This is a genomic window from Clostridium sp. AF34-13 (assembly GCF_003477845.1).
Taxonomy (GTDB): Bacteria; Bacillota; Clostridia; order Lachnospirales; family Lachnospiraceae; genus Butyribacter; species Butyribacter intestini.
The window spans coordinates 57,672-115,342 of sequence record NZ_QUEB01000012.1; the positions used below are offsets into that span (position 1 = coordinate 57,672).

At 36.5% G+C, this 57,671-nt stretch carries 54 protein-coding genes and 2 tRNA genes (2 of these 56 cut by a window edge); 41 read left to right on the forward strand and 15 right to left on the reverse strand.

Annotation, left to right across the window (positions count from 1 at the left end; translation table 11 throughout):
• The 4 genes from DWZ63_RS11170 to DWZ63_RS11185 all read left to right on the forward strand — a co-directional run.
• Nucleotides 1–422, forward strand: the final stretch of a protein-coding gene (locus tag DWZ63_RS11170; protein ID WP_118499936.1) for an ABC transporter permease. 1,594 nt of this gene lie to the left of the window's left edge; 422 of the gene's 2,016 nt are visible here — the last part of the coding sequence; the start codon falls outside the window, past its left edge; the stop codon is at nucleotides 420–422.
• Nucleotides 423–648: 226 nt separating this feature from the next.
• Nucleotides 649–1,329 carry an ABC transporter ATP-binding protein gene (locus tag DWZ63_RS11175; RefSeq protein WP_118499937.1) on the forward strand — a complete coding sequence of 227 codons (681 nt, stop codon included), beginning with the start codon at nucleotides 649–651 and terminating at the stop codon, nucleotides 1,327–1,329.
• Nucleotides 1,313–3,082 carry a hypothetical protein gene (locus DWZ63_RS11180; RefSeq protein WP_118499938.1) on the forward strand — a complete coding sequence of 590 codons (1,770 nt, stop codon included), beginning with the start codon at nucleotides 1,313–1,315 and terminating at the stop codon, nucleotides 3,080–3,082. The genes DWZ63_RS11175 and DWZ63_RS11180 overlap by 17 nt, the downstream gene beginning before the upstream one ends.
• A 33-nt stretch (nucleotides 3,083–3,115) precedes the next feature.
• A complete protein-coding gene (locus DWZ63_RS11185) occupies nucleotides 3,116–3,904 on the forward strand; it encodes a hypothetical protein (protein WP_118499939.1) in 789 nt (262 codons plus the stop codon).
• Nucleotides 3,905–4,012: 108 nt separating this feature from the next.
• On the opposite strand, the gene DWZ63_RS11190 is transcribed toward DWZ63_RS11185, so the two are convergent.
• From DWZ63_RS11190 to DWZ63_RS11200, 3 genes are all read right to left on the reverse strand, one after another.
• Entirely contained in the window at nucleotides 4,013–4,336 is a 324-nt protein-coding gene (locus DWZ63_RS11190; protein ID WP_118499940.1) for a hypothetical protein, read from the reverse strand.
• 15 nt (nucleotides 4,337–4,351) lie between these two features.
• Nucleotides 4,352–4,807 carry a hypothetical protein gene (locus DWZ63_RS11195; RefSeq protein ID WP_118499941.1) on the reverse strand — a complete coding sequence of 152 codons (456 nt, stop codon included), beginning with the start codon at nucleotides 4,805–4,807 and terminating at the stop codon, nucleotides 4,352–4,354.
• 63 nt (nucleotides 4,808–4,870) lie between these two features.
• On the reverse strand, nucleotides 4,871–5,224 hold the full coding sequence (locus tag DWZ63_RS11200) for a PadR family transcriptional regulator (RefSeq protein WP_055940729.1): 354 nt from the start codon (nucleotides 5,222–5,224) through the stop codon (nucleotides 4,871–4,873).
• A gap of 454 nt (nucleotides 5,225–5,678) precedes the next feature.
• On the opposite strand from DWZ63_RS11200, the gene DWZ63_RS11205 reads away from it, so the two are divergent.
• The 7 genes from DWZ63_RS11205 to DWZ63_RS11235 all read left to right on the forward strand — a co-directional run bounded on the left by DWZ63_RS11205 (nucleotide 5,679) and on the right by DWZ63_RS11235 (nucleotide 12,547).
• Entirely contained in the window at nucleotides 5,679–7,301 is a 1,623-nt protein-coding gene (locus tag DWZ63_RS11205) for a hypothetical protein (RefSeq protein ID WP_118499942.1), read from the forward strand.
• On the forward strand, nucleotides 7,298–8,146 hold the full coding sequence (locus DWZ63_RS11210) for an ATP-binding cassette domain-containing protein (protein WP_118499943.1): 849 nt from the start codon (nucleotides 7,298–7,300) through the stop codon (nucleotides 8,144–8,146). Before DWZ63_RS11205 ends, DWZ63_RS11210 begins: the two co-directional genes overlap by 4 nt.
• Nucleotides 8,125–8,751 carry a hypothetical protein gene (locus DWZ63_RS11215; protein WP_147353229.1) on the forward strand — a complete coding sequence of 209 codons (627 nt, stop codon included), beginning with the start codon at nucleotides 8,125–8,127 and terminating at the stop codon, nucleotides 8,749–8,751. The genes DWZ63_RS11210 and DWZ63_RS11215 overlap by 22 nt, the downstream gene beginning before the upstream one ends.
• A 72-nt stretch (nucleotides 8,752–8,823) precedes the next feature.
• On the forward strand, nucleotides 8,824–10,083 hold the full coding sequence (locus DWZ63_RS11220; RefSeq protein ID WP_118499945.1) for a hypothetical protein: 1,260 nt from the start codon (nucleotides 8,824–8,826) through the stop codon (nucleotides 10,081–10,083).
• Nucleotides 10,084–10,087: 4 nt separating this feature from the next.
• On the forward strand, nucleotides 10,088–10,954 hold the full coding sequence (locus tag DWZ63_RS11225; RefSeq protein ID WP_055940739.1) for a hypothetical protein: 867 nt from the start codon (nucleotides 10,088–10,090) through the stop codon (nucleotides 10,952–10,954).
• 114 nt (nucleotides 10,955–11,068) lie between these two features.
• Nucleotides 11,069–11,704, forward strand: a complete 636-nt coding sequence (locus tag DWZ63_RS11230) for an ATP-binding cassette domain-containing protein (protein ID WP_022013936.1) — start codon at nucleotides 11,069–11,071, stop codon at nucleotides 11,702–11,704.
• Nucleotides 11,705–11,710: 6 nt separating this feature from the next.
• Nucleotides 11,711–12,547 carry a hypothetical protein gene (locus tag DWZ63_RS11235; protein WP_118499946.1) on the forward strand — a complete coding sequence of 279 codons (837 nt, stop codon included), beginning with the start codon at nucleotides 11,711–11,713 and terminating at the stop codon, nucleotides 12,545–12,547.
• On the opposite strand, the gene DWZ63_RS11240 is transcribed toward DWZ63_RS11235, so the two are convergent.
• Nucleotides 12,548–12,832 carry a helix-turn-helix domain-containing protein gene (locus DWZ63_RS11240; protein ID WP_118499947.1) on the reverse strand — a complete coding sequence of 95 codons (285 nt, stop codon included), beginning with the start codon at nucleotides 12,830–12,832 and terminating at the stop codon, nucleotides 12,548–12,550.
• Nucleotides 12,833–13,172: 340 nt separating this feature from the next.
• On the opposite strand from DWZ63_RS11240, the gene DWZ63_RS11245 reads away from it, so the two are divergent.
• Nucleotides 13,173–15,182 (forward strand): hypothetical protein, encoded by a 2,010-nt coding sequence (locus DWZ63_RS11245; RefSeq protein ID WP_118499948.1) that lies wholly within the window; start codon nucleotides 13,173–13,175, stop codon nucleotides 15,180–15,182.
• Nucleotides 15,183–15,282: 100 nt separating this feature from the next.
• On the opposite strand, the gene DWZ63_RS11250 is transcribed toward DWZ63_RS11245, so the two are convergent.
• Nucleotides 15,283–17,241 carry a HAMP domain-containing sensor histidine kinase gene (locus tag DWZ63_RS11250; protein WP_118499949.1) on the reverse strand — a complete coding sequence of 653 codons (1,959 nt, stop codon included), beginning with the start codon at nucleotides 17,239–17,241 and terminating at the stop codon, nucleotides 15,283–15,285.
• Entirely contained in the window at nucleotides 17,213–17,920 is a 708-nt protein-coding gene (locus DWZ63_RS11255) for a response regulator transcription factor (protein ID WP_055940754.1), read from the reverse strand. The genes DWZ63_RS11250 and DWZ63_RS11255 overlap by 29 nt, the downstream gene beginning before the upstream one ends.
• 305 nt (nucleotides 17,921–18,225) lie before the next feature.
• On the opposite strand from DWZ63_RS11255, the gene DWZ63_RS11260 reads away from it, so the two are divergent.
• Nucleotides 18,226–19,521, forward strand: a complete 1,296-nt coding sequence (locus DWZ63_RS11260; protein WP_118499950.1) for an ATP-binding protein — start codon at nucleotides 18,226–18,228, stop codon at nucleotides 19,519–19,521.
• Between the two features lie 167 nt (nucleotides 19,522–19,688).
• Nucleotides 19,689–20,213: a hypothetical protein gene (locus DWZ63_RS11265; protein WP_182431509.1), complete on the forward strand. Its 525-nt coding sequence runs from the start codon at nucleotides 19,689–19,691 to the stop codon at nucleotides 20,211–20,213.
• A gap of 99 nt (nucleotides 20,214–20,312) precedes the next feature.
• Here the strand turns inward: DWZ63_RS11265 and thrS are convergent, their stop codons facing one another.
• Complete coding sequence (thrS, locus tag DWZ63_RS11270) at nucleotides 20,313–22,085, reverse strand: threonine--tRNA ligase (RefSeq protein ID WP_055940763.1); 1,773 nt, start codon at nucleotides 22,083–22,085, stop codon at nucleotides 20,313–20,315.
• A gap of 611 nt (nucleotides 22,086–22,696) precedes the next feature.
• On the opposite strand from thrS, the gene spoVT reads away from it, so the two are divergent.
• The 14 genes from spoVT (at nucleotide 22,697) to DWZ63_RS11340 (ending at nucleotide 36,364) form a co-directional block, all read left to right on the forward strand.
• Nucleotides 22,697–23,242, forward strand: a complete 546-nt coding sequence (spoVT, locus tag DWZ63_RS11275; RefSeq protein ID WP_055940767.1) for a stage V sporulation protein T — start codon at nucleotides 22,697–22,699, stop codon at nucleotides 23,240–23,242.
• Between the two features lie 139 nt (nucleotides 23,243–23,381).
• A complete protein-coding gene (locus DWZ63_RS11280; protein ID WP_022013927.1) occupies nucleotides 23,382–23,657 on the forward strand; it encodes an HU family DNA-binding protein in 276 nt (91 codons plus the stop codon).
• A 213-nt stretch (nucleotides 23,658–23,870) separates the two neighbouring features.
• Nucleotides 23,871–24,110 (forward strand): RNA-binding S4 domain-containing protein, encoded by a 240-nt coding sequence (locus DWZ63_RS11285; RefSeq protein WP_022013926.1) that lies wholly within the window; start codon nucleotides 23,871–23,873, stop codon nucleotides 24,108–24,110.
• A gap of 284 nt (nucleotides 24,111–24,394) precedes the next feature.
• Nucleotides 24,395–24,700 (forward strand): sporulation protein YabP, encoded by a 306-nt coding sequence (gene yabP / locus DWZ63_RS11290; protein ID WP_055940771.1) that lies wholly within the window; start codon nucleotides 24,395–24,397, stop codon nucleotides 24,698–24,700.
• The gene (yabQ, locus tag DWZ63_RS11295) at nucleotides 24,697–25,047 is read left to right on the forward strand and encodes a spore cortex biosynthesis protein YabQ (protein ID WP_022013924.1); all 351 of its coding nucleotides are present in this window, start codon (nucleotides 24,697–24,699) and stop codon (nucleotides 25,045–25,047) included. The genes yabP and yabQ overlap by 4 nt, the downstream gene beginning before the upstream one ends.
• A complete protein-coding gene (locus tag DWZ63_RS11300; RefSeq protein ID WP_082440563.1) occupies nucleotides 25,010–25,390 on the forward strand; it encodes a septum formation initiator family protein in 381 nt (126 codons plus the stop codon). Before yabQ ends, DWZ63_RS11300 begins: the two co-directional genes overlap by 38 nt.
• Nucleotides 25,391–25,559: 169 nt before the next feature.
• Entirely contained in the window at nucleotides 25,560–27,383 is a 1,824-nt protein-coding gene (locus DWZ63_RS11305; RefSeq protein WP_147353230.1) for a SpoIIE family protein phosphatase, read from the forward strand.
• 3 nt (nucleotides 27,384–27,386) lie between these two features.
• Nucleotides 27,387–28,814 (forward strand): tRNA lysidine(34) synthetase TilS, encoded by a 1,428-nt coding sequence (tilS, locus tag DWZ63_RS11310; RefSeq protein WP_055940782.1) that lies wholly within the window; start codon nucleotides 27,387–27,389, stop codon nucleotides 28,812–28,814.
• A 15-nt stretch (nucleotides 28,815–28,829) separates the two neighbouring features.
• Nucleotides 28,830–29,360: a hypoxanthine phosphoribosyltransferase gene (hpt, locus tag DWZ63_RS11315; protein ID WP_055940785.1), complete on the forward strand. Its 531-nt coding sequence runs from the start codon at nucleotides 28,830–28,832 to the stop codon at nucleotides 29,358–29,360.
• A gap of 96 nt (nucleotides 29,361–29,456) precedes the next feature.
• Nucleotides 29,457–31,352, forward strand: coding sequence for an ATP-dependent zinc metalloprotease FtsH (gene ftsH, locus DWZ63_RS11320; protein WP_055940788.1), 1,896 nt, complete (start codon nucleotides 29,457–29,459; stop codon nucleotides 31,350–31,352).
• Nucleotides 31,353–31,852: 500 nt separating this feature from the next.
• A complete protein-coding gene (locus DWZ63_RS11325) occupies nucleotides 31,853–32,359 on the forward strand; it encodes an SEC-C metal-binding domain-containing protein (protein WP_055940790.1) in 507 nt (168 codons plus the stop codon).
• Nucleotides 32,360–32,443: 84 nt separating this feature from the next.
• Nucleotides 32,444–33,934 carry an ATP-binding protein gene (locus DWZ63_RS11330; protein ID WP_172794126.1) on the forward strand — a complete coding sequence of 497 codons (1,491 nt, stop codon included), beginning with the start codon at nucleotides 32,444–32,446 and terminating at the stop codon, nucleotides 33,932–33,934.
• Nucleotides 33,935–33,940: 6 nt separating this feature from the next.
• The gene (locus tag DWZ63_RS11335) at nucleotides 33,941–35,023 is read left to right on the forward strand and encodes an HD domain-containing phosphohydrolase (RefSeq protein WP_055940796.1); all 1,083 of its coding nucleotides are present in this window, start codon (nucleotides 33,941–33,943) and stop codon (nucleotides 35,021–35,023) included.
• A 57-nt stretch (nucleotides 35,024–35,080) separates the two neighbouring features.
• The gene (locus DWZ63_RS11340; RefSeq protein WP_118499951.1) at nucleotides 35,081–36,364 is read left to right on the forward strand and encodes an ATP-binding protein; all 1,284 of its coding nucleotides are present in this window, start codon (nucleotides 35,081–35,083) and stop codon (nucleotides 36,362–36,364) included.
• Between the two features lie 54 nt (nucleotides 36,365–36,418).
• Here the strand turns inward: DWZ63_RS11340 and DWZ63_RS11345 are convergent, their stop codons facing one another.
• Nucleotides 36,419–36,658 (reverse strand): Veg family protein, encoded by a 240-nt coding sequence (locus DWZ63_RS11345; RefSeq protein ID WP_022013914.1) that lies wholly within the window; start codon nucleotides 36,656–36,658, stop codon nucleotides 36,419–36,421.
• Between the two features lie 186 nt (nucleotides 36,659–36,844).
• On the opposite strand from DWZ63_RS11345, the gene DWZ63_RS11350 reads away from it, so the two are divergent.
• Nucleotides 36,845–37,525, forward strand: a complete 681-nt coding sequence (locus tag DWZ63_RS11350; RefSeq protein WP_082440565.1) for a 3'-5' exonuclease — start codon at nucleotides 36,845–36,847, stop codon at nucleotides 37,523–37,525.
• Between the two features lie 137 nt (nucleotides 37,526–37,662).
• Here DWZ63_RS11350 and DWZ63_RS11355 read toward each other — a convergent pair whose 3' ends face one another.
• A complete protein-coding gene (locus DWZ63_RS11355) occupies nucleotides 37,663–39,801 on the reverse strand; it encodes a lectin like domain-containing protein (RefSeq protein WP_118499952.1) in 2,139 nt (712 codons plus the stop codon).
• Between the two features lie 452 nt (nucleotides 39,802–40,253).
• On the opposite strand from DWZ63_RS11355, the gene ytvI reads away from it, so the two are divergent.
• Nucleotides 40,254–41,381, forward strand: a complete 1,128-nt coding sequence (ytvI, locus tag DWZ63_RS11360; RefSeq protein ID WP_118499953.1) for a sporulation integral membrane protein YtvI — start codon at nucleotides 40,254–40,256, stop codon at nucleotides 41,379–41,381.
• Between the two features lie 57 nt (nucleotides 41,382–41,438).
• Here ytvI and DWZ63_RS11365 read toward each other — a convergent pair whose 3' ends face one another.
• Entirely contained in the window at nucleotides 41,439–42,305 is an 867-nt protein-coding gene (locus DWZ63_RS11365; protein WP_118499954.1) for a VanZ family protein, read from the reverse strand.
• 407 nt (nucleotides 42,306–42,712) lie between these two features.
• On the opposite strand from DWZ63_RS11365, the gene DWZ63_RS11370 reads away from it, so the two are divergent.
• The 3 genes from DWZ63_RS11370 to ispF all read left to right on the forward strand — a co-directional run bounded on the left by DWZ63_RS11370 (nucleotide 42,713) and on the right by ispF (nucleotide 43,620).
• Nucleotides 42,713–42,785, forward strand: a tRNA-Val gene (locus DWZ63_RS11370).
• Between the two features lie 33 nt (nucleotides 42,786–42,818).
• Nucleotides 42,819–42,892 (forward strand) — tRNA-Met (locus tag DWZ63_RS11375).
• Between the two features lie 182 nt (nucleotides 42,893–43,074).
• The gene (gene ispF / locus DWZ63_RS11380) at nucleotides 43,075–43,620 is read left to right on the forward strand and encodes a 2-C-methyl-D-erythritol 2,4-cyclodiphosphate synthase (protein ID WP_055940810.1); all 546 of its coding nucleotides are present in this window, start codon (nucleotides 43,075–43,077) and stop codon (nucleotides 43,618–43,620) included.
• Between the two features lie 120 nt (nucleotides 43,621–43,740).
• Here ispF and DWZ63_RS11385 read toward each other — a convergent pair whose 3' ends face one another.
• Nucleotides 43,741–44,301 (reverse strand): biotin transporter BioY, encoded by a 561-nt coding sequence (locus tag DWZ63_RS11385; RefSeq protein ID WP_243020601.1) that lies wholly within the window; start codon nucleotides 44,299–44,301, stop codon nucleotides 43,741–43,743.
• A 301-nt stretch (nucleotides 44,302–44,602) separates the two neighbouring features.
• Here DWZ63_RS11385 and DWZ63_RS11390 point away from each other — a divergent pair, with 301 nt between their 5' ends.
• From DWZ63_RS11390 to DWZ63_RS11400, 3 genes are all read left to right on the forward strand, one after another.
• Nucleotides 44,603–45,544 carry a hypothetical protein gene (locus tag DWZ63_RS11390; protein WP_118499955.1) on the forward strand — a complete coding sequence of 314 codons (942 nt, stop codon included), beginning with the start codon at nucleotides 44,603–44,605 and terminating at the stop codon, nucleotides 45,542–45,544.
• Between the two features lie 134 nt (nucleotides 45,545–45,678).
• Nucleotides 45,679–46,812, forward strand: coding sequence for a thiolase family protein (locus DWZ63_RS11395; protein WP_055942922.1), 1,134 nt, complete (start codon nucleotides 45,679–45,681; stop codon nucleotides 46,810–46,812).
• Nucleotides 46,758–48,185 carry an AMP-binding protein gene (locus DWZ63_RS11400; protein ID WP_147353231.1) on the forward strand — a complete coding sequence of 476 codons (1,428 nt, stop codon included), beginning with the start codon at nucleotides 46,758–46,760 and terminating at the stop codon, nucleotides 48,183–48,185. Before DWZ63_RS11395 ends, DWZ63_RS11400 begins: the two co-directional genes overlap by 55 nt.
• A 45-nt stretch (nucleotides 48,186–48,230) precedes the next feature.
• On the opposite strand, the gene DWZ63_RS11405 is transcribed toward DWZ63_RS11400, so the two are convergent.
• Entirely contained in the window at nucleotides 48,231–49,250 is a 1,020-nt protein-coding gene (locus DWZ63_RS11405) for an Ig-like domain-containing protein (protein ID WP_118499957.1), read from the reverse strand.
• A gap of 339 nt (nucleotides 49,251–49,589) precedes the next feature.
• On the opposite strand from DWZ63_RS11405, the gene DWZ63_RS16135 reads away from it, so the two are divergent.
• From DWZ63_RS16135 to DWZ63_RS11415, 3 genes are all read left to right on the forward strand, one after another.
• A complete protein-coding gene (locus tag DWZ63_RS16135) occupies nucleotides 49,590–49,724 on the forward strand; it encodes a hypothetical protein (RefSeq protein WP_270393378.1) in 135 nt (44 codons plus the stop codon).
• Between the two features lie 3 nt (nucleotides 49,725–49,727).
• Nucleotides 49,728–50,939 carry an NADP-dependent isocitrate dehydrogenase gene (locus DWZ63_RS11410; RefSeq protein WP_055942925.1) on the forward strand — a complete coding sequence of 404 codons (1,212 nt, stop codon included), beginning with the start codon at nucleotides 49,728–49,730 and terminating at the stop codon, nucleotides 50,937–50,939.
• A gap of 323 nt (nucleotides 50,940–51,262) precedes the next feature.
• Nucleotides 51,263–52,153, forward strand: a complete 891-nt coding sequence (locus tag DWZ63_RS11415; protein WP_118499958.1) for an MYG1 family protein — start codon at nucleotides 51,263–51,265, stop codon at nucleotides 52,151–52,153.
• Between the two features lie 149 nt (nucleotides 52,154–52,302).
• Here the strand turns inward: DWZ63_RS11415 and DWZ63_RS11420 are convergent, their stop codons facing one another.
• Entirely contained in the window at nucleotides 52,303–54,603 is a 2,301-nt protein-coding gene (locus DWZ63_RS11420; RefSeq protein ID WP_118499959.1) for a glycoside hydrolase family 3 C-terminal domain-containing protein, read from the reverse strand.
• A gap of 470 nt (nucleotides 54,604–55,073) precedes the next feature.
• Between DWZ63_RS11420 and rplM the strand changes: the two genes are divergently transcribed.
• Together rplM and rpsI are read left to right on the forward strand one after the other, a co-directional pair.
• On the forward strand, nucleotides 55,074–55,514 hold the full coding sequence (gene rplM / locus DWZ63_RS11425) for a 50S ribosomal protein L13 (protein ID WP_022015334.1): 441 nt from the start codon (nucleotides 55,074–55,076) through the stop codon (nucleotides 55,512–55,514).
• A 19-nt stretch (nucleotides 55,515–55,533) separates the two neighbouring features.
• Complete coding sequence (rpsI, locus tag DWZ63_RS11430) at nucleotides 55,534–55,926, forward strand: 30S ribosomal protein S9 (RefSeq protein WP_022015335.1); 393 nt, start codon at nucleotides 55,534–55,536, stop codon at nucleotides 55,924–55,926.
• Between the two features lie 145 nt (nucleotides 55,927–56,071).
• Here rpsI and DWZ63_RS11435 read toward each other — a convergent pair whose 3' ends face one another.
• Together DWZ63_RS11435 and DWZ63_RS11440 are read right to left on the reverse strand one after the other, a co-directional pair.
• A complete protein-coding gene (locus tag DWZ63_RS11435) occupies nucleotides 56,072–57,157 on the reverse strand; it encodes a tyrosine-type recombinase/integrase (protein WP_312032757.1) in 1,086 nt (361 codons plus the stop codon).
• Nucleotides 57,158–57,313: 156 nt separating this feature from the next.
• A protein-coding gene (locus tag DWZ63_RS11440) for a type II toxin-antitoxin system HicB family antitoxin (RefSeq protein ID WP_055940829.1) crosses the window boundary here: on the reverse strand, nucleotides 57,314–57,671 show its 3' portion. It continues 53 nt past the right edge of the window; only the last 358 of its 411 coding nucleotides appear in the window; its start codon lies beyond the right edge, outside the window — the gene reads right to left on this strand; its stop codon occupies nucleotides 57,314–57,316.

Genomic DNA, 57,671 nt, shown 5'->3' on the forward strand with positions numbered 1-57,671 from the left:
AGAGCAGACAGGAAAATGAGCAGAATTTTTATCTTTTATATGGTGGACTTTTCTTCCTTGGAATTTTCCTCGGAACAATGTTTTTGATGGTGACGGTAATGATAATATTCTACAAACAGATTACAGAGGGGTATGATGACAGAGAGCGTTACCAGATACTTGAAAAGGTCGGAATGAGCAGCAGGGAAGTAAAAGATACGATAAAATCACAGATAAGGATAGTATTTGTTCTTCCGATATTTGCGGCAGCAGTTCATGTGACAGCGGCATTTCCGATGGTAAACAGAATTCTTAAAATGCTAAATCTTAATAATGAAAAATTGTTTGCAGGATGTCTGGCAGCCACGATAATAGTATTTGCCGTTATCTATTATCTTGTATTTAAGGTGACATCGAGGGCATATTATAAGATAGTAAAATAGGAGTAGTGCACATCAGGCATATTATGTTTGATGTGCCTTTTTCGTTAGTGTCTCTTTATTTTTCAGATATGTACTTTTTTCTTAATATTCAGTCCGGTATCTCCTTATTTTTTGCTCAGTCAATATGAATTTGTAAGAAACTTGTAAGAAAATTCTCTGCCAAATGAAAGAAAGATAAACTACTATATAAAAAACGGATAGTGATGTTTAAAGGGAGGGGAAAGGCATGGAATTATTGAGATTAGAGCATATTACAAAAAACTTTGGAAAGGGTGACGGAAAGGTTGCTGCATTGAGGGATATTTCTCTTAAGATAGATGAGGGAGAACTTGTGGCAATAATAGGAAAAAGCGGTTCGGGAAAATCTACTTTGTTAAATATAATTGGCAGTCTGATGAGGTCGGACGGAGGTGAATATTATTATAAAAACAATAAAATGGATTTTTCTAAGGAGCGTGTTGCAACGGAGTTTCGCAAAAATAAGATTGGTTTTATAGTTCAGTATTTCGGATTGATAGATGATAAAAATGTATATCAGAATGTTGTATTACCTCTTAAATATCAGAAAAGAAAGAAAAGTGAGATAAGAAAAAAGGTTACTGAGACACTCAGATATTTTGAGATAGAAAGTAAGATAAAGGCTTATCCTAACCAACTGTCGGGAGGTCAGAAACAGAGAGTCGCAATCGCAAGAGCAGTAGTGAAAGAGTCGGAGATAATACTTGCGGATGAGCCGACAGGAGCTTTGGACGAGGAGAACGGAAGAAATGTTATGAAAGTTTTAAAAGAACTGAATGAGAGCGGAAAAACGGTTATTATTGTTACGCATGACAATAAGATAGCCGGACAGTGTAACCGTATAATAGAAATCAGGGATGGAGAGATTGTGGATGAAAATAAGAAATAAATTACCTAAGGGAAGTATTATATTGTTTCTTGTTGTTATGCTTCTTGATTTGTGCGTGCTGATGATAATTTCAAATTATCTTGAAGTCAGCTATTTAACTGAGAAAGTCAGAATGATATATGGTGAGATTACGGTTTCATTTTTTATATCATTTATAATAGGTTTCAGTTATTGGTTTCATTGCAGATTTAGTTTTATCGAAGCCGGAAGGATAATGGGAGCATCAAAGTTTCAGATAGCCATAAATCTTATATCGGAGTTTGGGACTGCGGTGTTGGCTGGAAGTGTGGCAGGTTCACTGCTCACAATGGCTGCAAGATTTTTGGGGATAATTAAAAAAATGAATATATCGGTGATAATCATAGTTTTTTTATTGATATTTCTGACAGGAACAGTATTTACTTATATAAATTTATGCAGGACACTTAAATACGGACGCATTAGAGCGTTAAGATTTCATGATGCCATGCTGGTAGTACAGTTTGTAGTATTTTTTGTTTTGTTTATTGAAATAGGTACATATTATGTAAATATCGATACCCAGAAGTGGGTTGAAAATGAAAAAATGGGATATAAGTTTTATACATTGCAAAATAATGATGATAAAAATACAATACACTATGAAAATCAGCCTGATTTTTATAAAAATGTGAGAAATGCGATAGCACAGATTGATAAACAAAAAGATTTTATGTATATGAGGGCTGATATGTCATCAGTCAGTGCAGATGTGGATTTTGATGGATTAAAAAAGCATTTAAAGAACTCTGATTACAGACTGTTTACAACTTCTGCACAGGAGAGCTTTGGTGATGTTGATTTTGCTGATGAGCCTGAGGAGTCAGAAAACGGCAGAAAAATTATTTCACTAGCGGTATGTCAGATGGATAAAAATGCGTCAGATATTTATCTTAATCAGCTTGATAAGGGAAGAAAATTTAATAAAAAAGATTTCACTTATAAATTTGAACAAAAGACATTTCCTGTAGTTTTGGGAAATAAATATGAGAAATATTATAAGCTCGGAGAGACATTCGGGATAAAAGGATTTGGAAAGGCAAAGATAACAGGTTTTTTAAAGGAAAATGTAGAATTTATATCGGACAGGACACTTGAGCAGAGAGGTGGAAATAAGAAACTGCTTGATTATTATATTATAATGCCAATTTTTGACATAAAAGATGATGCACATAATTCAAGCCAGAAATTTTTTATGCAGATGAATTATTTTAATTTTGACAATGGAACTATAGTTATGAGTGAGGACAGCAGTAATGCAGATGTTCTTGCAGTCCAGAAAAAGATTAATGAGATTTTAAGAGATAATCATCTGAATGTCGGATATTGTGTAAATTCAACACCTGCGATAATTACATTTTTAAATCAGTCGGAAAAATTTGTGAATACACTGTTTTTGTTTGTTATATTGATAGCCGTGTCAAATGCTTTTTCATTTATGCTGAATATAACGGTAAAGATAGAATTAAATAAGGACAAGTTCGGAATACAACTGATGAACGGACGGAGCCGTAAAATGATACTTATTGAATTTGCCGGAAATATACTAATGCTTGTATTTATTGCGGCAGTTGCAGCGGCTTATATAATAAGGGCATATTTTTATCAAAATATCATATTTGCCGTGATATTAGCGGCTGAGGCAGCCGGCAGTGTATTACTTGGAATTTTGGTGCTTGGAATAAAGCTGTCAGGAACAGATGTGGAATTAATGATGAGGAATCAGAATGGTTAAGGTATAGATTATGCGTGAAAGTGAGGTCTTGGCATGAAAAAGAAATTTATGGTCTTGGTATTTTTTCTGATAATAGGCATAGTTACAGGATGTTCAAAGAACGAGAACAAAAGTGAAAAAGCTGATATTTCTTTTGCGGATATATCGGCAGAATATTTCGCTTCACAGGATTTTGCAAAGAATTTTGAAGTAAAATCGAGTGGTGTGGATTATAAGGAAGTAAAGTATTTATCAGGAGATGGTAAAGAAATAAAAGGATGGGGCGGCAAGATAAAAGTCAGGGCTAAGGGGAATGTGACAAACAAACAGGCTTTAAAGATTGCCGAAGCATCATTGGTAAAGTATATGGATAACGGCTCATCAAATGTAGTCATGTATGAATGTGAGGTTGATGATAAGAGCGGTAAGGCGATAAAGAATGTGTCCGTAGGATATGCGGACTATGATAGGAGTACGACGGCACAGCTTAAAGAGGATAAAAATTCGGTAAAATCTGATAGCATGGATGCTTCGGTGTCTATTTTAAAAGGTACTAAAAATAATGATATTAAAAATACAAGATACTTTTTCGACTGCCTTGAAGATGGAGAATACACTTATAATGATAAGAAAACAGGAGAAAAAATTGACGGAGAATGGTATATGGCAACGGCAGTTGTCGTGAAACAGGAAAATAAAAAGAAACTCAAAGAGCTGTTGATTAAAAACGGAAAAGATTATCTCAAAGATAATGATGATAATGGCAGTATTTATAAGGGAGTTGTGATTAAACTTGTTGAGAATGATAAGGTTGTGGAAAAGGTGGTTGTTTTGAAAGGGTAGAATGGACTTCCTTTATAGTGTTATATACTAACAAAGACCGCATATATAAGTGACGATATATACGGTCTTTGTTTTAAATATTTTATAACTAATAAGTGTTAAGCACATTTATTTTATTTTATAATAATATATAGGTGGATGTAGTTGATTAGCAATAAATATAACAACTATACAAATTAAAACAATTATAATAAAAATCAAAAATAAAATTTTTAGGTTAATCTGAAATTTTGGTGTGTCAGATAAAAAAGCAAGTTCTTCATTGATAAATAGTTTTTTTAAATCATCAAATGTAGTATCAGGGTGTTCTTCAAGATAACTGAGTATTTCATCAGTAAGAAGTCTGCGTAATTTACGCCTTTCAGCAAAAGGATATTTATTGAAAGGGTAAGCTTGTTTTACTATTTTTTTTATCTGTCGTGCTGTAATCATATAGCTGCTCCTGTTTTATTTAGCATAGTCAGTTCCAAAATTGTAAGTTTTTATTGCTGGCGGGTTTGTTTCATGTGTAAAAGGATTTATATTATCGTCAATCTCATCAGGAGCCCCCTGTATTTCAATATCATATCCTCTTGAATAATCCCATTTACCATAAAAGTATTTAGCAGTATGTACTATAAGAAATACACTGACTATAATAATAGAAAACGCAATTGCTCTACGAAATGCTTTTTTGACTGTTGCAGCTATTGAAGGTATTTCGTAGAAAGTGCTCAATTCCTGAGGATTTCCAAATGTAAGTTGTAAATCTTCATATGTATAGTCTGTATTTTCCTCTGTATATGTTGTTAAAGAGTCCTTTAACTGTTCTATAAATAGTTTTTTTGATTTATAATTACCATGACAGTCTTTTTTAACATCATGGAGATATTTTTTAAGTGCTTTATTTTTTTTATGTTTCATAATTTTTCCTCTTATATTTATAGTGCCCGTAGTTGTTTTTATATATTAAAAATCAGATTTCAGTCAGGATATGGTTCCGGTTTTCTGCATAATCAAACTGATTGCCTGTGTTATTGTATTGTATTCATCAATGATTTTTTGCAGATATTCGCGACCGGCATCAGTAATAAGGTAGTAAACTCTGGTTCTTTTGATGCCCACCTTGACCTGTTCAAAACTTAGGTAACCATTTTGTGTGAGACGATATAATGTCGGATACATGGTAGTCTCCTTAAGCTCATACTTTCCCTCGCTAAAGTCAGAAAGTTCCTGAGAAAGCTGATAGCCATATTTTTGTTCTTTTTGCAAAAGCAATAATAGAACTAATTCTATGGTTCCATGTTTTATATTATTTTTGTTTCTCGTTGTTTTCGGCATAATCATTCACCTTTCTGTGAACAGTGTACTATATTTAATGCGATATGTCATCATTTTTCAAAAAAATACAGTACACTATTTAATAATATTACAAGTAATTTTATATGTCAATATAAACTATAATAAATAGTATAGCATAAATACCTTTTAGTAAATAGTATTTGACAAATAATATAAAAAGTGATAATGTTTTGAATTGAGAGAAAGATATATGTGTATTTTGAAGAAAAAGTGCCGTGGATATGCAACTTTGAGTAATACAAATTAAATTATCAAGACAATTCATAATGCTGTAAGATAATAAGGGTGGGAGATATGAATTGTTTGTTTAGGGAGAAGACATTATGTTTAAATTAAGTTTTAAGAGATTTATTAAAAATAAAATTATGGTTTCGATTATGATATTTATTTTTTTCCTGATTACGATATATATATTTAGGGATAGTGAAATTAAATGGGTAGACAGACCATATCTGCCAATACAGGACAGTCTGAAAATAATGCCTATATTATTTTTTTGTTTAGCATATTATCTTATGAGATATTTTATCAGATAAAAAAGGAAAGTTTACAGGAGACGATATACGCAGGCAGATTTGGAAAACAGAAGCAGTTTTTTTATGATTTCTCTATAGTGTTTATTCTTGATATTTTGACAGCAGTATATATTTTTGCAGGTTATCTGAGATATTATAATATAAAGAATATTACTAATTCTGTATATATATGGTATTCATTTAGAGTATTGATTATCTATGTTGTTTTGAATTTACTGACGGCAATATTTTTTGGATTTTTTTCAGCACAGTTTACCAGAAGAATTATTGGAATAAGCATATTAATATGTAGTTATTTTATTATTAGTGATACATTTAATCTTTTTTTACAGGATCTTTTTAGACATAGTTATGAAATGTGTAATAAATCATTAATATTTGCATTGTTTTATAGGAGTGCAAATACATTATTAGATGACAATTATTTTCTTACGGCAGAGAATACGCACATTTATAGAATTATCTTTTGGATTTTATTATGTATAACACTTGTCTGTATAAAAAATAAGAATGCTTTCATAAAAAAGTTTGTTTTGTCAGCAGTAACAGTGGCATCATTGATAATTGCCCAGATGCCTTCGGGTGCTTGTTATATGTTTGATGTTGCCTCTAATTCGGATGCATGGACACATGAGCAGATTTATTATGATGAATATTTATCAAAATATGATACAAATAGTGGAAACATTATTAAAAAGGTAAAAAAATACCATGATAATTTTAAAGCGGTCAGTTATGATATGACATATGAAATATCAGATGTTTTAAATGGAAAGGTGGAAGTTGTACCTGACAAAACAAATTTAAATGAATATAAGTTTACAATGTATCATGGTTACAAAATAAAAAATATAACAAATGAAAAAGGAGAAAAATTAAAATATTCAGTAACGGGTGGAGATTATATAAATATAATCAATACAAAAGAAAGTATAAAGAAGATTGTTTTTGAATATTCAGGCTTTTGCAGATTTTTTTATGCGACAACCCAGGGGGTGAATCTTCCGGGAAGTTTTGCTTATTATCCTATACCCGGATGGCATATGGTTTATAACAATGATGAACAGAAATATGCTCATAATTATCTTAAGAATAATCCGAAATTCAAAGTCAGTGTTTTAGGTAAAGGACATTATAATGTTAATGTAAATCTTGAAGAGACGGATAAGAATGGAAATTATCAATGTTTTAGTGGGAACACAACAGGCTTGACAATTACAGGAAGTCCTTATTTTGTGGAAAAGAAATACAAAGGAATAAATCTTTTATATTCGGCTATGAACAAAGATCTTTTTACAACAGGTAAGGAATATGTTGATATTCTTGTTAAAATGTTGAAAAAATACGGATTTGATTCATCAGGGAAAAAGGTTGTTTTATATGATACTGGTGGAGAACAATATTGTTGTGTTACTAATACGGGAATTTATGGCAGACTGATGGACTTTCCGGATTATATACAGAACTTGAAAAAAAGTGATAAAAATTATTTTAAATATGCGCTGGAGGGTGAAAAATGAGTTCGGAAATAAAAAACAGATTGGAAATATGCAATATAGAAAAGAAATTTAAAAAGAATGAAGTGTTAAAAAAATTGAGCTGTACTTTGGAAAGTGGGGTATATGCTATCCTGGCACCAAACGGTGTCGGAAAGACAACTTTGATGCGTTGTATTGCAGATATTTATACATATAACGGTGAGATTTTGTTTAATGGAAAAAATATAAAAAAACAAAAAATAAAGATAGGTTATCTGCCACAGCAGTTTGGGCTGTTTCCGGAGCTTACGGTTTACCAGATGATGGAATATTTTTGCAATCTTAAGAAAATTTCAAAGAAAGATAGAAAAGCTGCGATTGATAGCTGTCTGAAGCAGGTAAATCTTTATGATAAAAAGGATGAAAAGAACAGAAAGCTTTCGGGAGGAATGGTTAGGAGAGTTGGCATTGCACAGGCAATACTCGGTGAACCTGATGTTATCCTGCTTGACGAACCTACGGCAGGACTTGACCCTGAGGAGAGAATGAGATTTAAAAATATCATAAATAATCTCACGGGCAATAGTATCGTACTCATATCAACACATATAGTTGAGGATGTTGAGGCGTGCTGTGAGAGTGTGCTTATAGCAAGTGACGGAAAGATAAAAAAGCAGGGAACGGTCGAGCAGATACAGGAATGTGCAAAAAACAGGATAATAGAGATACCGGAAGAAGCTCTTGGTGATGACAATATACTTTTTGTAGAGAAGTCATATATAAAGGATGGAAGAAAAATATATCGTGTTATTACAAAAAATGTCATTGAAGATGGTATTGAGCCCACAGTGGAGGATGGTTATTTATGTTTACTGAAAGAAGATTAGGTGCGTGGTTTGAAAAGATAAGACTTGAATGGAGAGGACTTGGAAAAACAAAATATCTCCCGTTTATAGTCAATTACATAGTATTACCGTTATTTGTAGTAGTTTGTGCAAATGCTTCATATATGAATAAGGAAGATTATTATTTTGCAGAAAACGGTTCATATTTTATTCCTTTTATGTCGGTATGGTGGATGATACTTATATTGCAGGAATATGTTGAAGGGATTGGGAGTGAAGTTATAAGGATATATGACAAAAATAAGATGCCGGAGATGTTTTTTTACTTTGCAATATATATTTTAAGCATTATTCCTATTTCTGTGTTTGCGGTTAAAGTTTGGAAAGTTGATGTTGATACAATAGAAATGTTTATGGCTCAGAGTGTATTTTATTTTGGTCTGATAATATTTATGACATTCACATTCAGGTCGATACTTGCGGCGGTGGTATCTGTATTAGGATATACGCTGTTGTCGCAGTCGATACTTGATGAGATATGGGAAAAGTTTAGGTTAAATGATTTCAGGGATGTTAAGGGATATATTTTTGTCGGAGTATGTCTGTTGATACTTGGGATTGTTGAGAAAAGGAGAAAAATGGCGTAGGCATGATTGCTTTAAAAACGATAATAATATAGCGTATAATAAGGTGGGAACTTAAGAAGGAGAAAAGGTAAAATGAACAAAAAATTAAGATACATAGCTATGACTTTTGTCAGCATTATTTTGGTATGTTGTTATATGGTGCGTATATCATATGTAAACAAAGATAATGCTAAGGCTGAGGTTGAATATGTTTCGGACAGTAAATCTGTGCAGGCAGGAAATCTTAAAATTGAGGTGGCGGAGCAGAAGTTATATGATGTGGCAGAATATGTTAAAGAATATCCTGAAATCAGGAATTTATATACATATAAAGGAAGTTATTATGAAAAATTTGATGGGGGAAATGATGTTTTACGCTCATATAAGAAAATCTTTTTTGTTGTTCTGAAAGTTACAAATACAGGTGACAAGACAGAAGAAATCCCATATTTTGAATATAAACTGTATGTTGATAAAAATTATGCTTTTGATTTTTTACCGACAGAGGTGGAATACATAAATAAGGCTTCGGGGATAGGCGTAAAATCCCAATGTTCATATAAGGTTAAACTGGTATATCAGATAAGCGACAGGGTTTTTGATAAAGACATTTATAAAAATATGCAAAATATGGATAACTCTATTATGGTATCGGGGTATCCTGTGATGAAAAATATAAAATTGTCGCATACAGAATATGTAAAAGCGGATGATGATGCGAAACTTATCTATGAGGACCTCGTTAAAAATGATACCGAGGAAGTCTCATTGCCTGACACTAAGGAGAACACCATATTAAAACAGGATGAACCATATGTAAAAAATGGTATTAAGGTATATGCGGAGTCTTGTGAGATATATCGGAAAAAGTTTAGTGGATATAAGGAACTTGGCGAGGATGTTGATGGAGAACCGTTTAACAAAGCCTGCATTGGGAAAGATGATAAAATAATCTGGTCTGACAGGTATGGCAACAAGAAAGCAGATTTTAGTATTGTTGTTGTGAATTTCACATTTGTCAATGACACAAAAAGCGACAGATCAATATACTTTTATCCAATGTTACATAATTATATCGGAAAAATGACTACAGAATTTTATTTTATGAGTATGGACAAAAATGTTAAGTATAAAAAATACAGTTCAATTTATACGGTTGGTGCCGGTTCTGAGGTCAATGTAAAGAGTATATTCTATCTGGCTGAAAATCATAACGATAAGGATAAATATTATAGGTATTATATTGGGGATGATAGTAAAAAGCTGTATATAAGTTTAGCGGATGCTGACAGTGAAAATTATAATCTGGAAAAAGGTCAGGCAGCCGGTGGAATATTTATGAGGGTGAGGTGATAAAATGTTTCGATTTGAATTGAAAAGATGTATGAAGGGTAGAGGTTTCAAAGCGGCTTTTTTAATCTCACTTATATTGGCGGCAGGTCATTTTACTGCATTTTGTATATGTTTTTTGCATAATGAATATGGTGGTATCATAACGGATAAAGAAGCTGTTAAGTTGTTAAAGGCAGGTCAGAGTGTGCTTGGAATATATCCTGCAAATATTTTTGAGGGATTTATAGGCGGTGAACAGTACACTTTTTGGAATGGAGTTTATTTTTATCTGTTGCCGATAATTGCCGTATTGCCGTTTGGGACAAGCTTTTTTGAAGATGAGGACTCAGGATATTTAAAAAATATATATATCAAAAAGAAGAAAGAGATTTATCTGGTATGTAAGTTCATAGTTACATTTATTTCAGGGGGAATTGCAGCGGGACTTCCTTATGTCTTTAGCTTTATGATGAATTTACTTTATGTTCCGGCAATAAAACCAAATCAGCTTGCAAGACATAATTTTGTCAATCAGCTAAACAATATGTCTGACTGGTATTATGAAAAACCGTTTCTTTATTTTGGAGTATATCTGCTTATCATAATGCTTTGTGGCGGTGTTTTTGCAACATTATCGTTATGTGTTTCATTTGCCGCTAAAAATAGTCTTTTTGTAATGTTTTTTCCATTTTTATTTAACATTTCATTTGATTATGTCGCAATGGAATTAAAAATAGAAAAATATGTTCCGTCCAATATTATGAATCCTATGATGACAGAGTATATAAAGGGAAGAAGTATGTTTTCTGTATTTACTGAGATTTTTGCCGCAATACTGTTGTGCTTCGGATTTTTCGTTGTGCTGAATAAAAAGCGGGAGCGGATAGTGTGAAAAATTGTTAAATGGTAAAGATTTGGACGGTATGGAATGCAATCATTGTTTATTGCAATATGGATGTGAAAAATAGTAAATATGTGCTGATTATAAGATTGGGAGGGAGAAGTTTTGAAAATAGAGATTAAAGACCTTTATAAGGAAATAAAGAAGAATGTTATTCTTGACAATGTAAATATAACGCTTACAGGCGGAAAGATATATGGTATTCAGGGAAAAAACGGATGTGGAAAGACGATGCTCATGCGCAGTATAGCAGGACTTGTGATACCGACACGCGGAAGTATAATCATAAATGGAAAAGTGCTTCATAGGGATATTTCAATACCTGAAAGTATAGGGGTTCTTATTGAAAACCCGTCTTTTTTGCCAAGATATTCGGGATATGAAAATCTGAAAATGCTCGCAATGCTTGATGATAAGGTGTCTGATGGAGAGATAAAAGATTTGTTGGAGAAAGTTGGGCTTAAAGATGCGGCAGATAAAAAGTTTGGAAAATATTCACTTGGAATGAAACAAAGACTTGGCATTGCGGCTGCCATTATGGGAAGTCCTGAGATCGTACTTCTCGATGAGCCGATAAATGCGATTGATGGCGAGGGAGTCGAGCAGATAAGACAGTTGATACTTGGACTGCGTGATGAAAACAGGGTAGTTCTGGTTGCCTGCCATGATAAAGAGGAAATGCAGCTGCTTGCAGATGATATTATTTGTATGCAGCAGGGCAGGATTGTTGAAAAGGGGTGACGGATAGTGAAAATAATGAAGATGCTTAAGCATGATTGGCTGGAGGGAATATGGCACAGAAAACTTTATCTTATACTTTCGGTTCTGGCAGCATTTTTTTCCTGCACGGGGATACACTCATCAATTATAGAACATCAGAAAACGGAAAATATATCAAATGGTACATTTATGGATTATTGGATTTATCTTGTAGATGGCTGTCAGGCATATAAATTTGACTGGTATAATTCATTTGTAATTCCGATAAGATGGATATGTTTTATTACTTTTTTGCTTATCGGTGTCAACAATTATATGCTGAGTGATTTAAAAGGATGGGGTTATCAGGTTCTTGTTCATTCTAAGAGCAGGTTAAACTGGTGGATAAGCAAGCTGATGTGGAGTATAAGTTATACATTATGCTATTTTTTTGTGAGTTTTTGTACTGTACTTATCTATTGTATTTCAAGGAATGTTGCTGTAAATTTTAAACCGACTTTGGATATTATGAAATCACAGGCAACCGAGTCTTTTATGAAATTTGGGAATAGAAATTTATATGTGGCGGTGTTAATCCTGCCATTACTTATGGCATTGTTTTTAAGTATTATACAGATGGTGTTAAGTTTGTATATCAGACCGGTGTATGTATTTATTATAATGTTTATATGGCTTGTAGCATCTGCCTATAAGAAGTCATGGCTGCTGGTTGGGAATCTTGGTATGCCATACCGTATGAAGCCTGTACTTAAAAGTGGATTTAGTACGGTTCAATGTTTTTTTGTACTGATAGCTGCAAGTTTGATATGTATTATATGGGGTTATCTGAAATTTAGAAAAAGAGATATATTTGAGAAAGAGTAATCAGTCAAGCATATCTCTTACCATAAAAGCAAGCCGCAATTGTATGCGGTTGTCGAGGTCAGATATATCCATGTCGAGTATATCCTGTACTTTGTTTAATCTGTAATTTATTGAATTGCGGTGCACATAAAAGTGTTCCGCAGTTTTTTGCACACTGCCGTTATTTTCAAGATAATATTTTAAAACTTCAAGTATATTGCTGTCGTTATTTTTATCATATTCGATAAGCTCACCGAGAGTGTCATTATAATAATCTTTAAAAACCTCTTTATCTGTTATGCTCATAAGTAGATTGTAAATTCCTAAGTCTTCAAAATGTAGAAAGATTTTAGATGTGGCTGTGCATTGATGATTTTTAATCGTTAGTGTACAGCCTGTTTTTAATGTATAGGAAAATGTTCGTAATGTAGTGTGACACCAGGAGCAAAACGCTGTTTTTGCTATTTTTTTCAGTTAATTATAAACAACTTTTTGTCTTTTTTGTGAATTTCGGGGGTAGATTTGGACGGATTTTGGGTCGATTCGTGCAGGGTATCACAATAAAAGAGTGGCGGGTAGTATAATGTGATGCAATGAAGCAATCCGTGGCATTATTTTGGGGATTAAGAAAGGAGATGTGATAGATATGAAGAAGCGTATTATGTCATTGTTATTGGTTTTGGTTATGTTTTTTAGCGTTTTGCCGATTATGCCGGCACGCAGGTCTGCAGCGGAGGAAACAGAGACTTTATTTGACAGATACATTCCGGTCAATCAGGCATATTCTGCAAAGGTAAGTCCGTTCAGCGTTACGCAAGGAGTAAGTTACAGTTTTTCTATCGGTACCAGATTTAAGGATGAAACAGCAGAGACCATTATATTTGCGGATGAACTTAAGCGAAGTGAGATGCAGGGACAGTTTTTTAAGATAAATTATCTTGGTACTGTTGGAACTTTGAAAAAGGCTGATATAATGAAATATTTCGACCTTAAAGAAAATGACTATCTGCAGGTAATGGGGGATCCTAATGCAGTGATTTATGAGAATACGAGAAAGTGGCTTACAAAGGACAGCATCATTATTTCTGTTGATCTTTATGACGAAGACAAAAACTTTGTCAGAACTGTTAGTCCGACTGCGGCTATCATGGCAGCAGGACCTGACGGACAGTTTGTTACCTGTTCCATGCCGCAGGGATATACCTGTTCCATTTTTTTCTCAACACAGGACAATCTGTTTAAAGGAACAGACGATAAGAGTTCAAGTGTTTATACGCATTTTAATGCTGAACATATATGGCTGGAGGACAAAAGTGTTGCGGATAATCTTATAAGTTCTACAGACAGTAAATTAGATTATAAATATACGCAAAATGCTGAGCTTAAGGGCACACCACAGTACATGACAAACAACATATTAAGTGTCAATGAATTTATTGCTCCTGATAAAACATATTATCAAGTCGGACACAAAAAAGGTGATGTAGATCCAAGTGTCATGAACAAAGTTGAGAATGTTACGGATTACTCGGAGAATGTTATTTCGGTGGCTGACGGAGTTACAAGGAGAACAGTTTTAGCTTCAGATGGTACACTCTATGGTATTTCAAGCAATTATGAAATGAAAGAGCTTGCAAAAGGTGTTAAACAGGCGGGTATGCTGCATTATCTGACAAATGACGGAGAAGTAAAAGAAATCAAAAGCGGAAAGACAATAGCGGCTGATTGTAAAGCATTTTCTGAACACCGCTATGGCAGAGTTATCGGTGTATTGAAAAATGACGGCGTTTTCACGATGGGTTACACATACCTCGGCGAAGAAAAATATTATAAAAAGGGACTTGTATATGGAGAGCTGAAAAATGTAAAGACTATCGTTCCGGGTGGTGTATGTACTAAAAACGGTAAATTCTATCGCTGGGTAGAAGATGTTGAAATCGGTGGATATACGATGGATCCAAGTAAGGGGTCATTTTCACAATCTTATACACTTAATCTTAAACTTGAACTTTTAACATCGAATGCAGTGCGTGTTTTTCCGTATGAGTATTACACAAGGCAGAAAGATTCAATCAACTCAGCGACCGGAACTATTGAAGTTGCAAAGACCGGTTTTGTTGAAAATGCTGACGGTCAGATGTGGGCATTTGGTTTACAGGATACTGAAAATATGGGTACTATGACGGATAGTAAAGGTACAAAGTCTCTTATAAGACATATATTCCCGGTATATCAGAGCATAAAAACTTCAGGATTTGACAATGGAAACTTTGCCGGATTTGTGCCTGAGGACAGCAATGTTGTATCTATGCTCGTAAACAATCATTGTTCTAATGAAAGACCTGTTGTACTTAAGTCAGGGGTTGATTATCTCACAGATGTACCGGGCGGTTACAGAGGACTTGATGGTTATGCATATGTGTTTGACAATGATGTAGATGATGGCACGCCTATAAGAAGTTTTAAAAAGAAATCAACTGCTTTTCATTATCTTCATGACAGAAGCGAGATATTTAGTGCAATCAATACTACAACAGGAAGAAAGACAATGCCTAATCTGAATCTTTTGCCAAATGTTGCGAGAAGTTCTTACCGGATGGATAAAATGTGCTGTTGCCATAAAAAGACATCAGCACATTTTTGGCTATTATTGTGAGTTAAAGTTACAATAAAATTGATGTTGGGGTCAAAAGGTATTTTGCCCCTTGCATCATAAAAGTATAGCTATGAAGAAAAATTTTTATTAAGTGTTTGTATCAGTCTTTATCGGCTGCAATGGGAAAAACGATGATTACATTGAACTGGTCGCCATCAATTTTTATTTTAAATGTGCCACCGCAGGCATTTGTAAATTCTTTGGCTATCGAAAGTCCAAGTCCGTTTCCTTCTGTGTTTCTTGCCTTGTCACCGCGGCTGAATCTTTCGAGTATTTCTTCCTCCGTGAAATCCATTTCATAAGATGAAGTGTTTTTGAGTATAAGTTTCACTGTACTTTCTTCGGTGGTTTCAGTTATAAAAATCCGTGTTCCTTTTAGTGAATATTTAAGTGCATTTCCTATAATGTTCTGCATTACACGGTAAAGTCTGCTTCCATCCGAATTTATGAAAATATCTTTTTCAGGCATTTTTAATTTAATGTCAAGTCCGCTTTTTTGCACGGCATCATCCATATCGGTGAGAGTCTGGACGATGAGTTTGTTAAGGCTTAAATTTGTTTTTTTAATTACAAGTTCACCACTTGCCGTCTTTGCAAGTTCAAATACATCAAATACCATTTTCTTTAAATGAATGGCTTTTTTTGAGATTATTTCTATATAATCTACTGCTTCAGGCGGCAGGTCGTCGCGTCTTTCAAGCAGGTCAACATAGCTTATGATTGATGTGAGCGGAGTTTTAAGGTCGTGTGAGACATTTGTTATAAGCTCCGTTTTCATGCGTTCACTTTTTACCTTTTCGGCGAGACTTTTCTCAAATCCTGCACCTATATTTGAAAGTTTTAATATTGACTCATAAAATGTGCTGTCTGCTGCGTCTGCCGTATCAAATTTGTAGTTTCCATTGTAGATTTCATCAATATCTTTCTCAAGCAGGCTGCAGGAGCTTATGACTTTTGATGAAAAATAGTGGTAGATTGCAAAAATTAAAACATATATTACAAAACAGCCGCAGCACAGTCTGCAGTAACTGTCACTTGTCACATAATAAGCAAGATTATACCATTTATCCGGAACCCAGTCAGAAAGCGTATTTAATGAGTAACCGACTGGTATAAGATTTATAAAATATTCTCTTAGCATTGTAAATATAATAAGAAAAACGGCAATCAGTGCAACCAATATAGTTGAGCTTATAAAAAGGAATTTAACGCCTTTTTTGGTGCACAGCGGATAATATATATGCCCCGTAATAAATATCCGTATATTGTGAAGAAATTTTCTCAATGCCTTTGCGTAAAATGTTATATATCCTTTCATGAAAAGATGGATATACAAAAGATAAAGTGCTGATATGACGGCAAGCGTTGTTATTATCTTTATACAGGTGCAAAGGGTCTGCCATTGTGATTTTTGAGCGTTAAATATATCAGTGTTATATATCAGTAATATTACTGCTGAATCGCCTGTTTCATAGTCAAACACATCTTCATAGTCATAACCGTTTGTTTCGAGAATATCCGAATGAATAAGGTTCGTATTATTTGAAACGGCGACTACACGTGTTGTTGATGTATCAAACTTTTCAGTAATACATTTTGTGAGTGCATCTTTTCGCTGGATATTGTAGGTCTGGAGCATCAATTTGTTCTGCTTTATAGTAGTTGAAAGCTGCTGCATCTTTAAATTTATCTCATTGTTGCAGGCTTCGTGGTCGATGAAGATATCGACATTTTCACTTATATACATTTTTGCATACAGATAAGAAAAATCCCTGCCCATTTCCTTACTCTTTTTCGCACCGTCAACGGCATTGTTTTCGTAGCTGCATATTTTTTTAATATCTTTGCATATCTGTCTTGCGTATGCAGCCGAGCGTCCATATTCAGTTTCAGATAAAGCATCACGGTAAATTCCGTTTCGTGCAAACAATATCAATAATATTCCGGTAATGATAAGAATAAATACAGAAATGTAAGTTAATATTGATATACTTTTCTTTTTTGACCTGAGTACGGGCAGTTTTTTAGTTTTAGTTATATTTTTCAATTTTATAGCCAATTCCCCACACCACCTTTAAATATTTTGGCTCGCTTGGATTTATTTCAATCTTTTCGCGAATTCGTCTTATATGTACCATAACCGTATTTTCAACACTGTAGGCAGTTTCATTCCATATATGTTCATATATTTCTTCTGCTGAAAATACCCGTCCAAGATTGTGCATAAGATAATTGACAATCTTGTATTCTTTTGCCGTAAGCTTAACTGCCCCGCCATCGACAAAAAGCTGTTTTTTTGTGACATTCAGTTCAAGACCGAGATTAGTTATGATTTCTTCGTTTGAAGAAATATTGCCGTATGAACCGAGTTTTAAGTATCTCCTTGTCTGTGACTTTACTCTTGCCAGAAGCTCTGACGGAGCATACGGTTTTGATATATAATCATCCGCACCCATTGAAAGACCGAGAACAATATCACTTTCCTGCGTTTTTGCTGACAGCAATATAATAGGAATGTTTTTTTCGTTTCGTATCTTCATGGTAGTTGTAAGTCCGTCCTGATTTGGCATCATAATGTCAAGTATTATGAGATGAACCGTATTCTGATTTAAAATATCTATAGCATCTAAACCGTCATAAGCCTTTAAGGTTTTGTAACCCTCGCTTTCTAACAGTTTGCATATAGCATTAACAATTTCTCTGTCATCATCAACGACAAGTATATTTATGGTTTCCATAGGAATCTCCTTTGCTTAAGCTTAAGTATGATTATATATTAAACTAAAAGTCTGATATTTTCCAAAGATATTTCTTACGAATTTCTTAAATGATGATGTTTGTGGAAGTTTTTTATTTACCGGACCAGAGTCAGCCGACAGCTTTTTTATTTACAAAAATTGTAGAAAAGATATTCATGCCAAATAATGTAGAAAATATAAAAATATTCGTGTAAAATAATGTTAAAATTCCTGTAAAAATCATTGATTTTCACAGGAATTTTATTTATACTATAGTCAGTATCTTTGAGAACGGGGGGCTGGTTATGTATAGGAAGATTGCAGAATTTTTAGAAAATTGGAAAGAAAGCGAGCATCGTAAGCCGCTTATTTTACAGGGAGCAAGGCAGGTTGGCAAGACATATTCCATACTTGAGTTTGGGCGTACAAATTATGAAAATGTCGCTTATTTTAATTTTGAGACTAATCCGAAATTAAATGAAACTTTTGAGGAAAATATCAGTCCGGATTATCTTATACCGATTTTATCACATATTGCAGGACAGACTATTATAAGAGAAAAAACGCTTATAGTGTTTGACGAAGTGCAGCTTTGCGAGAGGGCATTGACTTCTTTGAAATATTTTTGTGAGGATGCTCCTGATTATCATATAATCGTGGCAGGGAGTCTGCTTGGTGTAGCAGTCAACAGGGCAAAGTTTTCGTTTCCGGTCGGAAAGGTGGATATGAAAACTCTTTATCCTATGGATATGGAAGAATTTATGTTGGCTATGGGGGAGGATAGTCTTGTAGAAAAGATAAGAGAGTGCTTCGAGACAGACAGTCCGATGCCGTCGGCACTACATGATGCAGCAATGCAGTTATACCGCCAATATCTTGTGGTTGGTGGGATGCCTGAATGTGTAATGCTTTTTAAAGAAACTAGGGATTATATACTTGTTCGTCATACACAGGACACGATACTTGCAAGTTATCTGAATGATATGAGTAAGTATAATAATTTGAATGAAATCAAAAAAACAAGGCTTGCATATGATAATATCACTGTCCAGCTTTCAAAGAGGAATACACGCTTTCAATATAAACTTATTAAGAAAGGCGGACGGGCTTCCGAGTTTGAAAATGCTATTGAATGGCTTTGTCTGTCCGGTATAGTATCGCAGGTTTACAAGGTGGAGCAGATTAAAAAGCCGTTAGAAAATTATCGTGATATTGATGCTTTTAAAATTTATGTATCGGATTTGGGACTGCTTTGTGCAAAAAAAGATTTGGCTGCGAACGATATTTTATATATGGTGGAGGAACTTAATGATTTTAAGGGCGGTATGGCAGAAAATTATGTTAATGTGCAGCTTAGCATAAATGGTTATAACATATATTATTGGGAGTCGGCGCGTGGAGCTGAGGTGGATTTTATTATTCAGCGTGACGGCAGACTTATTCCTATAGAGGTGAAATCAGCTGACAATACCAGAGCAAAGAGTTTAAAAATTTATATGGACACTTATAAGCCTGACTATGCCATAAAGATTTCAGCAAAGAATTTTGCATTTGAGGATAATAAAAAAATTGTTCCATTGTATGCGGCATTTTGCATCTAATTGTAAATTTTATAACTACAAATATCAAAATAAAATATAACATTATTATATATTGTTATGTTATACTTAACAAAAGAGAAATAAGATGTCGGATAACCAAAACTGTTTGGAGGTGGCAAGATGGGGAGATTTGTAAATCCGGGCAATGTTTAAGGGTAGTGAGCTGTATGATGAAAGAAAAGTTTAAAAGCTACTGGTCGCAGACCGGAACTTATGAAGCGGTAGTTCCGTTGATAAATATGGATTTTGACGGCTTGAGGACATCAGTGATTGAGATGCTTTCGGGAAATGCTGCCCCGGTTGATATATCATCTTTTCAGAATGATGCGGTTAATTTTACAAATAAGGGCGATATACTGACATATCTTATTCATCTTGGTTATCTTGGATATGATGAGGATAATAGGACAGCGTTTATTCCGAATGAGGAGATAAGACAGGAATTTACAAAAGCGGTCAAAAGGAAACAGTGGAATGAACTGATTGAATTTCAGAAAAAATCTGATGAATTATTAAATGCAACGCTTGATTTAGAAGAAGATGCCGTGGCTGAACTGATTGAGCAGGTTCACATGGAGTATGCTTCTTCTATACGGTATAATGACGAAAATTCTTTGAGCAGTGTTCTGACGATAGGTTATCTGAGTGCCATGAAATATTATTTTAAGCCTGTAAGACAATTTAATCAATGATTATGATAGTTGTTTAACAATTACCTATATAAAATAAACAGCGGCAGGAGTAACACAGTACTCCTGCCGTTGTTTTGTGTATTTTAAGCTCAGTTATTACTACATCCCGATATGTGTTCTGAGTTTGCCCTTAATCTCAGTGTCAAGTTTCTCAACAAACTCATCGAGTGGAAGAACAGTAGTCTTTTTCTCACCGTGGAGACGGAATGAAACTGTTCTTTCGTCTTTCTCATTAAATCCGACAACGAGAAGATAAGGTACTTTCTGAATCTGTCCTTCACGCATACGGTAACCGAGTTTTTCTGAACGGTCATCGAGGTCTACACGGACTTTGTTTGCTTTGAGTGCGTCACATATTTCTTTTGCGTAAGCGTTAAGTGAGTCATCATCTGTCTTAACAGGCATTACACGAACCTGCACAGGAGCAAGCCATGTAGGAAGATTTCCTTTTGTCTCCTCAAGAATGTATGCCATAAAGCGGTCGAGTGAACCAAGTATTGCACGGTGAAGTACAACAGGTGTTTTCTTTTCGCCGTCTCTGTCAATGTATGAGAGGTTGAATTTTGCAGGGAGACAGAAGTCAAGCTGGCAGGTAGAAAGTGTAATCTCATTTCCGACAGCAGGCTGAACATTAACATCAAGTTTAGGTCCGTAGAAAGCAGCCTCTCCGATTTCCTCAGTATATTCAATGCCGAGTCCGTTCATTACGTCACGAAGTGCAGATTCTGCCTTGTTCCACATCTCATCATCATCGTGGTATTTTTCTTTGTTCTCAGGGTCGCGAAGTGAGAGTACACAGCGGTAATTTTCAATACCAAAGTCTTTGTATGTGCTGAAAATGAGGTCTACAACCTTTGTAAACTCATCTTTTATCTGTTCAGGTGTTACAAAGAGATGGGCATCGTTCTGGCAGAAATGTCTTCCACGCTCAATTCCCTTTAATGTTCCGCTTGATTCATAACGGAAGTCATGTGCAATCTCACCGATGCGAATAGGGAGGTCTTTATATGAATGTCTTTTGTTTGCATATATCATCATGTGGTGAGGACAGTTCATCGGACGAAGTACAAATGATTCACCTTCCATTTCCATAGGAGGGAACATATTTTCTTTGTAGTGATCCCAATGACCTGATGTTTTGTAGAGGTTTACTGTACCTACACATGGAGTCATAACATGGAGATAACCGAGGTCTCTTTCTTTATCTTTAATGTAGTTTTCAAGTTCCTGCCAGATTGTATATCCCTTTGGTAAGAACATAGGAAGTCCGCGGCCTACAAGGTCATCGACCATGAAAAGGTTCATGTCTTTACCAATTTTTCTGTGGTCTCTCTCTTTTGCTTCTTCGAGAAGTGTGAGGTGATTTTCAAGTTCCTCTGGAGTTGGGAAACATACACCGTAAATTCTCTGGAGAACCTTATTGTTGCTGTCACCTTTCCAGTAAGCACCTGAATGGCGGATAAGCTTAAAGTTGCGGCAGAGCTTTACATTGTCTACATGAGGTCCGCGGCAGAGATCTGTGAAATCGCCCTGGTCGTAAACCGTAATATTTCCATCCTCAAGGTCAGAGATGAGGTCAAGTTTATATTCATCGTCCTTAAACATCTCTAAGGCTTCTGCTTTAGAAACTTCTCGGCGGAAAATCTTCTTTCCTGATTTTGCGATTTTTTTCATTTCTTTTTCAATCTTAGCGATGTCATCATCATGGATAACATCCTCGCCGAGATCTACATCATAGTAAAATCCCTCAGCTACTACAGGTCCAACCCAGAATTTTGCCTGTGGGTAAATATGTTTGATAGCCTGTGCCATAAGATGAGCACATGAATGGTTTAATGTGTTTAACTGTTCGTCATTTTTAAAGTTTACCATTGATTTTATCTCCTTTTTTGATTTTTGGGAAAACAAAAAACACCTTTAGATATAATATAATCATATCTAAGGGTGCTTACGCACGTTTCCACCTTAATTTTTAACTCAGAAAAGTACATCCGTTTAAATTATGCTAATAACATCAATTAAATAATTGGAATGTCTTTTACAGCTTATAACGCAGCTACACGGTCACGCTTCAAAATATTTTGAGATAAATATTTCTTCTACGCACGGCTCGGGAGTGGTTTTCATGAAATCTGCCCATAAACGGCTTACAGCAAAATGCCGTTCTCTCTGGATGGCAGGATAACATTACTTGTTCCGTCATCGCCTTTAAAAATATATAAATATTTGTCTGCTACATATTTAGCAATGTTCTTTGAAAAACTTCATTTATTTTAACATAAAGTTTTTGCAAATTCAATAGGTTAATTTGTCTGTTACCATAAAAAGGTACTTAACAATACAATGAACAAGCTCATTGTATTGCCAATTATCTTTTTATGGCTGAACTGTTACTTTTTATGTGCATAATAAAACAGAAATTTCCACATAATAACTTCAAAGCATATTCATAGAAAAAAAGAAATGGAGGAAATAACCGGGATATGAAAGCAACGGGAATTGTACGAAGAATAGATGATTTAGGAAGAGTTGTTATTCCAAAGGAGATAAGGCGTACTTTGCGTATCAGAGAGGGAGATCCGCTGGAGATATATACTGACAGAGAAGGAGAGGTTATTCTTAAAAAATATTCGATGATAGGCGATATAGGACAGTTTGCAAAACAATATGCTGATGCACTGTCACAGACAACAGGTTATCTTGTAATAGTGACGGACAGGGATATGGTTATTGCGGCTTCGAGCGGAGTGAAAAAAGATATGGTGGGAAAGCATATAAGCAGGGAACTTGAAAAGGCAGCTCTTGACAGAAAGATAATCCTGACAGACAGCAGTAAAAAGGAGTTTTGCAGGGTGGCAGATGACATGGAGGGAGATTATATTGAAGCAATAGCTCCTATTATATGTAATGGTGATGTGGCAGGTTCTATTGTTTTTCTTAATAAAAATACAGAACGAAAATTTGGGGAAACAGAGCAAAAAATGATAGCTGTTGCGGCAAGTTTTTTAGGCAAACAGATGGAGGGGTGACATTAAATATGAAAAAAGGCTAAAAAACCTTGATTTTATGGGATTTTTAGCATAAAAAACCTTGACAAAAGGGGATAATGAGGGTATAAATAGATTTGTAAGTTTTTACGGAAATACAAATATCGAGGAGGATTTATCCATGAACAAAACAGAGTTAGTAGCAGCTATAGCTGAAAAAGCAGAACTTTCAAAGAAAGATTCAGAAAAAGCTTTAAAGGCATTTATTGATGTGGTTACAGATGAATTAAAGGCTGGAGAGAAGATTCAGTTAGTAGGATTCGGTACATTTGAAGTTGCTGAGAGAGCAGCAAGAGAAGGAAGAAACCCTACTACAGGTGCTACAATAAAGATTCCTGCTTCTAAGGCTCCTAAGTTTAAAGCTGGTAAGGCTTTAAAGGACGCTGTAAACAAATAAGATAAGATTTGTATTTTGAGGCAGACTTGAATTTGAGGGCAGGTTCTAAGTACAACGAGTAATTATAATATTCAAATATTTGATTTTCGTTGTATCTGAACCCGCCCTTTTTCTAAAATATTGTGAAATATATTTTTGATACCCGTGATTTGTGTTTGGGCACACACGACACAAATCTCATATGAAAAAATGTGTGCAGAAATGAGATATAGTATGAGATTAGATAAATATTTAAAGGTTTCAAGACTTATCAAAAGAAGACCGGTAGCAAATGAAGCGTGTGATGCCGGCAGGATTACGGTAAACGGAAAGGTTGCAAAAGCATCCTTGAATGTTAAACCGGGAGACATCATTGAGATAAGTTTTGGTGATAAACAGGTTAAAGTAGAGGTGCTTAGCATCGAGGAAACATATAATAAGGAAGCGGCAAAAGAGCTTTACAAAATGTTGTAATAAAAAACACTCTCCGGCATATATTGATTTATAAAATAGGTAATTGCGAAACTAACTATATGTTGTGTCAATTGCACAGCTATAACAAATAATATCGTCGGCACGCTTTCGCTATGTTGTCGTTCGTAGCAGTACATAAATCAGCAAAAAACGCTGATTAAGTGCTGACGACGACAAAAATGCCGACTAACACTATTTGTTATATCTGCACAATTTAATCAAGATTTATGATAGTTTCGCAAACGCCTAATTGATTTATAAAAAGATGCAAGGAGGGTGTTTTTTTGGAAGAGAAAAGTTTACAGCGACAGGGCGGTGTGGCAAAGGGAGTACATAAAGTGTATCTGAATGCACGAAAGTCGGCTGTTATGTCAGGGGTTAAGGATGTGCTTTCGTTTGATGCAAAGGAAGTATATTTAGAAACGGAACAGGGAGTTCTTCTTATAAAAGGTGACGAACTTCATGTAAACCGTCTTTCACTTGAAAAAGGTGAGGTTGATGTTGACGGCAGGATAGATAGTTTTGCGTATTCTGATGTTGAGGAAGCTGGAAAGAAAGCAGCATCATTTCTTGGGAGACTTTTTCAATGAGTGAGATTATACATGGACAGGTTTTGTATCTGCTCGCAAGCACCTGCTGCGGCATGGTGTGTATGTTCTTGTACGGCTTTGTCAGGATTTTTGAATTATTTTTGAAAAAGAATATGATTTTAAAGATAATCATTGATGTTTTATTCTGGATGGCACTGTCGATTCCCGTTTTTTATATTTTTTATGAGATAAATTCCGGAATAATAAGATGGTATGGTGTATTTATGCTATTTGCAGGGATGATTTTATATGAAAAGGGAATATATACTCCGGCAAAGAAAATTATTGAAAAAATCATAAAAAAGGTGTATGATAAGAACATATTTAAAAGTCGTAAAAGCCTTTAGAACAGGCGTTTGCGGAAAGGATGGTGATAACATGGCACGCCAGCATTATGGTCATAAAAAACATATGAATAAATTTACGATTACAGGGATTATAGTATTATGTGCAGTGCTTTGTTTTACTGTTCTTTATCATAAGTCAGCATTAGATGCAAAGTGCAGAGAGTACAAATCCCAGATTTCTGAACTTAAAAAAGAGAAAAAAAGTGTTGATGAACGCAAAGAAGATCTTAAAGAGTTTGAGAAGTATGTAGACACGGACGAGTATGTAGAGCAGATTGCGAGAGAGCGTCTGGGTCTGGTATATAAGGGTGAGGTTATCTTTGAACCTGATGACTCAAAGTGAGCTAAGATTGCGAAACATTAAAATGACATATTAAGGGCTGTTTGTTTTATGATTTTACTTCATAATAAAACAGTTCTTTTTTTGAGGTTGAGTTTTGACAAAATATGCCAATTTGATTATATATACTTTCTTTTATAAATTTGCCGGCAGGCGTGAAAAGGAGAGTATAATGAAGTATATCGGGAAAAAACTTTTTTTGCAGATGATAATAGGTTTTTTTGCAGGTCAGGTAGGAATATGTGGTATGTGTGTACTCGGAGTGGCATATTTTGCGGCGGTGTTTGAAAAGGCTAAGGCGAGACTTCTTCTGGCATTTTGCGTTATCGCAGGAATGTTTTTGGGTCTTCCTATGGAAATGGCATTGTGCGGCAGCATGGTCATATTGTCGATGCTCCTTATATACGATACGCTGGAAAGACAGAGAATACGCATAAAGACGATTCATGCGGCACTTATTGCAGCGGTAACATTTCTTATTTACGGTGGACTAAAGCTGTATATGTTTCCTTATAACGAGTATGATATAGCTCTTTTGATGTTTGGGACAGGTCTTGTGCTGTCGCTCACGAAGTTATTTAGCGAGATAGTTTGTTATGTTAAAGGCGGAAAAAGTTCAGGAGATAAGGAATATGAAAATATAATCGGCAACAGGCTCAATGATTTTTCTCATGTTTTTGACAGGATTTCCATAATGATGTCAGATGGGACAGAGGAAAACAGGTATATGGAGAGCCGTGATATAAGAAAGATTTTCAGGGAAATGTCAGAAAATGTGTGCACCAGATGTGAAAAGTATGAGGAGTGCTCAGGTCAGACGGCTATATGCCGACCGGAGAAATTTAAGACACTTAGTGTATCGCCTGACGGCTGCATAACGCTTGAGCAGATGCCGGTTGAGTTCGCAAGGGAGTGTATTCACTGTGACAGATTTTTGGAGGAGGCAAATCAAAATCTTTATATAGCAAGAAATATTATAGGGTACAGAAACAGGGTGAAACAGAGCAGAAAAGCTGTTGCAAATCAGATGAAAGAGATAAGTGCGGCAGTAAAAAATATGCTTGACAGTTTACCGAGGATGCAGCGGCTTTCAATAGAGCTTGAAGAAGCTTTTGAAAAAGAATTTAGAAAGAAAAGGGTTATATGTAAAAATATATATGCCTATGAAAAACAGGACGGGCAGATAGAGATAATCATGAATGCGAGAACTGTGAAAGGCAGGCTTGTAACTGCTACGGAGTTATCTAAGATAATGAGTAATATCATGCAGAAAAGGCTGAAACCGTCAGATGCATCAAGAAAGGTAATAGATACCGGGTTTGGCGAATATATTTTTGTTGAGGAGACAAAATATAAGGTGCTCACAGGAGTTGCAAGGCTCACAAAAGATGGCCAGTCAGTGTCAGGAGATACTTTTTCAATGATAAATCTTCCGAGCGGTGAGCTTTTGATGGCATTGTCGGACGGAATGGGAAGTGGGACAAGTGCGTTTGATGACAGTAAAAATGTTATAGAACTTCTGGAACAAATGTCGGAGGCAGGATTTTCGCAGACATCAGCGATAAGGCTTATAAATTCGCTGTATATGTCTGACCAGGAATTTGAAAATTATGCGACACTTGACATTTCTCTTATAAATCTGTATAAGGGAGAGTGCAGTTTTTTGAAAAACGGTGCTGTGGGTACATATGTGCTTAATCAGGGAAAGATGTACTGTATAGAGGGTCAGTCGCTGCCTATGGGTGTGGTATCTGATGCAGAGCCATATATAGGCAAGATGAGTCTGTATCCGGGAGATTATGTTATAATGATGACAGATGGTGTTGCGGATATGTTTTCGCAGGAAAGATACAATTTGGAAAAATTTATTAAACAGATAGAGATTGTCAATCCGGGGGATATGGCTCAGGCTATTGTTGATGAAGCGGTAAGCAGAAATAAAGGAGCCGTGTCTGATGATATGAGTGTTATAGTCGCCGGAGTATGGGAGAACTAGACGATGAATAAATATATTTACAAAAGGGTAAAATCATTTTGTGATGATAACGGCCTTATAGAAAAAAACGATAGCATCGTGACAGGATTGTCTGGCGGTGCGGATTCCGTGTTTTTGTTTTTATATCTGATACACATAAAAAAAGAGTATAATCTGAAATTGTGTTTTGTTCATGTAAATCACGGAATAAGGGGTAGTGAAGCCGGAAATGACCAGCATTTTGTAGAGGAACTATGTAAAAGAGAAAATGTGATGTATAAAGTTTTTTACAAGGATATTCCACAGATGGCAGATGAATTGTCAATGACTGAGGAAGAGGCGGGAAGAGTGTACCGCTATGAATGTTTTGATAAGATGCGAAAGGAACTTGGTTACAATAAGATAGCCGTGGCACATCATCAGGACGACCAGGCGGAAACGGTATTATTCCAGCTTATAAGAGGAAGCGGATTCAGGGGACTTGGCGGTATGAAAGCAAAAAACGGCTGCATCATAAGACCGCTGCTCTCGGTAAAAAAGCAGGAGATACTTGATTATCTCGATGAAAGCGGTCAGAATTACTGTATAGATTCCACGAATAATGATGACGAGTATGCGAGAAACCAGATAAGACACCATCTTATACCATATCTTCAGGAAAATCTTCAAAAAGAGACAGTTAGTCATATCGCAAAAACAGCATCATATCTTCAGGATGTTACAGAGTTTATCGATATACAGACTGATGCTGTATGGGACAGAGTCATAGTGTGTAAGGAGTCATTTCCTAAAGAGATAAGAGCGGGGCTTAGTGAGATGAAAAAGCTGCATATCGTATTGCAAAGGGAGATTTTTATGCGTATGATAGAATTTATGTCCGGCAGAAGAAAGGATATAACTGCAAGGCATATAGACTCTCTTATTAGGCTGCTAAACGGTCAGACAGGGAGAAAAATAGACCTCCCATACGATATAATTGTTGCAAAATATTATGACTTTGTGCTGATGTCCCACAAGGATAAATGGTATCACAGTTCACATAGTCCTCAGGAGATATATGAAGAAAGAATATCCGAGGGACAGGAGTACAATGTTACATTTACAAATAATACAAGTCATACGATTCGTTTCCATTTAGAAGAAAATGACTTAATGACAGACATTATCAAAAAAAATGACTGTACGAAATGGTTTGATTATGCTAAGATAAAAAATATGCCTAAGTTGAGATGCCCTAAAGAGGGGGATTATATGTGGCTTAGAACGGATGGAGCAAAGAAAAAGCTGAGCAGGGTGCTTATAGACAGCAAAGTGCCGGCTGACGAGAGAAAAGATATACTTGTGCTTGCGGAAGGAAGTCATATTTTATGGATTCCGGAGCTTGCAAGATGCAGTGCATATTATTACATTGATGAAAATACTAAAAAAGTGCTTTGTGCGAGCATTTATTAGAGAAAGGCGGAAATGATGAAGGAAGAAATTAGTGTTATGTATTCGGAGGAGGTTCTGAATAAGAAAATCGGGGAGATGGCAGAGCAGATAAGCAAAGATTATGAAGGAAAGTCGATTCATCTTATATGCATACTTAAAGGCAGTATCTTCTTTTGCTGTGAACTGGCAAAAAGGCTTACGGTGCCTGTAACTATTGATTTTATGTCAGCTTCAAGCTATGGCAATGAGACAAAAAGTACGGGTAAACTTAAGATAAATAAGGATCTTGATGAGGAGATTGACGGACTTCACTGCCTCATAGTCGAGGATATAATTGATTCAGGAAATACACTTAGCATGACAAAGAAAATGCTTGAGGGAAGAAACCCTGCAAGCCTTAAGCTTTGCACATTGCTCGATAAGCCTGACAGACGGGAAACGGAAGTTAATGTGGATTATACAGGCTTTACGATACCGGATGCGTTTGTTGTAGGATTTGGACTTGATTATGCCCAGAAATATCGAAATCTTCCTTATATTGGGATTTTGGATTTCGTTGAGGAATAAAATGATGCAAGTGTCAATGGACATATATTGTATCAGTTGATTTCAAAATATTTTTTGAAACTAACATCATAGAATAAAAGGTAGAGGAGACAATTCATGAAGAAACAGATGAAGATGAGTGGAATAGGTTTTTATTTGCTTGTTCTGGCTGTGATTTTTTGTGCAGTTTATTTTTCAGGCAACATAGAAAGCAGTTCCAGTGATTCTTATAGCATTGCTAATCTTAAAAAAGACCTCGGCAACGGTAATGTCACGAGTGCTTCCATAAGCCAGAACCAGGAGATACCGACAGGTGAGGTTGTAGTCAAATTGAAATCAGGAAAAAATGTTGATTTTTATGTATCAGATGTAAAAGATGTGCAGGAACTTTTAGACCAGTGGAATGTATCGTACAAACTTGGTGATGTAAAAAAGACATCATGGGTAATAACGACACTTCTTCCGTATGGTCTTGGTTTTGTCGCAATATTTTTGCTGTTTTCATTTCTGTCTGCACAATCTGCAAATTCAGGCGGCGGAAATTCAAAGATGATGAATTTTGGAAAAAGCAGAGCCAGAAGAATAGACCCTGAAGAACCGCACGCAAAGAGATTTAAGGATGTTGCAGGTCTTAAGGAGGAAAAGGAAGAACTTGAGGAGATAGTTGACTTTCTGGCAAATCCCGGAAGATATACAGATGTAGGAGCACGTATTCCTAAAGGAATCATCCTTGTTGGACCTCCGGGAACAGGTAAGACACTTCTTGCAAAAGCAGTGGCAGGAGAGGCAGGAGTACCGTTTTTCAGCCTTTCAGGTTCAGATTTTGTGGAGATGTTTGTTGGTGTCGGTGCATCGAGAGTAAGAGATATGTTTGCGGAAGCAAAGAAAAATGCACCTTGTATTGTGTTTATCGACGAGATAGATGCCGTTGCAAGAAAGAGAGGTTCAGGTCTTGGCGGCGGTCATGATGAGCGTGAGCAGACACTTAACCAGATGCTTGTTGAGATGGACGGATTTGGTGTAAACGAGGGAATAATCGTTATGGCTGCTACAAACCGTGTAGATATACTTGACCCTGCTATTTTAAGACCGGGAAGATTTGACAGAAAAGTTACTGTCGGCAGACCTGATGTAAGAGGAAGAGAAGAAATCCTGGAGGTTCATGCAAAGGGCAAGCCGCTTGGCGATGATGTTGACCTTAAGAAGATTGCACGCACTACAGTAGGTTTTACGGGTGCTGACCTTGAAAACCTTTTGAACGAGTCGGCTATCGTCTGTGCAAAAGAGGGCAGAAAGTTCATTGAACAGGAAGATATAAGCAAATCATTTATAAAGATAGGCATAGGCAAGGAAAAGAAGAGTAAGATAATCTCAGAGAAAGACCAGAAGATTACGGCTTACCATGAGGCAGGTCATGCTATACTTTTCCATGTACTTCCTGATGTGGGACCGGTTCACATGGTATCCATAATACCTACCGGCTCAGGGGCAGCAGGCTATACGATGCCTCTTCCGGAGCGTGATGAGACTTTTATGACAAAGGGAAAGATGAAGCAGGACATCATTGCAAGTCTTGGAGGAAGAATTGCGGAGTCGCTTATATTTGATGACATCACAACAGGTGCATCACAGGATATAAAACAGGCGACAAGTACAGCTAAGGCGATGGTTACGAAATATGGATTTTCAGAAAATGTCGGCATGATAAATTATGCTGATGAGGATGAAGTGTTTATAGGTCGAGATTTTGGACGCACAAGCAGAGACTACAGTGAAGATGTTGCAAAGACTATCGACAACGAAGTAAAAGCAATAATAGATGATGCATATGCACAGGCAAAATCAATACTTGAGGAACATATGGATGTGCTTCATAAATGTGCGAAACTTCTTCTTGAGAAAGAAAGGATAGACAGAGAAGAATTTGAAGCATTATTTGAGCCGGACGGAGTTGTACTTGAAAAGAAAGAAGCTGTTTCAGAAGAGGTTGATGTAGAACCTGACAGTTTGTAAGGAATTTAGTTTGTTCTGTGGAACTATGAAAAAAAGTCATTACGCTATATTGTAAATGTGCACAATAGAAAAGACTGAAAATGACTTTTGATTGACAAAAATGATAAATGCGAAAAAATCATGGCAAATATGCACAAAAACTTCTTTAAAAAATATACCAAGTTTGTGCACACTTATTTATACAACCTGTTATACTAATAATCGTAAACCCCAATACATTATATAGTTTTTGCTACACCCCATAAGTAACAAAAATACCTTCTCCAAAAGAGAGATTGCAATCGCAATCTCTCTTTTACTTTGCGTAACAGTTCAGCCCCAAAAAACAAGTCAATAATACATTGAGCGAGCTCATGTATTATTGACTTATCTTTTTTGGGCTGAACTGTTACTACTTTGCAAAAATATAGTTATGGTTTCGTTGACCTTGCAGTTAAATGTATGGTATAATGTGCCTTAGTAAAGAACAAAGAAAACAGGAAAGCAGGAAAGGAATTATTATGGGATTATTACAGGATTGGAGAGAATACGCATATGGCGTAGAGATTAATTCAAAAGCAGGAAAGGCGATTTGGGATAAATATTTTAAAGAGGAGAAAGCTATATATGAACAGCTTCTTGCAAATCCATCAGATGTAGTTACAGGAACAGTCAGGGAACTTGCAGAAAAGTATGGCATGGAATTAAACTATATGGTTGGATTTTTAGATGGCATAAATGAAAGCCTTAAAGAGCCAAATCCTATCGAGGACATGACTGCTGATACGGTAGTTAAGCTTGACATAGACCTTGAGAAACTTTATTACAACATGGTTGAAGCAAAGGCAGAGTGGTTATATGAACTTCCACAGTGGAACACACTTCTCTCTGTAGAAAGGCGTAAAGAAATTTATCGTGAACAGAAAAAGTCAGGAACTATTGTTAAAAACAAGAAGGTTGGAAGAAATGACCCTTGTCCTTGCGGAAGCGGTAAAAAATATAAATATTGCTGTGGTGCAAATAAATAGTAATAAACTCTTTTTTGCATGACGGTTTGCAAGCTGCCTTCATTGTTACATATGAGGGCTGCTGCTATAATGGAGGTGTCCGGTGTGAATGAAGAATATAAGACAGGCACAGACAGATACAAAGCATTGTTCAGCCAGACGAACAATATGATACTTTATTTTGACGCAGACGGCACGGTCTGTGAAAAAAATGATGCAGTGTGTAGAAATCTTGGATGCGATATGGATGAGACTATCTGTATTCAGGATATATTCAGGACTTGCATGACGGTCAAAGACGGTTGTATAGACCTTATAGGTCATAAGTATGGTGTCAGTTTTGAAACAGTGGCATACAGGAAAAACCAGACTTGTTTTTCGGTTGTTGCATATCTTGCCAGACTTCCTGAGAATACAGGCTGCTATGGATTTTGTATAATACATGATATAGTACAGCAGAAAGAAGCAAAAAAAGAACTTAGGACAGCACAGATAGAAGTTGAGGAGAGTCATAAAGAGCGTAATGAGATGGTTGCAAATGTTACACATGAGCTTAGGACCCCTGTAAATGGAGTTCTGGGACTTGCACAAAATCTCCTTGATACTGAGCTTGATTCAGAACAGCGTGAAAATGTAGAACTTATAGAGCAATGCTGCAGAAATATGATAAAGATCATAAACAATATCCTTGATTTTTCAAAATTGCAAGCCGGTAAGTTTACGATAGAATACACAGAATTTGATTTTTACCGCATGATGGATAATGTTGTAAAGTTAAACAGACCACAGGCAGAGTCAAAAGGACTTAAGCTTATCTGTAATGTAGGTGAGGATATACCAGAGGTTCTTATAGGTGATGAGCTTAGAGTGACTCAGGTTTTAAACAATCTTTTGTCCAATTCAATAAAATTTACATCACTGGGTCAGATAAATCTTAATGTTGTGAAAAGTGTTGAGACGGGTGAAGAGATAGAGCTCTTTTTCATGGTTACGGATACAGGAATAGGAATATCGGAGCAGGAAAAAGATAAACTGTTCAAGAGCTTTTCACAGGTGGATGCATCTATCACACGAAAATTTGGTGGCACGGGTCTTGGACTAAGCATCGTTAAAAGTCTTGTTGAAATGATGGGTGGAGATATAAATGTTGAGAGTGAAAAAGGAAAAGGAAGTACATTTTCATTTTCAATAAAAGTGAAAAAAGTAGTATTACAGGAATCTGAAAACAGTATCGGGAACAATGCAAATGAAACAGAAAAGAAAGAATATTCATTTAATTATGGAGATGCATTGTCTGCTGAGCCGGAGGAAACAGAAAATAAATTATATAAACTCGGCTCGGATGAAAATATGAAAGCAATTACCGATACTTGTGAAAAGCTTGTCCTCTGTATCGAAATGGAAAACTGGAACAAGGCAAACGGTTTTGCGGATACCATAAAAACGCTTGTGGCTGATGACCCTATGAATTTAAAAAGAAAGGCATTCAGACTTCAGATGACGGTCAGAAAAGGCGACCATGAGGCAGCTTTAAATGATTACAATGTTCTCAAAGAGGCTATAGAGGAGTTTAGATTACAGTTGGAAAGGCGGTGATTTAGCGTGGCATCGAACATACATGTGAATGAACAGCCAAATATACTGATAGTGGATGATATATCTACTAATCTTGTTATTCTTTCCGAAATGATAAAGCAGACCGGATGTATTCCAAGACCGGTCACAAGTGTCAGGCAGGCACAGACAGCCATAGAAAGAAAGACACCACAGCTTATATTGCTGGATATATCCATGCCTGACACGGATGGATTTGAATTTTGTGCCATGCTGAAAGCTGACATAAAAACCAGGGATATACCGATTATATTTATCTCAGCACTTGATTCTGTTGAAGATAAGATAAAAGGGTTTAAACTTGGAGCTGTCGATTATATAGCAAAGCCTTTTGAAAAAGAGGAAGTAACATTAAGGTTAAATACACATCTTAAGATATACAAAATGCAGCAGGAGATGGAGTCGTATAACAAAAAACTTCATCAGGTAGTAAATGAGCAGATAACGAGAGTTAATGAAGAACAGAAAAATGTACTTGCAGCACTTGCAGAAATCTTAAAAATGCGTGCAAACATTTATGAGAGAGGAATTGATAAGGTTTCGGCAAACAGTCGTATGCTTGCCATAAGTCTTCAATTTTCACCTAAGTTTGATAAGGAAATATCGAGTGCTTTCGTTGATAAGATAGAGACTGCTTCTTTGTTACATGATATAGGTATGCTTTCCGTAAACGATGCAGTTGCATATAAAAACACCAATCTTACAGCAGATGAGCTGGAAGGTATAAGGCGGCATACGGTGGTTGGAGCAGATTATTTGCAAAAGATAAATACGGACAAAAATAAAAACGGTTATCTTGAGATGGCAGTCGAAATAGCAAAATATCATCATGAGAACTGGGATGGAACAGGCTATCCGGAGGGACTCTCAGGCACAGATATACCCCTTTCTGCGAGGATAGTAGCGGTCATAGATACATTTATGGCATTGAACAGTGAAAGAAGCTACAGAGACGCATATACGCGGGAGGAGAGTGTTGAGATTATAAAGAGTGAAGCCGGCAGGAGATTTGATCCGGATATAATAGATATATTCAGTAAGATTCAGAAACAGTTATCCTGTGAGCTGTAAGAAAAACAGGAGAGACATAAATACAGTACATAATTTATACAGGCAGGAGGAAAGGCAATGGACTCTATGATGGGAATATTTTATGAAGAAAGTTCAAGGCTTGTAGAAGAGTTAAAGAGAAATTTTTCAGAATATATTGGTAAAGATATATATGGTCAGGAACTCATACAGGAAATTTTCCGTGCAGTCCATACAATAAAAGCTGATGCCACAATGATGCTGTTTGACGGTATAGCGGCATTAAGTAAAAAATTTGAAAGATTATTGTACTGTTTTAGAAATGGTCCTAAGGTGATTGAGGATACAGAGCTTTTTGACGGTGTGTTTTGCGGATATGTAGATTTTGTTGAACAGGAGCTTGATAAAATTGCTCAAGGGGAAGCACTGGAAAATGTACCGGAAGAACTGTCAAAAAATATTTCTGAATATGTAGACAATCTTAAGGAACAGTATGAACTTGATGAATCTCAGATAACAGGTAAAAAGACGGCTGATAAAAAGGAAAAAGCGAAAAGACAGATATATTATATTCCGGGGGCTCAGGTACCGGTGGAGAAATCGGATAAAGAAGAAAAAAGGGTAGTAAAATATGAAAATAAGGACTTAAATGGAGTCATAGTCATAAAAAAGTCGGATTTAAATAAAATTCAGCTAAACATTACGAAAATGGGCAGTGTGATAAAGACGCTTAAGAAAGTATCTGACAGGGAAAATTATGAACTAGTACTGCCTGAGATAAACAGTCTTGTTGAGATAAATAAAGAACTTAGCAATGTGGCTAAAGGTTTTACAAAAGGGGATTTTACTGCTGTGGCGGAAAAGATGGAAATTCTTGTCGATGAGATGTCTGCGGCTTTAAACAAAAATGTCCGTCTTTTAGTTAAAGGCGAGGATATTATGATAGACAAGTATAAACGCGACAAGATTTCAACGGCACTTATTCACATGATAAGAAATTCGGTTGACCACGGAATTGAGGATTTAGAAACAAGAGAGAGGCTTGGCAAAACACCGGTAGGTCTGATAAAAATAAAATTTCAAAATGAAAATGAAAATATCATGATAACAGTCGAAGATGATGGTGCAGGTATAAACAGCGGAAAAGTTATTGAAGCAGCTCAAAAAGCAGGTGTATTAAAAAAGAAACCGGAAGAGTATAAAAAAGAAGAAATAATGGAGCTTTTATTGGTGAATGGCATAAGCACAACTGATATTCCTAATGATTATTCAGGAAGAGGGGTTGGAATGGATGTTATAAATCATTCAATAAAGGAAATCGGAGGAAAGTTAAATATAACTTCAGAAGAAGGATTTGGAACTAAAATAGAAATGGAAGTATAAAATTAAAAGCTGTCCTGTATGGACAGCCTTTATATCCTATGTGTATCGGACAGATCAGATAAGCTGCATTTGGACATCTTTTGTTAAGACATCTGTATAGCTGAAAGATACTGTCTGTACTGTATCATCTAATTTGTTTTCAACTTCAACAAGGAAGATGCTTGGATAAGTCTCGCTGATAACACCCTCTGTAATATCAATCTTATGTCTTCCGCGGTTGGCACGGATTTTAACTCTGTTTCCGACATTTTTATCAACCGAAGATTTAACTTTTCTTATATCTGCTTGACTCATGTTTCACCTGTTCCTTTCAAAAAAGACTGGTATGACACCAATCTGTACAAAACGCTACAAGTAAAATTATACCATAAAATAAAGTATAAGTCAATTTAGGTGCTGTTCGTAAATATATGATTGACATGAACAATAAGTTAATTTAACATAATTAAAGAATTTTAAAATACCGCATAAGGAGGTGGAATGTTGAAACATATAATGATAGACCTTGAGATGAACAAAATAAAAAAACAGTACAGAGATGATAAGAAACTGGCAAATGAACTTATTGAGATTGGTGCCGTGAAGATGGATGATGATTTTAATGAAGTTGACAGGTATCAGTCTTATGTTATGCCTGATTATGGAAAAATGGATTCTCATATTATCAAATTGACCGGGATAACGGATGAAAAACTTGAGGGTGCACCGGGATTTAAAGATGCCATGCAGGATTTTGAAAAGTGGATAGGTGGTGGTGCAGTGACATTTTATTCATGGAGCATGGCAGATATAAGGCAGTTTCAGACGGAGTCGGCATTTAAGGAATATCAGTCGGAGACACTCCGTAAGATGGAGAAAAACTGGATTGATTTCCAAGAAGAGTATAGCAGGCTGCTCGGAATAGACAAAAGGATTAAGCTTAAGCAGGCAGTATCATCGGCTGATTATGATTTTAAAGGGGCACAGCATACTGCACTTGCTGATGCGGTAAATACGGCTGAGATATTAAAGTTATCAAAGAATCCACAGGAATTTGAGCGTGTTATGAAACCGATACTTGACTTGTTCAGAAAAGATCAGGGAGGCTCGACACTGATTGATATGTGTCCGGAATTTTTTGCGGAAGCATTAAAAAAGGATGAAACAAAAAAGAAGGAATAGATAATCAAATATCTATTCCTTCTTTTTATAACTATATATATGAATTATTAACTTATATAGCAATTTTTGGAGGGCAAAACGCTGTTTTTTAGTTTTTTATGGAATTAGGAAAATGTTGTAATATAGCGGTGTCCTTTTTACCTGACTGTTACGCGTACGCGGGCTTTTTTACCGTTAAATGCTTTTAATGTGATAGTTGTTCTGCCGCGTCTTTTTGCTTTTACTTTTCCTTTTGAATTTACGGTAGCAACAGATTTTCTTGAAGATGAGAATTTAATCTTTTTACTGTAATAACCTTTTGAAAATCTGACTTTGACCGTAAAGGAATGACCGCGGCGCACAGTTTTTCTCTTGTAAGGACGGCTTGAAATACGCTTTGGTGCCTTGTAAACATTAACTGAGTAAGTGGCAATGTTTCCGTCATTTGATATTGCGGTAATGCGTGCACTTCCTTTTGAAAGTCCTTTTATCTTACCGGTAGTATTATTTACGGAAACAACTTTGTTGTTGCTGCTCTTGTAGCTTATACTTGAGCTGTCTGTTTTCGTAGAAAGTTTTGCTTTAAGTGTATAAGTTTCTCCTTTTCCGATTTTTACTGATTTTTTTGAGAAGGAAACTTTAGTGTTTGTAGCAGCAATACCGTTTGAGGTAAATGCTTTTATAGGAATATTGTTTAAAGTTCTGTCATTATATGTGGCACAGTCTATCCATGAATTGTCGTTGTAAAGATAACTCTGTCCCGGTTCGCTGGCATAAGAGTAAAGCACACCGCTGTTTAACTCACTTCTTCCCTCTATAGGGATATAAGCCTGATTTTTTGTTGAAGCATCATATTTATATGTAATCGCAACGGCAAATTTACTTCCCGGAGAAAGAGTGCAGCTTGTTGGAAGTTTTATGGTGTGATAACCATTGTAATCTGCTGTACCTGATATGGTGCAGGCACTTGCTAAAGTACCGGTGTCAGGAGTGGTTCCGGTGAGGTTTTTATAAATTTTAATCGTGTATTTCTGATTGTCGCTTATCGTGTAAAATGAAACGGCATTTAATGTCTCTTCAAATGATGAACTGCTTGTAAAGACATTTGCACCGGTAAAGTCATTTCCGGGAATACTTACTGCATCAGACCAGCCGTTTCCGTCATACTGATATATATTTTCATAGTTTGCTGTAGTTTCAACTGCCATTGTGTAAATATCACTTATTGACGGTTCTTCGTATGAGAGCCAGAAATATCCGCCGTCATTGTACTTTGTTCCGTAGCTGTTAGCTATAAGCCACGCGCCGTTTGAGGATGGACGGCTGCCCTCCTTGAAGTTGTCTTTTGAGTAACTGTCATCCCATCCGATAATGGTTACGCAGTGATTTGCAGCCTGTTTTGCAATATTTCCGGTGTATGTAGTCTGATAATAAGATTTACCGGAATTTGTGTTTGTCTCAAAACCTGATGCATCGTAGTAGAGTGATGCATTTAATGCACCCTGGTTCATTATGGCTTTTTTGATAGTGCTTCTTGTAGTATAGTCTAGACAATCTGCATTCTGGAGATGAACATATGAATCATATCGCAAAGATTCACCGTTTGCCGTCATAGTATTTATCATTTCCTGCTCTTTGTCTGTTGTATCAGCGTTAAAAGGTGCTGCTTCTTCTTTTTCGGCACCTGACCATGCGGCAAGAGTGAATATGGCTGAAAGTGCATTTCCGCCTGCATCGTAAGCGTTTAAGGTCTGTCCCTGACCAAATGGGTTAAATACACCTGATGGAAGGTCTGTACCCTTAATAGAGCATCCGTCACCATACATAGGGCTTTGTGTGTTTGTAATAGGATTGTATGAATACCAGGTAAGATGGCTTTCTGAATAGTCAGCAGTTTCAATGGTGTTAAGTCCGTTTAATATAGAGTTTGATTCCATGGCTTTTACGGCGGCAAAAGCCCAGCAGCTTCCTGTAACACCCTGGTCTTTGATAGAGGTTGTCTGTCCGTATTTTCTAAGATCATATGATGATGGGACAGAAGTTGCCTTTTTTCGTGTTGAAGGAAGGGAAGCGGAAGAACCGTCAAAATCAATTTTTTTGCCGTTTTCATCAACATATGAATAACGGAGAAGTCCGTCGTTGTTTTTTGAGACAACTCTTGACATTACAGACATATTGTCTATGCTTTTTTTGGTTGTTGTTTTCGCATCTGTCTGCACGGGAGCGTTTAAGCCTGCTATTGCAACACCTGCTGCGAGTGCACTGCAGAATGCTTTTTTTAAGTAAATGTTTTTCATAGTGTAAATCCTTTCACATAATTTATGTAATAGGTATTTGCGAAAATAATTATATGTTGTGTTATAGATGCACAATTTAATCTCACATTATGATAGTTTCGCAATTACCTAAATTTGCGTAATAAAATATTTATTTGTGAGTAAAACGCTGGTTTTGCTCTTTTTTAAAGCATAGGAAAATGCTCGTAAAGTAGTGTGGCACCAACAAGAATTGCGAAGCAATTCTTGTGGAGCAAAACGCCGGTTTTGCTCTTTTTTATTTTACAGTAAAATCAGCTTGGATACAATAACCTTGTACACTGCATATATAAGAATAGCAGAAATACCTTAAACAAAGTATAAATATTTTATGAAACTTTTTTAATATGTAAAAAATATATATGACTTTATGCTACAATATCATTATGTCAGAAAAGTTGCATGAATAATATAGAAAGGGATTGGAATAAAAATTGGAAGAAAATAATAGGGAGTTAAGAAAAAAGATATGTGTTCACCTGGCTGTATGCCTGGCATTTATACTTATTGCAATATTTGCAATACCGCCGCTGTTTCGACTGTGTCTGCCGCTGATAGTGGCATGGTTTATAGCAATGATTGCAAATCCGCTTGTAAGATTTCTTGAAAACAAGATAAAGATAATGAGAAAACATGGAACTGTAATAGTTATAGTGCTTGTTCTTGCACTGATATGTGCGGCTATATATGGTATTATTTCGTTTATTGTTGTGCAGACGAGTCTGCTTATAGATGACCTGCCAAGCGTATATGAGTCAGTAGTAAACAATATCCAGCAGGCGATGAGCGTCCTTCACGAAAAGATAAATATAATTCCGGCAGATGTACAGAGTATGTTGGGAAAGAAAAATGTGCAGCTCAACGAGTATATACTAACTGCGTTAAAATCACTTAAGACAAGTCCGGTATCGACAGTCGGAAATGTTGCAAGTTCGCTCATTGACTTCTTTGTATTATTGATACTTACACTTATGATGACATATTTCTTTGTGGCAGACCACGACAAGATAAAAGAAGAAGTTGCAGCTCATATGCCGGAGTCGATAAAAAAAGGCTGGCAGATGACAAAGGATATTATCGTAAAGGCTATAGGTGGGTACCTTAAAGCCTGCTTTCAGATAATGATAGTAGTATTTGTGATACTGTTTACAATTTTTTTGATAATGGGACAAAAATATGCGGCACTTATCGCACTTATTACGGCATTTCTGGATTTTCTTCCTTTTTTGGGAACGGGAATAATTCTTACACCGTGGGCAATTTATGAGATAATAACAGGTGATTATAAAGCAGCGGTAATACTTGTGGCAGCATACTTTATTTCTTTGTTTGTGCATCGAATACTTGAACCTAAGCTTATAGGCGACAGTGTGGGTATGAGTCCGTTTTTGACACTTATATCAATGTTTATTTTTTACAGGCTTATAGGTATGCTCGGACTTATAGTTGGTATTCCGATAGCAATGGTATTGCAGGCATTTTATGAGGGTGGAGTATTTGACAATACGATTCGCGGTATAAAGATACTTGTAAAAGATATAAATGAATATAGAAAATTTTAGATGAAAATAAGAGGTCACGGAATATCTTGAGATAATCCGTGACCTCTTGGTTTAAAATTAAAAATGATATTTTTTCTGCTGTGCTCTGCTTATCATAAAATCGCGTGTGGCAATAGTCTGGAAAGCACCGTTCATAATGTGGAATAAGACAACACCGATGAAAATACCTATAAGGGAGAATACGCAGTCATCAATATCTCCACGGCCAAGTCCTGTCATATACTGTGCGGCTTCAAGGGCAGCAGGGAAAAGGATGTATATGATTATCCTAAACACAAAATTTAATTTTCTGAGTGCAACCCTGCAAAGATAACCGAAAGGAATACCCAGGCAGACAAGCTGTAATGCATAAAAGACAAATTCATTTATGCTTTTACCTGCTTTGAATGTGTGTTCAATGTAAGTTCCGGTAGCCATAAAAGGTATAAAGTTGTGTGCACCGAATTTGAGGCTGTGATATGGCGGGACAATAGGTGTTATAAAATATTGTTTTGCAATCACGAAAATATATATCAGTGTAAAGAAAATGCACATACGATTGAAAAATTTATGGTAGCCGTCAAATCTTGGCCCTCTGTCAAACAGGTCACGAAGCGTGCAATAAAGGAAAGGAATAATCCAGTTTGCAAGTACAAGACATGGGAGCCAGAAATCAAAACATATCCATTCATTTGGTTGAATGACATATATAGCTATGGCAAAGACAAGCGTTGAAATAGTCATACTTGCTGCGTGTAAAAAGTTGTAATCATAATTCAGAGATGACTCTAAGAAAAAATGTGCAAGAAGTACTGATGCAACTCCGGCAAATATAACAGACACATAGTGCATAGGTACAAGGTAGTAGAGACACATTGTAGTGATAAGTGAAAGCAGACTCAGTAAAAGTACAAGACTGCTTATGTTTACGGTTCTTTTGTTCATGATAATCCTCCGTTCTTATGTGATGTTACACTATTATAAACTATTTATAATAATAAGCTGAAATAAAAATAAGTCAATACGAATTGGAAAGAGTTTACAAATTTTGTGGGCGGGTGCATCAATTGTAACAGTTCAGCCCTTCATTTATTACATTCGTAAACCTGCCAGCAAGCTGTCAGTCGCTGCTATGCAGCTTGAGTTTACTTCATTTCATAAATGAAAGGCTATTCAGCCATAAAAAGGTACTTAACAATACAATGAACAAGCTCATTGTATTGCCAATTATCTTTTTATGGCTGAACTGTTACCATTAAAAAAAATTTAAAAAAAGTGTTGACATATGTTTCGTTGTCTGGTATAGTAAGGAAGTCGCGTGAGACAAGACAAAAACACACGACATCGAAAAAGGGATCTTAGCTCAGCTGGGAGAGCATCTGCCTTACAAGCAGAGGGTCACAGGTTCGAGCCCTGTAGGTCCCATTACAGTGAGTTTTCACTGATATAATTTAATATGGCGGGATAGCTCAGTTGGCTAGAGCACACGGTTCATACCCGTGGTGTCGTGGGTTCAAATCCCTCTCCCGCTACTATATAATCCCCTGAAACATATGCTTCAGGGGATTTTCGTATATTTATGGTTCGTTTGTTTTTGTACCGAAAATAGTATGGTGTGGCTAATCGTAATGATAACAGTGTGAATGGTAAATGTAATGTTATTATAATAATTTTATGTAAGTGCGGATGATATTGCACGGAAATGAGGTTTAATATGAGAGTAGGAATGGGTTATGATGTTCATAAATTAGTCGAGGGGCGTGCCCTTATATTAGGCGGTGTGAATATACCATATGAAAAAGGGCTTCTTGGACATTCGGATGCAGATGTGCTTCTCCATGCTATTATGGATGCACTTCTGGGTGCGGCAGCACTCGGAGATATAGGAAAACATTTTCCTGATACGGATGACAGATATAAGGGAATATCAAGCATAAAACTTCTTGGTGAGGTTGGAAAGCTTCTTGATGAGGAGTGTTATATTATAGAAAATATTGATGCGACCGTGATAGCACAGCGTCCGAAACTTCGGGATTATATTGACACTATGCGGGAAAATATAGCAAAAACGCTTAATATCGAAGTTCGCAGGGTAAATGTAAAGGCAACAACCGAGGAGGGACTTGGCTTTACGGGAACAGGTGAGGGTATCTCATCACAGGCTGTATGTTCACTGTCCTCAATGTTTGATTATTCGGTGGACATGACAAAAACAAACCCGGCAGGTTGTGCCGGGTGTAAAGGATGTATGAAAAAATGATCCGCTAAACACCGACAATAAAATTGGAGGTGTTTGCAGGATTGCGAAAATTGCATAGCAATGAAGCAATCCGTGGCATTAGTTGGTGTCAAAATACCTTTTGACATCAACATCATGACATTAATCTATGGCATTGTTTAATATTTTTCTGAATGAAGGAGCAATAAAAGCGGCAACAATGGCTTTCACGGTATCAAGTGCGATAAATGGTATGAAGCCTGCGATAAATGCCGCTTTAAAATTGATTCCTCCGATTATCATTATCCATAAAGTTCCGAAAAGGTCTACAAATACTGCTGAAACAATAGCTGCTATTGTGAAATATATTCTGCTGTATGTGCGTTTACAGACGATTGGAAGTACAATTGCGATAATTACGAAAGCGAAAGAATATCCGCCGTACTGACCGAGCAGGTATCCGATTCCACCCTGACCGCCGATAAATACAGGTACACCGACAGCACCGAGTAAAAGCCATACAAGAGATATGAAGAAGGACTGTTCAACGGCAAAGACAAGTCCGATAAGTGTCACTACAAAGTTAAGTGCCGTGATATGGCTTCCGTTTGGAAGAGGGATGCTTATGTATGCCGATACGCAGAGTACGGCGGCAAAAAGTGCCATAAGTACGAGATTCTGGGTTGTAAAAGTTGTTTTGTTCTTAGTTATTGAGTTGTTCATTTGTTTCCTCCTAAATAAGTGTATGTGTTATTAAGTGTTTGCGAAACTATAATTAAAGATTATAATGGTTTCGCAAACATTTAATTATTTATTTGCAAGTATATAGATGTAAAATTAGATTGTCAACCTAAAAATTATATGGGTTGACATAAATGAGACAAAATTATATACTTTTTTTGGAAGTTTTTGAGATACAATTATGCATATCGACAAAATATATCTAAGGTGTGAATGGTAATAGTTGATATGCTACAGGGATAAAATATACAGAAATTAAATTTTTGCGGTTAAGAGGATTTATATGGAACATGGATTGTTAAGAAGATATTTTGCAGCTTTTTCTAAAATCCCGGGTTTTTCAAACTGGGTCATAGCAAAAGCAAGTCTTGAATTAAAAAAGCCTGAAATAAAGAATATTTGTCTTAGGACAGAAATAGGACATTCAGAAATGGGAAATAAGTATGCTGAACCGGGATGTTCTGAAATATCTAATAAGTGTAATCAGACAGAAACAGGACATTCTGAAATGGATAATGGGGATTGTGATAGAAACAGGTATGATGCTGATAAAGTTAAGTGCCGTTTAAGTGACTGTATATATTATAACGATGAGCCGGAAGCAGAAATTTTAAGGCAGAAAAAGAATTATGCACTTATGTCGGTTAGTGAGAGTTTTTTGGATGGTTCTAAAATTAGACTTGATATACATCTTATAAAAATAATAAGCAGCAGTGAAAATACATTTAACTCATCAGCGGATAGGACAAGTGACAGTATTGCGGATAGTGGTGCAAAAGATAAAGAGCATATAAGTGACGAATACATGGGAGTGGAAAGTAACGGAAAGATTTGCGATATGCTTTTTGAAAATAGGGAGATAATTGACTTTGTGGAGAGCGTGGATGATAGAAATCCGATACACAGAAATGAGAAAGCAGTAGTACCCGGATTTCTTATTTTGGAAAAATTTCTTGAAGATAAAGATTTGTTTGGAAAAGAAACAGATAAAGATATTTTTGATTTAAAAAAAAGACGAAAAGAAAATAAAACCACTTATGACAATAAAAAAATGGAGTCTGCATTTAAAATTGAGATAAAATATATTCTTCCGGTTTTTGCAGGTGAGAGAATATACTTGTATAGAGATGGAAATATGATTACGGGAATGGTGCAAAGAAGCGGTTGTGGCAGCGATGAGAACAAAGGAATTAAAGTGTTTGAGATAAAATGCAAGGGAGATTAAAAAAAGCAGGCATACAGATAGCGTGTTTAACGGATTTGAGATAATAGGTAAGAGGAAGTTATAAAAATTTTAAATATAGGCTTCTGGGTGCTTCATAAGTGTGGAACACGGCAGAAACAGAGAATGGAGTATTTATGGCATATATAATTGACGGGCTGAGGAGTTATATAGGGATTGAAAACAGTATGTATAGGCATATATCTGCGGAGCAGCTTGGTGCAGGTGTGCTTGACAGGCTGGCAGAGAGGACGGGGATAGATAAAGTTGACTGTATCATTGCCGGAAATGCTGTTGGTGCAGGAGGAAATATAGCAAGAGTCATGTCACTTTCGACGGTGTTTGGGGTGGAAACTCCGGCGTTTACGGTTGATATGCAATGTGGTTCATCTTTGGAGAGTATAGCACTTGCGGCGGCAAAGATAGATGCAGGACAGGCAGATATTGTTATTGCCGGAGGATTTGAGAGTAGTTCGACTGCACCGAAAAGAGCATATAATTCTAATCATCCGGACTATGCAGAGTTTGGAGATGAATGGTATAAGGTGGCGAAGTTTATGCCGGGTACACACCGTCAGACTGCGATGTTAGAGGGTGCGGAACTTACGGCGGCAGACGAAAAAATATCACGGGAAGAAATGAATGAATGGATACTTAGAAGCCACAGGCTTGCAAAAGAAGCAAGAGATAAAGGTGTTTTAAAGGACATTGTCGTGAGTGTGACAGACGGATGTGATAAAGATGAGGGAATCCGTGACAGGATGAGTGAGAAACTGCTGAACAGACTGCCAGCCATACTTGAAAATGGAAATATAATAACGGCAGGAAATGCGTGTCTTACAAATGACGGTGCGGCTTTTGTGATTTTGTGCTCGGAAAAGTATGTCAGGGAAAATAATTGTGAAATCAAGGGAGAATTTATCGATATTGCGGAGACAGGAGGAACACCTGATCGGAGTCCTAAGTCATGTATAGCCGCAATAGAGAAAATTCTTAAAAGAAACAGCTTAAGTCCGCAGGATATTGATGTTTATGAATGTAATGAAGCATTTGCCGTTATAGATGTATTGTTTGCAAGGACTTTTCCGGAGCAGGTATCAAAATATAATGTTTTCGGTGGTGCACTTGCCTACGGTCATCCCTATGGAGCTTCAGGAGCGATTATAACACTTCATGCATTAAGGGCATTAGAGTTAAAAGGCGGCGGATATGCCGTGTGTGGTATTGCGGCGGCTGGCGGGGTAGGAAGTGCGATATTATTGAAAAAATAGGGGATTGTGGAAACCAGACTTATATAAGTTATGATAGTTTAAAGGACAGGGGAAAGAAAATGAATTATTATAAGATGCTATGTGAAAAAGATGAAAATAAACTTGCTTTTGTAGAGGACGGAATTCCATATACATATGAAGAACTTGAAAAAGCGGCAGATGAATATGCAGAAAAGATAAAAATAAATGCGGATGGAAATTATGGAACCGCAGTTAAAGGAATGTGGCAAAAACTTGGACAGTGCACGGAGTCCGGACGAAAAGTTTATATGATAAAAAGTGAGTCTTTTTTGGAACAGCTTATATTATTTATTGCGTGCAATAAAAATGGAGATATACCGATGATAGTCCAAAAAGATATGACACAACTGCCTGAAATCAATGAGATACCGGATGAGGTCTGTATGGCGGTAATGACATCGGGGACGACAGGCGTGCCAAAGATACTTTACAGAACATATGAGAGCTGGGCTGATTTCTTTCCTATACAAAATGAGATATTCGGGATTGGTGAAAACAGCAGATTGTTTGTACAGGGAAGTCTTGCTTTTACGGGCAATCTAAATCTTGTGATGGCACAGCTATATGCAGGGGCAGTTACCATTGTGGAAAACAGGTTTAATCCAAAACAGTGGGAAAAGACCATAAAACAGTGGGAAGCAGACACTATCTATCTTATTCCATCAAAATTAATGTGCATACCGGAGTGTTTTAAGGAGAAGAATGTTAATATAAAAATGATATTGTCTGGTTCGCAAAGTCTGGGAAGAAAAGATGCAGAAAGTTTAAAAAAGATATTTCCAGATACGAAAGTCATTTTGTATTATGGTGCAAGCGAGTTGAATTATATATCATATGTAACGGATGAGAATATGACGGAAAAGAGAAATCTTATAGGTAAGCCGTTTCCGAAAGTTGATGTCAGCGTAAAAGAAGGGGAGATATATGTCACAAATGATTTTCATGTGTATGGAGTGAAATGTCCGTTTACGCTTAAAGACAGAGGATATATGGATGATTGCGGCAATCTGTATTTTGACGGGCGTTCAGATGATATAGTGGGGATAAGGGGCAGGAAAGTTTCAAAAGCGAAGATAGAAGCGGCGGTGAGCGAAAAAGAGGAAATAAGCGAGGCTGTTGTGATATTGGAAAAGGACAGAGATATACTCACGCTTTATGTGGCACTTAAAGAGAGCGTAAAAGATAAATATTTAAAAGGTGATAAGAAACGGGATGAGTTAGAGAAAGAAATATATGCTTTTTTGCGAAAAAAACTTGCCCACTTTGAGATGCCGAGAAGAATAATTATTCTCGATGATATGCCGCACAATAAGGACACGGGAAAGATTGATAAAAAACAGTTATTAAAATAAAAATGAAAAAATCGCAGCCTTCCTTAAATGAAAAATTTATCTATGTTACTTTGTTACAGTGACGGTACAAGAAGCAGATGCACCATCTTCCGATGCGGTTATGATGGTCGTGCCTGCTTTTTTTGCTTTAACCACACCTTTTTGATTTATCGTGGCAATACTTGTTTTCTTAGAAGTCCATGTCGGAGTATTGCCTGACGAAACAGAAGCAGTGAGAGTCTTAGTTTCGCCTGGTTTTAGTTTTAATGATGAATGGTTGAGTTTTATGACAGGAGATTTAACTTTGATACTGCATATTTTTTTAACACCGTCAACAGTGGCACTAATGACCGCACTGCCGTGTTTGTGGGCAGTGACAAGACCGTTCTCATCTACGGAAACTATACTTTGCTTGTTTGATTTCCAGACGGGTGCAAGACTTGATGAGACTTCACATTTTATAGAAGCTGACTGATTTTTATAAAGAGACAGAGAAGAATGTGAAAGTTTAACTGTCGGTGTCTTTACTTTGACTTTACACAAAGCCGTTGAAGTGTCAGCTTTTACGGTGATTATTGCATCACCCGGTTTGCAGCCTGTTATATTGCCCGAATCGTCAACTGCGGCAACGCTTGTTTTGTTACTCTTGTAAGTAATCTGTGATTTTGTGGAAGATTTTACATTTAATCTGAAATTTTCACCGTGTTCTATTGAAACAGATTTTTTGGATAAAACAAGCTTTGTTTTGCTTACTGTTATCTTACAACTGACCTCAGTTTTTTTTGATTTGACATTTATTTTGCAAGTTCCGGGAGATTTCGCCGTAATCTCGCCAAGCGAAGTTACGGAAGCAATCTTACTGCTCGTGCTCTTATATGTCGGAATACTGCCGTTTGAGGTGAATGCGGCAAGATAAAAAGTGTCACCTATCTTAAGCGTTCTGTTGTAACTTGTCAAAATGATGACGGGATATTGTGATGCTGCTAAGACACTGTCAGGCATGATGCCGATACAGATTGCAGCAATAAGAAATAAAGTTATAAGTTTATTGTGAAAAAATAATTTTTTTGAATCGGTCGATTTCATAATACCCTCCTTAACGGAAGGCTGCGATAATATTGTTATGCTGCTGTTCACATCAAAACAGGCAGTTATAACACTTGCTGTGCCCTGTATGTGAATATGATTGATAGCAACAGGCAGCACATATCCGTATCGTAAACGGCAGGGGATAAAAAGTCAATAAAATATGAAAAAAACCGTGAAATATGACAAAGAAACTTATGTGGATTTGTGAAAAATGACTAAAAATTGACTGGGTAAAAAGAAAAAAGATTAGACATTTATTGTCGAAGTTGAGACATTGACTGACAGCCACACTTCACAAAATAAAAAAAATATGATAAAATACTTAAGTGACAGGCTGTGCAGATGCGTATTGCCGTTAAGCAAAGCGGGAACGGTACGACGGGAAAATGGAAACAGTATATCGGAAATGCAGCCGAAATGACTCGTTTCGAGAAGATGCCGAGAGTACATAATAGAATATCGGAGGGTTAAATGATGGACAAAATTAGAATGACAACGCCACTTGTAGAGATGGACGGGGATGAGATGACACGTATTCTTTGGAAGATTATTAAAGATGAACTTTTACTTCCATATATAGATTTAAAGACAGAATATTATGATCTTGGTCTTGAGCACCGCAATGAGACAGACGACCAGGTTACTATTGATTCTGCTGAAGCTACAAAAAAATACGGTGTTGCTGTTAAATGTGCGACTATTACACCAAATGCAGCAAGAATGACAGAATATGATCTTAAAGAGATGTGGAAGTCACCAAACGGTACTATCAGAGCCTCTCTCGATGGAACAGTATTTCGTGCACCTATTCAGGTTAAAGGAATCACTCCTTGTGTAAAGAACTGGGAGAAACCTATCACACTTGCGAGACACGCATATGGTGATGTTTATAAGAATACAGAGATTAAAGTACCGGGAGCGGGAAAAGCAGAGCTTGTATTTACGGGCGAGGACGGAAAAGAAATACGCAAGACTATTCAGGAATTTGACGGACCGGGCATCATCCAGGGAATACATAATACTGACAAATCTATCACAAGTTTTGCAAAGGCTTGTTTCAATTATGCACTTGATACAAAACAGGATTTATGGTTTGCCACAAAAGATACTATTTCAAAGATTTATGATCACAACTTTAAGGACATATTTAATGACCTTTATGAAGCAGAATATAAGGATAAATTTGAAGCAGCAGGCATAGAATATTTCTATACGCTTATCGATGATGCAGTAGCACGTGTTATGAAAGCAAAAGGCGGATTTATCTGGGCTTGTAAGAACTATGATGGCGATGTTATGAGTGATATGGTATCATCAGCCTGCGGTTCACTTGCAATGATGACATCAGTGCTTGTATCACCTTCAGGAGTATATGAGTATGAAGCTGCTCATGGAACAGTTCAGAGACATTATTATAAGCACCTCAAAGGTGAGGAGACATCTACAAACTCTGTTGCAACGATATTTGCATGGACGGGAGCACTCCGCAAGAGAGGTGAGCTTGACAACATTCCTGAGCTTATGACATTTGCAGAAAAGCTTGAAAAAGCAACACTTGGAACAATCGAGTCAGGAAAGATGACAAAAGATCTTGCACTTATAACATCACTTGAGAATGTAACGGTACTTAACAGTCAGGATTTTATCAAGGCAATCAAAGAAAACCTTGACAAAGAACTTGCATAGATATTGTTCACTCGAAAGCGTGGCCGGGTTGTCAGGTCATGCACAATGTAATTAGATTTTAAATGGCACCCTTAAAGTTTTGGATTTTGGAGGGTGCCTGTTTTAAAATGTATTATCATAATCCTTGATTAGATTGTGCAGACATAACAAATAGTGTAAGTCGGCATTTATATGGCAGCGTTTCTTGCTGATTTATGTACTGCTGCGAACGACAACATAGCGAGAGCGTGCCGACGATATTATTTGTTATATCTGTGCAATTAACACAACATATAATTAGTTTCGCAATTATCTGAGTACATTAAAAAAAGGAGGTTTTTATTATGAGTTTTGTTGTAGATGAAAAAATATTTGAGGGAAAAGTTGAGCTTCCTTCAAAAGCTTTTACGCATGGTGCAAAATTTCATTCAGATGATGTTTTTGCAACAGCATTTCTTGAAATGATAAAACCTGATATTGAGGTGATAAGGGGATTTGAAGTTCCGAAAGACTTTGACGGTATCATATATGATATTGGCAGAGGCAAATTTGATCATCACCAGAAAGATAAGGAGTACAGAGAAAACGGCTGTCCGTATGCGGCTTTCGGTCTTTTGTGGAGAGAGTTCGGAGCGGCGTGTGTCGGCAAAGAAGAAGCGGCAAGGTTTGATGAAAAATTTATACAGCCACTTGATGAGTCTGACAATACGGGATGTGACAATGATATAGCAAAGATAATAGGTGAGTTTAATCCGGGATGGGATACTGAGCAGGATTATGACGGCTGCTTTAAAAAAGCCGTAGAATTTGCAAAAGTGATACTTGTAAATCATTTTAATGCGGTCGCAGGAATATTGAGGGCAACCGAACTTGTAAAGGCTGACATGGAAAAATGTGATGGCGAGGTACTCGTGTTATCTAAATTTGCTCCGTGGAAAAATGCAGTTATTGACAGCGGATATAAATATGTTGTCTATCCGTCAAACAGAGGTGGTTACAGTGTGCAGGGAGTTCCGTTAAGTGCGGATGACAATACGCTTGTATGTGATTTTCCTGAGGAATGGTGCGGAAAGGACGCAGATGAATTAAGGCAGATAAGTGGTATAAAAACGCTTAGATTTTGTCATCCGAATGGTTTTTTGGCGGCAGCAGATACACTTGAGGATGCGGTTAAAGCGGCAAGACTTTCACTTGAAATTTCATACGGTGGTATAAATATGCTTACGCAGGGATAAAATTGGGAGGTTAGATTAAAAATTTTAAAGCAGTGTGTGCATACATTATTTTTATGGAAATGAATAGATAAGTTTCACATTATAGTTATTTGATTAAAAAATGTCGGAAATTTTTGGTTTCCGACATTTTTTGAGTAATCCGTCACGCTTTATTTTTCAGATTCATTTATTGCCTTAATTGTCTGCTGTATATCTTCATATTTTAATTCATCAGGTGTAAATGAAAGTGTTGAGTGAATAGGGACACCGCCAAAACCGCATTTAAGGTCTTTTAATTCTTCTTCTAATGTCTTTTCAGAGTCCTCTTTATGCCGTGCTTTTACACATTTCATAAGCATATCGTCAAGAGGAGCTTTGTTTTTGGCAAATCGTTCTACATCCTCGCAGGTTGCAGCCTTGTTTACGACAAACGGAATTGTTACTGTAGATAAGACAGATACTTTCTTTGCTTCTTTTATATCTCTTGATGATGCTCCGATAAGTATCTTATAATCACCTGACGGTGCATACCAGTCGTGTATTGTTTCATTATAATATGCCCATGCTCTGAATCCGAGAGTGAATGTGACCGTTTTTGTCTCGCCGGGAGCAAGTTTTACTTTGGCAAAATTCCTTAATTCTTTAACAGGTCTGTTATCTTCATCTATATGATTTTCAATGTAAAGCTGCACGATTTCGGCACCCTCGACTTCGCCGATGTTCGTTATATCAACGCTGACTGTTACATTATCGTTATCTTTAAATGAAAAATTATTTTCTGATGCACTCTTACCGTTTATTTTCATATTATCATATCTGAATTTAGTATAGCTTAATCCGTAGCCAAATGGAAAAAGTATATCCATTTTCTTCTTATCATAATATCTGTAACCGATAAAAATTCCTTCGTTGTAATTTACCTTATCTCTGTTGCCCGGGAAGTTTAAGTATGCAGGTGTGTCCTCAATACGGAGAGGGAAAGACTCTGCAAGTTTTCCGGATGGATTGGCAACTCCGAACAAAAGATTGACGGCTGCTGCTCCTGAGGCTTCTCCGGCGAGATACATTTCAAGAACGGCATTTACTTTGTCAAGCCACGGCATAGTAATGGAAGAACCATTGTGCAGCACAACAACAACATTTTTCTGTACCTTGCATATTTCCTCTATAAGCTCGTTCTGGCATTTAGGCATATCAATATGTTTTCTGTCAAAGCCTTCATTTTCAAATGCGTCCGGAAGTCCGGCAAAAATCACGGCAATATCCGCATTTTTTGCAGCATTAACCGCCTCGTTTAAAAGTGTCTCGTCAGTAATGTCATTATCGGTATTATAACCTTTAGCATATGTAACATCAGCAAACTGTTTTGCCGAATTTAATGCACTGTCTATTTTATGGCAGTTTATGTGGCTTGAACCGCCACCCTGAATACGGGGCTTGTCAGCAAATTCGCCGATAAATGCAATCTTCTGGTTTTTGCTGAGTGGGAGTGCACCGTTATTTTTTAAAAGAACGGCACAGTTTTCAGCAGTTTCCTTTGCAATCGCATGATGCCATTCCATATCGTATTTAAAACCGGAATGTTTATCCTTTGAGATAAGTGACTTATCAACAAGTGTGAGTATTCGCCTGACGGCAGTATCTAAAGTTTCCATATCAAGCGAGCCATTATTTACGGCTTTCACGATAAGTTTATCTGTTTCACCGTGGCTTGACGGCATTTCAAGGTCTAGTCCTGCCTTAAGAGCCTTTACTCTGTCATTCATTGCACCCCAGTCAGTCATGACAAGCCCCTTAAACCCCCATTTGTCTCTCAATGTATCAGTGAGGAGCATTTTATTTTCGCATGAATACTCGCCATTTATCTGATTGTAGCTGCACATTATAGTCCACGGCTGAGCCTGTTTTACGACTTTTTCAAAAGCAGTAAGATAAATCTCGTTGAGCGTACGCTCGTCAATCTCGGCACTTATGCTCATTCTGCGCCATTCCTGATTGTTTGCGGCAAAATGTTTAAGACTTGTACCAATGTCATTTTTCTGCACACCATTTACAAAAGCAGCACCCATCTCGCCGGCAAGATAAGGGTCCTCAGAAAAATATTCAAAATTTCGTCCGCATAAAGGTGAGCGTTTCATATTAATGCCCGGTCCGAGCAAAACAGATATATCTTCACTCTGACACTCTTTACCAAGAGCATTTCCAACATTTTCTATAAGCTCCCTGTCAAAAGAGCAGGCGAGGGCAGAAGCGGTTGGAAAGCAGATGGCTTCAATACTGTCAAGAAGTCCGAAATGTGCAGGACTGTCATCCTCTTTTCTTAGTCCGTGAGGACCATCCGAAACCATAGCCGAAGGAAGGTTGAGTCTGTCAATCCTTTTTGTGTGCCAGGCATCAGCGGCAGAGCAAAGAGAAGCTTTTTCTTCAAGTGTCATCTCTGAAATAAGTTTGTCAATATTGATTTTTTCCATAAAATTAATTCTCCCATCTTCTATAATTCTTTTACAAGTTTTTTTTGCTTTTTGCACATTTACATTGTAATTTACATAGCAATGCCGCAAGCTGTAGTTTTAGTTGTGATTAAAATATCTTTAAAACCACACATCATTTAATAAGAATTTTATCACAATATAATGAGAGGGTCAAAGTAGTAATGTTATAAGTATTCTATTATTTATCGAAATGGTGGTTTGAGGATATATTCTGCTGTGAGTGAGCGTGATTGTTGATATAAAACTGCTCAAATAGATAAATTGTTGATAGAGATTAAAAAATAGGAATAAAAAGCGAAAAATGCTTGACTTATGCACAAGAATATTGTAAAATAGTGAAATGTGGCGTGTGACATGCTGAACCAAAGCCCCGGTAGAGCATCTACGCGCAGTATAATTAATTTATGTAGTAGATAAGATTCTAAGTGAATAAGTTAGGAGGTACTGGGATGAAGAGTTATATGGCTAGCCCATCCACAATTGAAAGAAAATGGTATGTAGTTGATGCTACAGGACATACATTAGGACGTCTTGCAACAGAAGTTGCAAATGTATTAAGAGGTAAAAATAAGCCTACTTATACACCACATATTGATACAGGTGATTATGTTATCGTTATCAACGCTGACAAGATTAAAGTAACTGGTAAGAAACTTGACCAGAAAATTTACTACAATCACTCAGATTATGTTGGTGGAATGAAAGAAACAACACTCAAGGAAATGCTCGCTAAGAAGCCTGAGTATGTTATAGATCATGCAGTAAAAGGTATGCTTCCAAAGGGACCACTTGGTCGTCAGATGTTTACAAAACTTCATGTATATGCCGGTGCAGAGCACGGACATGAGGCTCAGAAGCCGGAAGTATTAGAAATCAAAGAGAGAGCATAATTGAGAGGAGGAAAATACAGTGGCAAACGCAAAATTTTATGGAACAGGTAGAAGAAAAAGCAGTATTGCTAGAGTATATTTAGTACCGGGTACAGGTAAAATCACAATCAACAAAAGAGACATTGATGAGTACTTTGGTCTTGAAACATTAAAGATTATCGTTCGTCAGCCACTCGAGGCTACAAACACAACAGATAAATATGACGCTATCATCACAGTTCGTGGTGGCGGATTTACAGGACAGGCAGGAGCTATCAGACATGGTATCTCAAGAGCTCTCCTTACAGTAGATGGAGATTTCCGTCCTGCACTTAAGAAAGCTGGTTACTTAACTCGTGACCCACGTATGAAAGAGCGTAAGAAATACGGTCTTAAGAAAGCTCGTAGAGCACCACAGTTCTCAAAGAGATAATAAAAAGAGATTTTACAAAATTGCAAAAGTTAAAGAAAAATCCCACAAATGCCTATGTTTGTGGGATTTTTCTTTTGGTATGGCAGAAATATAAAACACTGCAAAAAAGCGTGAAAAAAAGTATATAGGTAACATATAGGTAACGCTAAATAAGATTGATGGCATCCAATAATTCTTGTATATCCAAGTGTGTATAAACGCGCTCAGTAAGCGTCTGAGTACCAGAGTGACCAACAATCTTTTTGATAGTTGTCTGATATACTTTGGCAGCAGCCAAAAGACTAATGCAAGTGTGGCGGGTATCATGCGGGCGGTGCTTAATATTTAATTCATGCAACAAAGGTTTCCAATAACTATCATAATAATTTCTGTATTCAAAGTGTGCACCGTCGGGAGTGCTTAAGAGATACTCACAATTATTTTTATTATACCAATACTCAAAAAACTTAAAAGTTTTATCAGCGATAGGAACTGCTCTTATACCAGCCTGAGTTTTTGCATGGCGAATATTAAACCACTTTTCGTCTAAATGCACATCAGACTTTTTTAATTCTAATAATTCAGAAACACGAACACCGGAATATATTAGCATAAGAATAACAGTCATATATTCATTAAAATCTACATTATTCCAAATTTTTTGTATTTCATCATCAGTAAAAGGTGAGCGATCTATCTTATTCGGATTGCCAGCAGCTTTTATATCCACATATTCAACAATGTTTTTATCTTTTGTTATGATTTCGTTAATTACGGCATACTCAAACATTTGTCCCCATAATACTTTTAATTTTCTAAGAGTTGGGGTGTTTTTGCCAGAATTGTCCACTACATTTTGCAGGTGTGACAATTTGATATCTATCATACGCATATTTTCTAATGAGGAACACAATTTATAAGCAGCTTTATAGCCTTTTATATTACTTTCTGAAACTTCCTTATATTTTTTTTCGGACCACCTATTATATACTTCTGCAAAAGTGATTTTGACGGCATTTACATCGTAAGGATTTGCGTTATATTCTGCCAATGCCTGCAATCCGGCTTGGCGGCTTGGGTAATACCCGATAATTATTTTCTTTTGAATTGTTTTACCAGTATCGGGATTTATTTCCCACCCGTTCGTTTTAGTAACGATCCACGGATTACGGCGGTTACCACTTAATTTCTTTACAGATCCGTAACCGTTTGGCAGACGCATTGCACGCCGTTTTGTTTTTTTATTATCCATAATAACACCAACTTTCTTAAAAAAGAGTATAAAAAATAAGCCTATACAAAAAGTATGGCTCATGATATAATAATAAAGGCTTTTTTTAAATATGAACTACACTTTTTGTAGGTAATATTTGTAACCGCTTCTTGCAGGAAGCGGTTATTTGTATTTTCATTTATTTGCTGTTGGGAGCTGTAGATATTCCAACAAAGCAGATTCTAACAAACGGGAATAGTTTACTTTCTTTTCTTCTGCCATTCTTTTGAGCCACGCTGGAAGTGTAATGTTTGTTTTTACACGCTCATTGTCACGCTTCATGCGATAGAGGTCAGGGTGAACAGTGACAGGCATCACCAGCATATCCTTTGTTATATCTTTTGAAAGTGATGTGGATGGTTCAGGAATAGCTTCACCATCTCTTTCCATACCGTAAATGTGAAGTTCGGCGGCTTCGGCTGCCATCTGTTCAGCTTCGGCAAGATTATCGGCGAAACTGAAACATCCCGGAAGGTCAGGAAATGAAATACCA

What these genes read in the sequence shown, in the direction of transcription:
- DWZ63_RS11175 (WP_118499937.1), top strand. Translation starts at nt 649, where the DNA reads ATGGAATTATTGAGATTAGAGCATATTACAAAAAACTTTGGAAAGGGT.
- DWZ63_RS11180 (WP_118499938.1), top strand. Translation starts at nt 1,313, where the DNA reads ATGAAAATAAGAAATAAATTACCTAAGGGAAGTATTATATTGTTTCTT.
- DWZ63_RS11185 (WP_118499939.1), top strand. Translation starts at nt 3,116, where the DNA reads ATGAAAAAGAAATTTATGGTCTTGGTATTTTTTCTGATAATAGGCATA.
- DWZ63_RS11190 (WP_118499940.1), bottom strand. Translation starts at nt 4,336, where the DNA reads ATGATTACAGCACGACAGATAAAAAAAATAGTAAAACAAGCTTACCCT.
- DWZ63_RS11195 (WP_118499941.1), bottom strand. Translation starts at nt 4,807, where the DNA reads ATGAAACATAAAAAAAATAAAGCACTTAAAAAATATCTCCATGATGTT.
- DWZ63_RS11200 (WP_055940729.1), bottom strand. Translation starts at nt 5,224, where the DNA reads ATGCCGAAAACAACGAGAAACAAAAATAATATAAAACATGGAACCATA.
- DWZ63_RS11205 (WP_118499942.1), top strand. Translation starts at nt 5,679, where the DNA reads ATGGGTAGACAGACCATATCTGCCAATACAGGACAGTCTGAAAATAAT.
- DWZ63_RS11210 (WP_118499943.1), top strand. Translation starts at nt 7,298, where the DNA reads ATGAGTTCGGAAATAAAAAACAGATTGGAAATATGCAATATAGAAAAG.
- DWZ63_RS11215 (WP_147353229.1), top strand. Translation starts at nt 8,125, where the DNA reads ATGTTTACTGAAAGAAGATTAGGTGCGTGGTTTGAAAAGATAAGACTT.
- DWZ63_RS11220 (WP_118499945.1), top strand. Translation starts at nt 8,824, where the DNA reads ATGAACAAAAAATTAAGATACATAGCTATGACTTTTGTCAGCATTATT.
- DWZ63_RS11225 (WP_055940739.1), top strand. Translation starts at nt 10,088, where the DNA reads ATGTTTCGATTTGAATTGAAAAGATGTATGAAGGGTAGAGGTTTCAAA.
- DWZ63_RS11240 (WP_118499947.1), bottom strand. Translation starts at nt 12,832, where the DNA reads ATGAGCATAACAGATAAAGAGGTTTTTAAAGATTATTATAATGACACT.
- DWZ63_RS11245 (WP_118499948.1), top strand. Translation starts at nt 13,173, where the DNA reads ATGAAGAAGCGTATTATGTCATTGTTATTGGTTTTGGTTATGTTTTTT.
- DWZ63_RS11255 (WP_055940754.1), bottom strand. Translation starts at nt 17,920, where the DNA reads ATGGAAACCATAAATATACTTGTCGTTGATGATGACAGAGAAATTGTT.
- DWZ63_RS11260 (WP_118499950.1), top strand. Translation starts at nt 18,226, where the DNA reads ATGTATAGGAAGATTGCAGAATTTTTAGAAAATTGGAAAGAAAGCGAG.
- DWZ63_RS11265 (WP_182431509.1), top strand. Translation starts at nt 19,689, where the DNA reads ATGATGAAAGAAAAGTTTAAAAGCTACTGGTCGCAGACCGGAACTTAT.
- thrS (WP_055940763.1), bottom strand. Translation starts at nt 22,085, where the DNA reads ATGGTAAACTTTAAAAATGACGAACAGTTAAACACATTAAACCATTCA.
- spoVT (WP_055940767.1), top strand. Translation starts at nt 22,697, where the DNA reads ATGAAAGCAACGGGAATTGTACGAAGAATAGATGATTTAGGAAGAGTT.
- DWZ63_RS11280 (WP_022013927.1), top strand. Translation starts at nt 23,382, where the DNA reads ATGAACAAAACAGAGTTAGTAGCAGCTATAGCTGAAAAAGCAGAACTT.
- DWZ63_RS11285 (WP_022013926.1), top strand. Translation starts at nt 23,871, where the DNA reads ATGAGATTAGATAAATATTTAAAGGTTTCAAGACTTATCAAAAGAAGA.
- yabQ (WP_022013924.1), top strand. Translation starts at nt 24,697, where the DNA reads ATGAGTGAGATTATACATGGACAGGTTTTGTATCTGCTCGCAAGCACC.
- DWZ63_RS11300 (WP_082440563.1), top strand. Translation starts at nt 25,010, where the DNA reads ATGATAAGAACATATTTAAAAGTCGTAAAAGCCTTTAGAACAGGCGTT.
- DWZ63_RS11305 (WP_147353230.1), top strand. Translation starts at nt 25,560, where the DNA reads ATGAAGTATATCGGGAAAAAACTTTTTTTGCAGATGATAATAGGTTTT.
- tilS (WP_055940782.1), top strand. Translation starts at nt 27,387, where the DNA reads ATGAATAAATATATTTACAAAAGGGTAAAATCATTTTGTGATGATAAC.
- hpt (WP_055940785.1), top strand. Translation starts at nt 28,830, where the DNA reads ATGAAGGAAGAAATTAGTGTTATGTATTCGGAGGAGGTTCTGAATAAG.
- ftsH (WP_055940788.1), top strand. Translation starts at nt 29,457, where the DNA reads ATGAAGAAACAGATGAAGATGAGTGGAATAGGTTTTTATTTGCTTGTT.
- DWZ63_RS11325 (WP_055940790.1), top strand. Translation starts at nt 31,853, where the DNA reads ATGGGATTATTACAGGATTGGAGAGAATACGCATATGGCGTAGAGATT.
- DWZ63_RS11340 (WP_118499951.1), top strand. Translation starts at nt 35,081, where the DNA reads ATGGACTCTATGATGGGAATATTTTATGAAGAAAGTTCAAGGCTTGTA.
- DWZ63_RS11345 (WP_022013914.1), bottom strand. Translation starts at nt 36,658, where the DNA reads ATGAGTCAAGCAGATATAAGAAAAGTTAAATCTTCGGTTGATAAAAAT.
- DWZ63_RS11350 (WP_082440565.1), top strand. Translation starts at nt 36,845, where the DNA reads ATGTTGAAACATATAATGATAGACCTTGAGATGAACAAAATAAAAAAA.
- DWZ63_RS11355 (WP_118499952.1), bottom strand. Translation starts at nt 39,801, where the DNA reads ATGAAAAACATTTACTTAAAAAAAGCATTCTGCAGTGCACTCGCAGCA.
- DWZ63_RS11365 (WP_118499954.1), bottom strand. Translation starts at nt 42,305, where the DNA reads ATGAACAAAAGAACCGTAAACATAAGCAGTCTTGTACTTTTACTGAGT.
- ispF (WP_055940810.1), top strand. Translation starts at nt 43,075, where the DNA reads ATGAGAGTAGGAATGGGTTATGATGTTCATAAATTAGTCGAGGGGCGT.
- DWZ63_RS11385 (WP_243020601.1), bottom strand. Translation starts at nt 44,301, where the DNA reads ATGAACAACTCAATAACTAAGAACAAAACAACTTTTACAACCCAGAAT.
- DWZ63_RS11390 (WP_118499955.1), top strand. Translation starts at nt 44,603, where the DNA reads ATGGAACATGGATTGTTAAGAAGATATTTTGCAGCTTTTTCTAAAATC.
- DWZ63_RS11395 (WP_055942922.1), top strand. Translation starts at nt 45,679, where the DNA reads ATGGCATATATAATTGACGGGCTGAGGAGTTATATAGGGATTGAAAAC.
- DWZ63_RS11405 (WP_118499957.1), bottom strand. Translation starts at nt 49,250, where the DNA reads ATGAAATCGACCGATTCAAAAAAATTATTTTTTCACAATAAACTTATA.
- DWZ63_RS11410 (WP_055942925.1), top strand. Translation starts at nt 49,728, where the DNA reads ATGGACAAAATTAGAATGACAACGCCACTTGTAGAGATGGACGGGGAT.
- DWZ63_RS11415 (WP_118499958.1), top strand. Translation starts at nt 51,263, where the DNA reads ATGAGTTTTGTTGTAGATGAAAAAATATTTGAGGGAAAAGTTGAGCTT.
- DWZ63_RS11420 (WP_118499959.1), bottom strand. Translation starts at nt 54,603, where the DNA reads ATGGAAAAAATCAATATTGACAAACTTATTTCAGAGATGACACTTGAA.
- rplM (WP_022015334.1), top strand. Translation starts at nt 55,074, where the DNA reads ATGAAGAGTTATATGGCTAGCCCATCCACAATTGAAAGAAAATGGTAT.
- DWZ63_RS11435 (WP_312032757.1), bottom strand. Translation starts at nt 57,157, where the DNA reads ATGGATAATAAAAAAACAAAACGGCGTGCAATGCGTCTGCCAAACGGT.